The organism is Nocardia sp. NPDC088792 (assembly GCF_044750615.1).
Classification (GTDB): domain Bacteria; phylum Actinomycetota; class Actinomycetes; order Mycobacteriales; family Mycobacteriaceae; genus Nocardia.
In genome coordinates this window covers 115344-172735 of sequence record NZ_JBIVKC010000008.1, presented here as the reverse complement: position 1 = coordinate 172735, position 57392 = coordinate 115344, and the positions used below count along the sequence as shown (strand labels likewise).

The following is a 57392-nucleotide window of genomic DNA, read 5'->3' as shown; positions in this document are numbered from 1 at the left end:
TGGCCTGCGCGCGACGTGCCCGCTTCAGCTTCGGATCGGCGATCGCCTCGGCCACACGCTGCGGCGACATCCGCTCCGGGTCGATGCCCAGTACGTGCCCCAGATCGCCGAGCTTGTCGCTCAGCTCATGGAAATTGTCGATCGCGTCACTGCTGCGCATGTAATCCGCCGCGCCCTCGATCTGCGCGGCTCGCAGCATATTGTCCTGGCGCAGTGCGGCGATGGTCTCGTCCAGGTGCTCGCCCAGGTCCATCCGGGTCGCGCCTTCGAGGCGGGCGGCGACCGCATTGCGTTCGGCCTTCACCACCTCCGGATCGCGTGGCGCACTCGGCGTTTCGCTCTGGACGGGGGTCTCGGGCTCCGGCGTGACGTGCCTTGGTTCGGGTTGGACGACATCCCAGGTGCCGTGATCGCCGCGCACCATGAGCACCGGGGCGCGGTCGCCGCCCGGCTCCGGATTCGCGAAGCGGACCTGCGGTGTGGCCTCGTCGACCACGTGCAGTACGCCGTCGTCGTTCATGCCGACGGTGCGGTAATCCAATTGCAGCTCACCGCGATTGAGCATGCCGGCGAGTTCCGGATACTCGGTGAGGGCTTCCGCCAGACGGGCGTGGTGGTCTTCGTCGCCACTGATCACGACCAGACGGTTCGGCTCGTGGAGGTGCTCGCCCGGGCGTACCCCGATCCCGGACTCCAGCATGGCGCCGCCATTGGCGTCCATCCAGTCGTGCGCCGTGCGGTCGACCAGCTCGCGGCCCCGCTGCTTCGAGGCATCGTCCAGCTCGATGAAATGCTCTACCGCAGCCGACAATTCGTTCAGATGGTCGCGCTCGTCCCGTACCGCCATCCGGTGCGCGGCAATGGTGCGGTCGAGTTCGGCCTGACCCGGGCCGAGTTCATCCAGGCCGATACCGAGCAACTGCGCCCAGTTCGACCGCTCCTCGGCGAGCTGGTCCCGCTTCAAGGCGTCCTGGAACAGATCACCCCGCTCGCTCTGCCGGAATCCCTCGTCGGCATCCTCGAAGTGCTTCGCCCACTCGCCGTTGTTGTTGGTGCCGACCGCGTCCAGGAAGGTCTTCCGGGGCGGCTTCGGCTGGAACTTCTTCGACGGATCATCCGGCGCGGCACCGTATTTCTCCCGCAACCGGTCGGCCTGCGCCTGCCGGCGCTCCAGCTCCTTGACCTCGTGGACTTCACGGACGAAGCGGCCCAGCGGATTCTTGTCATTGACGGCAACGGGGCGGGCGGGGACCTTCGCCTCCACCTCGTTGAACTCGTGTGCGACATGGTTCAGGGCCTCGATCGCACCGGCCCGGCGGATCAGCCGATACGCCTCCTCGGTGACCACACGGCGCAGGGCGGCCGGGGAGTCCTCGGACAGTTCGTATCCGTGTTCGGCAGCCAGGCGCGCCAGGTCGCTCAGCGCGGCATCGCGGGCCTCGATCGCGTGCGCCACGGGCTCGGGCAGGTTCGAAGCCCAATGATGTTCCGGCGGAGCCGGCAGCTCCGGGACCTGCGAGCCGGCCGGAAGCTCCGATGTCTGACCCTCGCGTTCGCGGATGTAGTCCGCTTCGGTGGGCATGCCGCCCAGGCGCAGACTGGTCTCGTTCTCGGCGCGGAGTCCGGGATCGGCCTCGGAGAACCAGGGCTCGTACTCGCCGCCGCTACGATCGCGCATGGGCACGACATCCCCGGCCACATCCGCGACACGGCTGGTCCAGCGCTTCAGGAACGGCATCCGCTCCCGCACCTTCCAGATGGTGGCGCTCTCCTTGATCATGCGGGCGAAGGGAGCCTCCGGCATGAACTCCGTCGTCTGGGGTTTCTGCCCCGGAGCGAGATGCTCGTGCGGATTCGTCTCCACCTCGGTGGGGAAGTCGTGGCCGAGCAGGTGCGCAGCACCCTTGAGCACGTCGGCCTGTCCCTCGCCGTCACCGTGTTCGTAGCCCGACATGTACTTGGGATACTGGCCTTCGTAGCCCTTGAACTTGCGCCATACGCGCCGAAGCAATCCGATTTTGCGTTCCGGGGCACCGGGTTTCGTCTCGAAAGCCACATCCGGACGGTCGGTGACCGCGAGCCGGTGTGCCCCGTCCGGCCCCGCGGTGACCTCGAGGTGCACCCTATGACCATCGGCCTCCAGCACCAGCCGCGCTCCCGCTGCCGGATCCGGCTGATGGAAGGTGGCGGCCATCAGGTCCGCGACATCGCTTGCACGGCGCAAGGTTTCGTCGCGCAGCCGGGTCAGCGTGCCCTGCGGATCGCGGGCCAGGTGTTCGGGGTCGACGCCGAGCAGGCGCGCCCACTCGTCACGGACCGCCCCGTAGGCGGCGCGCAACTCCGAGGTGGGCGACGCGGCATGACGGTCCACGGCATCGCTCAGCGCCTCGATCCCACCGGCGCGCAGCAGGTTCCGATACTGGAGGTCGCCCGCGAGCTCGGACAGGCGTTCCGGGGTGACATCCTCGGGGCGCAGGCCCAGGCGGTCGGCCAGTTCCTGCCGCAACTCGGGAAGCGAGAACAGGCGCGGCTCGCCCGCGGCGGGACCGTGATCCACTTCGGACCAGGGCTCGAGCGGCTGCGCCCGAGACGCCTCCCCCTCGGGTCGCTCCACCGGCCCCGGAACGAAACGCTCCTCGGCCGACAGTGGACGGAAGTCCTCCGGTCGCAGCGCGCGCGACGGACGATCACCTTCCGGATCGCCGAAACCACCACGTACACGGGCGTTTTCGGCCACGTCCCGCATGGCGGCCAGCGGATCCCGCTGCTGACCGATGAGGTGCTCCATACCGAGCGCATCCATCAACTGCGCGGCATACGCCTCCTCGGCGGGCGTGTGCTCACGAATACTGGGCGGAGCCTCGGACCGGCCCAAGTAGTCGGCCACCGCATGCAGGGCCGGGGAAGCGTCGACCGGATCGGCCGGACGCACCGCAGCCCCCGACGGCAAGGTCAATTCCTGGGTGGGGGCCTCGGAGCTGTTCTCCTCGCCGCCGGACACGTTGTGCAGCTGCGTATCCGGCAGTGTCGAGCCCGGCCCGGCGGCGGGGGCAGCGGCACCGGGCTCCGGAACCGGTTCGCCCGGTCGGCCGCCGGCCTGCGCCCACAACTGATCCGCATCGTCCCTGGCGGCCCGGGCACGATCCTCGGCCTCGGCGATACGCTCCTCGAGCATGGCACGATCGGGGCTGCCCTCCGGCATCCCGTCGGCCATCTCACGCAGGAAGTCGGCGCTCTGCGCCTCCATGTCGGCATTCCAGTCGGCCTGGATGGCCTCCTCGCGCCGCAGCCAGGGGCTCCGCTCGTCCGGCCCGGATCCCGCTGCCGGACCACCGGTTTCGGGCTGTCCGGACGGAATCCCGTGATCGCCACCGTTCGGTTCGGGCTCGGGATTCGACGCGGACTCGTTGCGTGGCGTCGGCGGTTGCTCGCCTCCGGAGCCACCGGCGGCCGGATCGCCGGGGCGCCCGCCCGCCGGCTCGTTCTGGCTGCCGTCCCCCGACTCGTTCTGGCTGCCGTCCCCAGCCTTGTTCTGGCTGCCGTCCCCCGACTCGTTCTGGCTGCCGTCCCCCGACTCGTTCTGGCTGCCGTCCCCAGCCTTGTTCTGGCGGACGCCGGGGTTGCCCTGGTCACCGTCGCCGTCGGACTTCACCGGATCGACCGGCTCGGCAACGGCTGCCGCGTCGTCGCGGCGGACCTGAGGCTCAGCCGGATCCGTATCTCGCTGCACACCGGGTCGATCCGACGAATCCCCCACCAGATTCGACGGAATCGACTCCGGTCGCGCGCCGCCGACATGCGAATCATCGACGGTGATCTCGATCTTCGGTGGCGGCGCGGTGCGGCGGCCGGCGGGAGCGTGCTCCTCCACCGGGTTCGGGCCCGTCGGCCGCGAAATCGCCTCGGGCGGCATGTGATAGTCGGCCTGGATGCGCGCATGCTCGTCCAGGCTGTCCATGAGGTGCCAGTACAGGACCTTCGCGGGCTCGGACGCTCGTTCGCCGTTGTATTCGACCTCCTGCAGCGCCTCGGCCATCGCCTCGCCGCTGTGGAACTCGTACTTGGCGCCCAGGCCCAGACGGCTCAACCGTTCCTGCCCGCCGCGGCTGTACCCGCTGAGTTGATCCAGCCAATCCTGGAAGGCGGCGCGGAACTCCCGGCGGCCCAGATCGGGCCGAGTCGCTTCGAAATGGTCCCGCAGGACCCGCAGTGCGGTGCTGGACGGCCGATTCCGCACCGACCCGGCCGGGGTGGCCTCGACGTCCATCACGTGCGCCAGCTCGTGCACGATCACCGCGTGCACGGGGCGCCTGGCAGCACCTCGCGGAGTGACACCGGATTTCACTTCGGCGGCGATCGCCTTCCGCAGCGACGTGTACTCGTGTGCGTAACGCGAGTTCAACACGACCGCGTCGGCCTTCAAGACCCGCGGCCCACCGTCGAAACGCCCGGGAATCTCGTGCTCGCAGAAGGCGTAGACATTGTCGTCCGGCATCGCCTCGATCGAAATCCGCTTCAGATTCCTGACCGCGGGGTAACGCCGCATCATATCGTCGACGGCACGCGCGAATTCCCGTGCGACATGCGGCTCGACGGTCGCGTCGTCGAACCCGGTGACCTTCAATCCCCAACGCTCGGTAAGCTCTTCGGCCACCTCCGACGGAGACTTCGACGACCACTCGTCGAGCGGCAGGTTGATGGTCTGCCGCTCCTCGGGCGAAGCGGCGAGATACTCCTCCCTGGGCACCCGAGGACCCCGCTCCGATTCCGGCGGGGGGATGGGCTTTCCGTCGTCATATCCGGTCGGGCGCTGTTTGCGAACCGGCGGCGGCTCGCCCTCGTGCGACTGCGACGGATGTTCGACCGAGCGATCCTCCCCGGAAGGCTCGGAGCGCCTACCGAAGCGAGAATCCCTGGTCTGCTCTGCGTCCAAGGGATGCGCTTCCGGCCGAGCCTGCTCCGGACGCGCTTCATCAGCGCGCGGCTGCTCGGGCCGCCCCGGTTCCGACCTGGTGGGTTCCGACCGGGCGTCCTCGGCGTGAACCGCACCGGCAGCCGGACGCTCCACGGCGCGCGGCTCGTGCGGTCCGTCCGCTTCCCGCTGCGGTCCCGATGGCGGAATCTCCTCCTTCGCACGGGGATTCGAGGCGTCATCGCGCCGCGCGGCGGTGTCGGACTCCGGCCGATGCGGCGCGGCCGACGGGTCGCCGGACGACGAAGGGTCATGGGCTGCTGCCGGATCACGGGTAGCTGCCGGGCTGTGTGCTTCCTGCGGGTCGCGGGCGTTCGGGCCGTCGTGTGTGCCCGTCGATTCGCGGTTGGCCGCCGGGGCGTGGGACTCGCCTTCCGGGGGTTCGATGCGGGTTCGGGGGCCGCCCTCGGCGGGGTGCTTCGCCGTGTGTTCGGCGAGGGCGTCGACGAGGACTTTGTGGATGATCTTGGCGGCGGTGCTGGCATTGTCACCGTTGAGCTCGACGTCGGTGAAAGCCTCGGCCAAGGCCTCGGGGATCTCTGTGCGAGAGGTCTTTCCTTCGAAGCTGTAGCGCGAGAGCTCTTGCTGCAGCCAGCGGCGGAAGCCGGCCATATTGCCGTTCTCGGCCACGAAGTGCTGGGTGAGCGCATCCATCATGCGCTGGCGGGCCTTGCCCTGGCCGGTCCAGTCCATGGCGTGCGCGAACTCGTGCAGGACCGTCGCATAGATCGGACGGTCGCTCGCGCCCGTCACATGGTGACCCGAGCCCTCGTCCAGACGGGCCATCAGGGCCATCCCGTCGGGATTACGAGCGAGATCCGCGTTGAGGGTCAGCTTCTCGGCGTACCAGCCGACGTTCTTGCCCTTCTCCGGAGACGAGCGCGCATAGACACCCTCGGGCAGGTCCCCGATACCGATCGAACGCAGGTTGGTGGCGGGGTACTTCTCCATCATGGAATCGACGGCCCGCGCGTATTCGCGCAGCACCTCGGGGTGGATATCGGAGTCGAACCCGAAAACGTCTATGTCCCAGCGCTGCTCGAGCTTGTCGACAATGTGCTCTGCGTCGAGGCCCGACCACTCGTCATCGACCTGAGAGGTCCAATCCGGCCGGTGCTCCTGCGAATCCGTTCCCGCATGGTCCGTGTGATGCTCATCGGCGGCCGGTTGTTCGTGCCGGTCGCCGCCCGGCGCCGCGGATTCGTTCGCGACATGGGAATCGGCCACGCGGCGCTCCGGCGCCACCGGCTCCTCGGTCCGGCCGGGCCTGGGCTCCGAATCGCGCACAGGCGCGGCTTCCTTCGGAGCGATCGACTGCGGATGCTCCTCCGCACCATGGGCATCGGAACGATCGGGCCGCGACACGCGCTCGGGACCGGCATCGTTCGCCGAGTCCGCCGCCATATCGCGCGGCATTTCGACATGCGGCTCCTCCGGCCCGTCACGATGCGGTGACGGGCCATCAGGACGCGGTGTATCACCCGGTTCGCGACCAGGGAGGCGGTCGGTGAGACGCCGCATGAAGCCACGCGGGCGGTCGGCCTCCGGGCTCGGATGCAATGAGGCCGCGGGGTCCACCAGGATGTCGCGAATCCTGTTGGTCAGCCGGACCGGGTCCCGATCGGTCAGACCCTGGAATCGGCTCGACAGGGCATCCGACATGCCACCCTTGCCATTCGGCGGCGGAACCCGCCACCCGCCTTCACCGTCGCGTTCCAGCCACAGATGCAGGGTCGTCGGACCGACATCGACAGGGTGCAACTGATAACGGTCCGGATCCCGATGGCGAGCGACGTCCGGGCCGTCGCCACTGGGCCCCAGCGCGATCTTCCTCGTCATCAGGTCGTGAGCGACCGCCGCGGGGTGCGGGTGGTCCGTCGACCGGTTGTCCTGGTGCTGCCGGTAACCGGCGTCCATGAAATTGGACGCCAGCTGCGGCGAATCGTCCCGGCCACGGGATCGAAGGGAGAACCCCTGGCGTGCGACGGGTTTGAACGCATCGTCGCCGAGCCCACGCAACCATTCGTCGAAGCCGACGGTAACGCGGCCCTCCTCGCGGTACCGCAGATAGTGCGCGAGCATCTCGCCGAGCGCCTCGGACCTCGTCGGCCGGCGCATCGAACCCTCGGCCTCGTGCGAATAGATCCTGTGCACCTCCACGCCACCGTGTTCGTCCGGGGCGACCACGCGATACTCGATGTGATTCGACCTGGTCCACAACACGCTCCGGTACTGCGGGTGAGCGTCGATGAGAACCCGTACGGCGTTCATGTGATCGCCCTCGCCGGCGAACACCACCACATCCCCACTCGACGTCACGATCACCTGGTCGGTGAGGCGCCGCCCGTGCGCACCCAGCGCGGCCTCCGAAGCCTGCCTGGCCAGTTGCCGGAGCTCATCCTCCGAATGGGGCTGCGGCGTGCCGGATTCGTGCGCATCCGCGTCCGCCGGATCGTGCGGAGTGACGAGGTCGCGTGGCGTCGGATGCCCCCACCGGGGATCGCCGCTCTCACCGAACGTCCGCACCACGTCGAACGCGACATCGGAGGCATGCAGGCCGTTGCGATCCAGATAGCGTCGCAGCGCTTGCACTCCGGCCTCGCGAGCGGTGGCCTCGGTCGCGTTGCTCGAACTTGCCGCCCTGTCGTGGGCCTCGGCGTATACCCGCTCGGCAGGGCCGACCGGAATCGGCTTGCCGCCCTCCCGAAGCAGACGCAGCTGGTCGATCTCGTCCGCGTACTCACCGGCACGCCGCGCCCGAGCCCCCGGCGTGTCCTCCTCACGGCGCATCACTCGCGGCGCATCTTCCGAAGCCGGAATGCCGTGCGCCCTATCCCATTCCGCGCCGTGCACGGCCGCGGGATCGTGCCCCTCGACCCGGGGGCCGTCCTCGACCAGGTGAGCGGCCACCTCACGGACGCCGGCCCGATAGGCGGCGGCCTCCAACATACGGTCGGTGGCGCTGCTGTTGCCGCGGTAGGCCGCCCGCGCATCATCGAGTGCGCGGTCCCGGGCCCGCTGGAAGACGCGTTCGAGCGGATCCGCCGCACCGGCCCGATTTCGATCCGAGCCGTCGCCCCGGATCCGGTTGTGTTCGTAGGACAAGGCCAGGGCTTCGGCCTGCCGGTCCAGCATCGTCTGCACGTATTCGTCGCGAGTCAACGCGAAACGCTCCAGCGGACCCTCGACCCGGGCGCGCGCCTGCGCTTCCGAGGCCGCGCGCACCAGCTCGGCGGCGTGCTCCAAGCGAGCGCCCTGGTCCAGGCGAGTCGAACCACGGTGCAGCAGTACAGTATTCGTGGCCGGGTCATATCCAGCACGCGGTCCGCGCTCGATTCGCCCATCGGGTGTCCGCGTCACCGCCGCCGCGGGATCATCGGTGAATCGGATGTCGATTCCGTGCTGCTCCAGCACCGCGAGCGCCCAGCGCGAGATGTCGCTACCATCTCGACCGCTCGCCGTCTCCCACACCATCGACCAGTCGAGGCCGACCCCCGAAGGGGGCACCGAGTGATCGGTGAAATCGACTGCCGCGGAAGGTGATTCGTCGCTCTGCAGGGTCGGCTCGGCGAAACGGTCGGCCACCGCGTCCGGGTGGTCCCCGCCCTGCGCGCCGGTGAATCGCTCATCGGCCAGCAGGGCCTCGATGCCGGCCGCGTGTCCGACGGCACGCGCCTCGGCGTCCGAAAGCTCGGGATGCTGGGCGCGTTCGCGCGCCACGGCGGTATCGGACGCCTCTCGATAGGTGTCGCGGACACCGTCCTCGTAGGCAATATCGACCGGGCTGCGCTCGGGTCCGCGCTCCGGGTCGTAGCCCGCCTCACGCAGCTCGTGCACGAAATCGGCGTGCTTGCCGAAGGATTCGGCCGCCGCGCGCAGCCGCTCCGGGCTGCCGGGCTCGGCGGCGCGATGCGGATCGGCGAAGTGCGGATCGCCCAAGTGAGCGGCGGCGGCCACGACGGCGGCGGCCTGCTCCAATTCGCCGCGACCGTGGCGATCCACCACCAGTTCGCGGCGGGCCGGGTCATACGAGTCACCACCGTGCGGTTCCCCGCCGCTGTCGGTCAACCGCACCGTTACACCCGCCTCCTGCAGCGCGTCCAGCGCGGCGCGGCCGGTTTCGGTGTGCGCCAGCACTTCCCCTACCGACGTCAGGTGCGGATCGGCGGCACGCGACACCCACTCCGGGGTGTCGTGTGAGTCGACGTGGTCGACCACCCCGCGCACGACGTGCTCAGGCGAGACGACGTCGTCCGGGCGCGCAACAGCAGCCGCGGGCGACGCCCCCGGCTCGGACTGCCTCGGATCCGGACCAACATCGAAGCCCTCCGGGGGCCGAATGGGTTCGGTAGTCACAGTGCCGTCCGAGGCCACCTCGACACGGCGGTACTCGACCGAGACGCCCTGCTCCCTCCAGGCTTCCCGCATGCGGATGCTGACGATGTCATCGACCTTCGCCGATGGCGGCAAGGCCAGCACCACCCGCGGCGGATCATCGACCATGGCCAGACCGGGACGAAGCTCCACACCGCCGGCAGCCGCCAGCACTTCACCGACGGCCAGCTCATGGGCCTGGCCGAGCAGCTCACGCGACCGGTCGAGATGCGCACGGTAGTTGGCGTAGTCACTCACCACCGACGTACGAGCGGCAGCGAACCGTGGCGATCGAGCCGAGTCGGAGCCGAGCGTGCCGCGCAGCACCCGATGCAGGTCCGCATCCGACAATCCCGCGGTCTCGACACCGAAATCCCGGGACATCTGCGTATCGATCCGGGCCCGATCAACATCCGAAGCCCAGGCCGAGGCATCCGCCGCCTGCCCCACCAGCTCTGTGATCCGGGCGGCGACAGCCGGATCGGGCGGGATGAACACCTCCGCCGGGCCAGCCGACTCCACCGTCCCGGCGGTGCCCGAAAGATCTGGCTCGACAGCAGGATCCAGGTACCCATAGAACTCGTCGACACCAGCCGCCCTCCGGGGCGCGGCCGATTGCTCGGGCAGATCCGAGCGCTGCGGGGTGTCCGGCGAATTCCGGGGCGGAGAGGTCTCGTTGGCGGCAACCGGATCGGGCGGGCTCGTCGCATCGCCGACCGCCGCCCGGGGGCGTTCGTCCGTCGGATCATTCACGGGCGCAGCGTTGTTCGGGGCGAGCGCCTGCGGATGCTCCGGGCCCGGCGCATCGGGAACCTCCGGCCGCGGTGAACGGCCGGAGGGAAGAGCGGAAGGCTCGGGCGCGGCGGCATGCGGCTCGGTGACGGGCTCTGGACCCGGACCAAGCTGTGCGTGCCGCTCGATCTGGTCGAGGCGGTCCGTCATGGCCTCATACCAGTCGGGATGGCCGTTGGCCTCGAACTCCGGGGCCAGGGCTTCCAGCCGAGCACGTACGTCGGCGATCTCGGATCGCGTGAAGCTGTGCTTGTGCCAGTCAACCTCGCCGCCCTCGCCCAGATCCATGAAATGGCGGGCGAAATCGCTCAGGGGGATCCGGTCTCGGGGGCCGCCGCCGAAGGCGAGGCTGTGGTCGATGGAGCTGAGGTGACCGTCGTCGGTGACGAGCAAGTTCGCGTCGCGATCGGGCATCCCGGTCAAAGCGTCGAACAGGCCCATACGGCGGCCTTCGGGAAGCTCCACGTAGGGCAGCGACGGACGGAACTCGACGGGATGGAGATCGATACCCGGCCTGCCCGGCATCACGTCCATGTAGATGACGTTCTCGCTCTCGCGGTACACGCGAGGCACGTCCACGCCGAGTGCCTGGCCCACCAGTGATGCCAGGTGCTCGGCATCGGCATGCTCGGGCAGGCTGACCGTCTTGCGGATCAGCTGGGTGCCGTCCTCGAAGGTGACCAGCTCCACCCGCTGGGCTTGTTTGAGCGCGCCCTCGCTCAACACCTCGGCGGACACTTCACCGGACCTGATCGCCTCGGTCGCGTGCTGCTCGAATGCCCTTGCCGCCGCGATCGGATCCGCCGCAGCCGTCCGAGCCGGATCCGGCTCGTGCACCGGGGCGGACGGGTGAGACGGGTCGGAGGCGTGGGCCAACTCGGTCGCGTGGGCCAGGTCCGCCGCGATCATCGCCCGGGTGAGTTCGTCCGTGCGGTGGAACTGCTTCGCGGCGTCCCGCAATTTGGTGAAGGCCTCCTGCGGGTCCACGCCCCGTTTCACCTTCGCCTTGCTGCCCTCCAGGTCCCGCATCGTGTCGTCGAATTTTCCTGCGGCCAGGCCGGATTCGGCGACCTTCAGGCCGGTCACCTTCTCCAGATTGGTGATCGCCTCCCGCAGCGCCCGCCGGGCGACGTCGTGCGCGTGCCCGATCTCCGCACGGATACCGGCCGACTGATCAGCGGCACCCGGACGCCCGTGTCCCGACGTCTTCGGTTCCAGGGCGTGCCGAGTCTGCTCGCTGAGCGGATCCACCGGCGTGCCATCGTCTTTGAACAGAATCGCCCGTGTGCCCTGGGTCTCGTGTGGGATCTCCGGCGGGAAGCCGTGCTCACGGCCCGCCGCCGGATCCTTCACCACAATCTCGCCGCCCTCGTTGACCAGCAGATAGGCGTGCGCACCCACGCCGTGCTCATCGGCGGGACCGGCGTATTGGTCGACGACCAATGCGGAGGAACCCGGGCCGAGCTCCCGCAGCCGATCCGCGATCGCCTCGTGGTCGCCGAAGACACGGAGCTTGCCGCCCGCCTTCGCCACGACCTCCGACACCGACATGCCCTCGGGGCCTACCCGACGATCCGGAATTCGGATCGAATCGTTCCCGGTGATCTGGCGCAACAGTTTCAGTGCCAGCTCGCCACACCGGCCACGGTTCGGGTGCGCGTCCACCGGCTGGGCCGGATCCTGCTGCGTCGCAGCGTGATCGGACGCCTCATCCGGGCCCGACGACACCGCGTGCTCCGACGGTTCGCGCACGGAACCGGGGTGCTCGGCCGCGCCGTCGCCGCGCGCGGGCTGACCGTCGCGGCGGTCGCCCGGGCGCGCCTCCGATGCGGGCCGTTCGGCCGGACGCCCACCCTCGGCGGCATCGGACCGCCGCTCCCCGGTCGGTGCGCGATGCTCCCGGGCCCCGCCGGGCTGCCCAAGCGGATGATCGCCCAGCGGAACCGGCGCGACCAGCAAGCCACTATCAGGTGCGTCCGACTCGTGCCGGTCGTCCGGCCGCGACCCGTCGTGCGCACGCTCCTCCGGGTTGCCCGCATCGGACTCCGGGCGGTTCTCCGCCGGGTGCTGTCCCCCCGGCTCTGCACCGGGCCGAGTAGCCGCCGAAGGATGGTCGGGATCACCGGACTCCGGCCGATCTGCGGTGCCGTCGGCCTCCCCCGCCCGATCCGCGACATCGTCACGCTGCGAGGCGATTTCAGGTTGCCGCTCCGGCTCGCGTGCGGCGGCGGGATCGGCCTCGTCGCGAGCCGGCTCGTCACTGCCGACGACGGATTCATCACGCTGCGAGGGGATGTCGGGCGTCGGCTCCGAATCGCGACCCGCCAGCGGCTCGGACTCCCGCTCTGGCCGAACGGCCTCGGGCTCACCGTTGGGCGCCGCCTCCTGCGCCGCCGGATCGGCAGTGTCGCTGTGCTCCGGTGCGGGGGAATCCGCGTGCTCCGGTGGATGTTCGGAGGTCGAACCGTCGCGCTGCGGCTCGGCGGCGGTGTGCGGCGCCGCATCGCGGGCCGGTCCTGGCTCCTCGCCCGAATGCCCGGGTTCCCGCGCGGTGTCGGCGGGCGACTCGGGATCGCGCGCGGCAGCGGGCTCGGGCTGGTCGCCGGGCCGACCCGATTCCGACTCCCCGGCGCGCGAATCGGGCTGTTCCGCAGGGTGTTCGGCGTGCGGGCCGATGGCCGGATCGGCGGCGGGTTCGAGTCCGGCCCGATGGCCACTCGGTTCCGTAGTCGGGTCCGCTTCGCGGGAATCCGACGCTACCCCCGCATGTTCCGGGCGGCCGTCCGCCACGTCGCTCGCGGGTACGGACGGGTCGTGTCTCCCGCTATCGGAGCTCGAGTTCGACTCGAGTGATCGCTCCGCGTCCGGGCCCTGTCCGGCCGTGTCCGAAGGCTCTGCGCCACGCGATTCCGGGTGTGCCCCAGGCTTTTCCGCGCCTTGGCGGGCGGACGTAGATTCGCCCGCCTCGTGCGGACGACCGGCCGGGGCGTCCGGACCCGTCGCGCGGACCTGACTTCCCGCGGTGGGACGGGCGTCCGTGCCCGTCGGACGGGCATCGGGGCCGGCCGGGCGTGCGGCATCGGCGCGCGGTGCCTCCGCGCGGGCACCACTGCCGTCGCCCGCACGCACCGAGGTCGCACGGGCATCGGGGGTCGCACGGGTGTCCGTGGCCGGGCGCGGGGCGTCGGAGCCGCCACGCGCGTCGGGGGCGGTGGACGTGCCGTGCGCGGGAGCGCCGGTCGCGGTGGTTCCACCGGTGGATGCGGCCGGAGCCGAGCTGCCCGGGGGCTGAGTTCCGTTGGAGGACGCGGCGATCGAGGGTTCCGCGCGGTCCGGACCGATGGTGGCCGGGGCGGCGCCCGCGTCGTGTGACGTCGTGGGCGCGCCCTCGGCGGGCGTGGAGGCGACATTCGCACCGGTGCCGTCGGGGACGGACGCGCGCGCCTCGGAAGGCGCGCTCGCCGGGTAGACGTTCGGGGAAGAGTCGGCGGGTCCGGCGGACGAGGCCGTGCCGGCGCCGGAGTCTACGGGCGCGGGCGTACTGGCGCCGGAATCTGCGGGCGCGGGCGAAGTCGTGTCGGTCGAGTTGCTGCCGGTAGCGCGAGCGCCGCCGTCGGCGGGTGCGGCCGACCCGGAACCCGACGAGGAGCCGGTGCGGGTATCCCCGGTAGGCGTGGTACCGGACTGGCCGGCTGGACTCGACGCCGGAGCGGAGTTGCCGGGACCCGAAGTGGGAGCGGCATTCCCAGGGCCCATGCCGTTGCCGGGCGCGGCGGGAGCGGAATTGCCTGCGCTGCCGGGGTCGGTAACGCTGGATGCGGGCCCCTCGCGGCTCCCGGCCTGAACACTCGACTCCACAGCGCCACCGGGGTTTTCGTGGCTTCCCGCCTGCGGCTGGGAGCCGGCGTCGGCCGGACCGTGCGCGGCCGCGGGCGCGCCGTCGGTCGCGGTGTGCGGCTGTGCCCCATGGTCGCCGCCGGTCGCGCCGGAGTCGGTGGGCTCGGCGCCGCGGTCGGCGGGCGAACGGGAATCCGAGCCGCCGCCGTAGCCGCCCTGGTCACCGCCTTCGGGGCGGGCGGTGCTGCCGTCACCGGTGGTGTGGGTATCGGCACCGGAGGTGGTTGTGTCACCGCTGTATCCGGCGGGGTGCATGGTGGACCCGCCACTCGACGCGCCATCGTGGCCGACACCGGTGCTGCCCGTGTCGCCACCGCCGGTCGAGTTTCCGGCCATATCCCCGGTGCCGCGTGCATCCGGAACGGCGCCGACGTTCGCCATGTCGGTGCTGACGCCCGCACGCATGCGGGCCACGCGCGGCTCCCAGAACTGATGGGAGGCAGTGTGATTCAAGCCCGAGAGACCGCCGTTGGCGACCCCGCCGGTCAGCATGCGCGGATCGAAATTGGTGAAGGCGCTGCCCGCGTTCTTGAAGGCGTCACCCCAACCGTGCTGGTAGGCATCGAGCCCGAACTGGGCCGCGGTGCCGGCCACGAATCCGCCCGCCGCACCGGCCAACCCGGCAGTGGTGCCGGTAATGGCGCCTGCCAGATAATGATTGATCGTGGAGCTCTCGAAATGTTCGCCGAGCGCCTTGCCGACCTTGCCACCCAGCATGCCACCCGCGGCCGAACTGACTGCGGTGACTCCGATCTTGCCCCAGTCCATGCCGCTGCGATGCCCGGCGGCGACCTGATACCCCTCGATGCCGACTTCCTGCAGCACGCCCAATCCGGCGTCCAGCACGAAATGCCGCACCATGAACTTCGCCAGCGACGAGCCCACCATTTTGGCCGCATACCTCGCAATGGCTTCGACCGCCTCCCGGCCGATGATCCTCACCGCGACCCGGGTGGCCGCCTGCGCCGCCGCCTCCGTGGCCGGTGCGGTGAGTGGGGAGATCCACGCCGCGGCCATTTCGAACGCCAGCATGGCCAGCGACGAATAGAACATGAGCTTGGTCGACTCGATCTCGGTGCCGGTGTCGTGCACCGATTCACCGATCTGGTCGTAGAAACCCGCCAGATCCAGGATGGACGTGTTGCCGTCCTGTTTACCCCCGGTCCCGGCCATGAGGTCGAACTGCTTGGCCATGGCGTCGCGACCGTCGCCGTCCACGTACGCCGCCAGCGTCGCGTACTTGGCATCGTCCATCGCCGAGACCTGGCCACGCAAACCGTCGGCGGCGGACTTCCAATAGTTCGCCAGATCCCACATCTGGTCTTCGTTGCCGTCGGGCCATTGCACCCCGACGAGCCAACCCAGCCATTCGAGTTCAGAGGGCAGTTCGAGAGCCATGCGACACTACCTCAACCCGCGAGATCGCACTACCATCCGGAATCGGTGGCTCCGCCTCGCCGCGGCTGCTCGGTGTCGATGGTGGACCCCTGGAATCCGCTGAGTCGTTCGGCCGACTTCGGGGGCGCGGTCGAGACGACCGGCGGCTCCGGAATCGCCAATTCCTTGGTCAGATCAGGCATTCCGGGCACGATGTCGGTCAGCTTGGGCAACCGGTTCCGGTTCTGCGACACCGGCGCCATGATGTCGCGGCCCCGCCGCGCCACCTCGGCCGCCGCCTGCTGGGCGGCCGCCGTCACCGCCTTGGCAATCTCCGGATAGTCCAGATCCTCTATGCCGGAACCGAATCGAATCTCGATGACCGTGCCGTCCGCGTTCACGGTGACGGTGACGCGCTTACCGCTCGCCGTCGCCGACGCGGTCAGCGCGGCACGCTCCCGCTGCAGCTGAGTGATGATGCGCATCTGATCCGCGAAACCATCCAGGATCTCCGCCAGATCGGACTTGGCCTGCTCATTGCTCATGCCTGCGCCACCCCGTTGAACGCGTCGGCATTGGCCTGCTCGGTCTGCTCGAGCTGGACGGCCGAATCATGCTGCGAACTCGAGAAGTTCCCGAAGGTGCCCGCCATGTTCTTGGCGCCGTCGAGAATGTTCTTCTTACTGGCCAGGTAACCCTGTGTGCCATTGGCGAACTGGCTGCCCAGGCTGTCGGTGCCCCACGGCTGCCCCAGCCCGTCGGCGCTGGCCTCGAAAGTGTTCACAACACCCTGAATCCCGTCCCGCACCACACCGGTCTTACGCGAGGCCGTAACCAGCAAGTCATGGTAGGACTCCAGCCGATCGCTCATGGCGTTGACCTTGTCAGCCCCGGGCAACCACTCAGTGGCCGGAATATTAACGGAGGGTGCCGATTCGAGCGGTGAGAACGATACGGACGGCGCTGGAACACCGCGCCGTCCGGCCGTCACTCGTCGTACTCGCCCCGCCACTCCATCTGTTCGATGATCTGTGCGATGGACTGCGCGAGCAGATCAGTGAACTGCCGGGTGTCCACCCCCACGGCCAGCAACTCGGGCTGACTCAAATCGATGAGATAGCGGCCGTCATCGACCACATCCCGCCAGTCCAGCGCCACCCCGGTGACCCCGCGCGGGCCGTACTTGGACCGCGCCTGCGCTATCCGCACCCGCCCGGCCAGTGTCACGGGCTCGGAAAGGAATGCGACCGTGGCCGACTCGTCGGATTCGTCGAAGCTGTCGAACGCACCCGACCCGGACGAGGCGTACGGATCCGATGCGACAGGCTGCGCGACGACAATCGGAACCGAGGTCCGCCGGCCGGCCTTGGCGGGGGGCAACTGTGCCACCAGCAAACCGGGCAACTCCTCCGGATCGCACTCCAACACCGTGACATTCCCGCCGTGCTCGAACGTCTCACCCGCCTCCTGGCGGAGCAACAACGCCCGCCGTCCCTGCCGCGCAGCGTGCATGCGGATCAACCCGGCCGGGTCGCCGAACGCGCCATCACGGTTGGCACGCAACCCGATCCACACCTCCGGACGCGCCACCACCTCCATCGCTTGCCGAAACTCCGGCCCCAGTTCGAGGTCCAGCCGCCCGCGGATCTCGGCGACCTCACCTTCATAGTCGGCGAGCAGCGGGGTACGACTCAGGTAGGTGAGCGGTGCGGGCAGCATCCCTTCCAGGTGCTTCACACACAGCACGTGGAACTCGTCGTCGGTGAACTCCCACTGAGTCACCCCTCGACCACCGGCACGTGCGCCTCTAGGGTCTGCGCCAGCGCATCGATGAAGTCGGGCTGCGCGGGTTCGGCTCCGGCGGTGGCGGTTTCGATGGGAACCGCTACGCCGGGTGCGGCGGTCAGGCCCGCCGTCTGCACGGTGCCATCCTGCTCCAGACCCGCTCGCACGAGCCCGCCGTGATCCAGATCGGCGTGGACGACGCCGCCGTCGGGCAACAGACCGGCGCCGAACAGGCTATCGCCACCGAACAGGTTGGTGAACGACGGCACACCGGCCACCTGCGCGCTCGCGGGCGTCGGGATGGCCGCGCCGACGGGCGTGGTCGGCGTGGTGATCGGCGTCGTAACCGGAGTGGTGGGCTGGTCAGGTGTAACGGCCGGGACGGGATCCGTAGGCAAGCCGAGCAACTGCTTCAGCTGATTCAGCTTGTCCGGCGATCCCTCGATCGAGGTGAGCGCGTTCGTCACCGTATCCTGCGGTACCCCGAGCGCCTCGGCCAACTTGGCGATATCCCCTGTACTCAGCGCGGATTGGACCTGCTGCAGGGCGGGGCTCAGTGCGGACAATCCCTGCAGGCCGCTCGACGCCACGCCGGCCAGCGAGCTCAACGTGCTTGCGGCGGTGGACAGCCCGTCCATACCCGAGCCGCTGGAGCTCGTGATGGGCGAGGACTGCGGCACGGAGGTGTTCGGGAAACCCGGATTGGTGCCGGACGGGTTGGTGTACGGATTCTGCCCGCTGGGATTCGTCCCGTTCGGGTTGGTCGCGTTGGGATTGGAGCCGGAGGGATTGGAGCCGTTCGCGTTGGCGGCGTTCGGGTCGGTCGTGTTCTGCAGTGGCGGAATGTTCGGGGCCTTGTACTGGCTCTGGCTGCCGCCGGAGTTGGAGCCGCCGGAGTTGGAGCCTCCGGTGTTCGACCCACCCGTGTTCGACCCACCGGTATTGGAGCCGCCGGCGTTCGACCCACCGGTATTGGATCCGCCGTTGTTGTTGCCGCCGTTGTTATTACCGTTGTTGTTGCCGCCGTTGTTGTTATTGCCGCCGTTGTTGTCACCACCGGTGGTGGGCTTCGGCGGCTGCACCGCCGTCGGCCCTGGAACCACCGGCAGCGTGGACGCGGTGTCCTTCAACGGCGTGCAGTAGTAGTTGGCGAAATTCTGCTGGTAGGTGGACAGGTTGAACGACCCGTCTCCGAAGGTCGGAGTCTGGTAGATGCCGTACGCGTTGACACCGGTGCTCCAGTACATCGTGTCGTCCGGCGCAGACTCCGGAGGCATGTTGTTCTTGGTCTGCGTCATCCAGCCCGACGTGTACTCCAACAGCGCGCCGGTGGTGCGCATGACGTCGGTCAGCGGGCCGAGATCGTCGCAGTAACGCTGTACCGCGGCCTGCGCGGCATCGGCACCACCCGCCACCGGGCTCTGCCATGAACCGCTCAACGACTGAATATTGTTCGAGAAGTCACCGATGTATGAGTCGACCTGATCCGCGAGCCACTTCCACACACCGCCCGCGGCCGCGTACGGGTCGGGCTGCAGCGCCTGACCGAGGCTGTAGAGCTGGGGCCAGGTCATCGCTGTCGAGTTCTCGATGTGCACATCGACACCGACTTTGGTCTTACCCGAATCACCTTGGAAGGTCTTCAGATTGTCGGGGAACTTGACGTCGAAGGAACCGGTGGGCGCCTTCTCCGGCGCCGGCGGATTCACCCCTACCAGCGCCGACGCCGACTGCATCAGCTGGAGATCGAGACCCGCGAAGTTGTCGGCGTTCTCCCCGTCCTGCTTGATGTACTCCTTGCCCGCCGCCTCGAAGGTGTTCCCCATGTCGGTGAGGATGGCGGCATGGATGTCGAAGACATTCAGCAACGCCGTACCGGACTTGTTGAACTCGCTGGCCATCAGCTTGCCGGAAGAAAGACTGCCGATCGGACCGAGACTGTCGAGACCGTTGCCCTTGGCAATGTTCTTCAGATACAGCAACTGGCCGATCAGAGTCGAACAGTACTGTGCGCCCTGTTCGGCGGCGCCGGGGTCATACTTCAAGGCGCCCGCGTCCGCTTGCTGCTTCAGTCCAGGCCAGGCCGTGTTGTCTTTGCTTGTGTCAGGTGCCATCGCTAACTACTGTCACTCCGCCCAGTTCTCAGCTATCTGTGCCAGCACAGCCTACTTTCATGAACCGACTATGGCGCGCAAGGAAATTCAGGGCCCGAGTGAACTCGGCGATCGACAAACCTTGCCGGTTTGTTGCTCAGCCGACCAGCTGCGGTGGCGCCATGATGGCGGACCGGCGACCCCAGATGAACCACACCAGCGGTCCCAGGAACGGGAACGCGAACATCAGCAACACCCAGATGGCCTTGCCGCCACTGAGGTAGTTGCGCGAGCGCAGCACACTGACGACACCTGCGATGAACAGGACAACGCAGCCGACGAAGAAGCCGATCACCCCAACGGCGAGAGCGACGGACGCGACCGATTCAGCGGTGCTGGATTCAGCTCGAGCGAGCGTAGAAATGATCATGGTTACGACACTATGAGCCGGAATCGCGGCGCACATCAGGCTTTAGCCTCGAGTTAGCCAGCATCGGTACCCCGCCCGGCGTACATCGAAGGAATTACCCGTCTGGAAGGATCGGAGCCGTGCGAGTACTGGTGCAGCGAGCGAGTTCGGCGCAGGTCACGGTCGATGGGGCGATCGTCGGGCGGATCGATCCGGCCGCGCACGGGGCGCCACACGGACTGGTGGCGCTGGTCGGCGTCACCCACACCGATACCGAGACCACGGCGAAGACGCTGGCGGACAAGCTCTTCCGGCTGCGCATCCTCGACGGGGAACGGTCGGCGGCCGATCTGGCCGCTCCGATACTGGTGATCAGCCAGTTCACGCTCTATGCCGATACCGCGAAAGGGCGGCGGCCCTCATGGTCGGCGGCCGCGCCGGGGGCGGTGGCCGAACCGCTCGTGGACACCTTCGCGGCCACCCTGCGCGAACTGGGAGCCACCGTCGCCACAGGGCGATTCGGCGCACACATGCATGTGGAACTCGTCAATGACGGGCCGGTGACCATTCTGCTCGAGGGCTAGGGTGGCGGGCATGCTGTTGTGGATCAACGGACCGTTCGGCGGCGGGAAGACACAGACCGCGTTCGAGTTGCATCGGCGGCTGCCCGGAAGCGTGGTGTGCGATCCCGAGGAAGTGGGATTCGGCCTGCATCGGGTAATACCGCGGGCGCTGCGGCCGGACTTCCAGGAACTCACCGCCTGGCGGCAGGGCGTGGTCGAATCCCTGGACCTGGTGCTGCGCAAACACGATGGGCCGGTCATCGCGCCCATGACCGTGGTCGTGCCCGCCTACTTCGACGAGACCGTCGGCCGGTTGCGCGAAATGGGCCACGACGTACGGCATTTCGCGCTGCTCGCACGACCCGAAACCGTCCGCAACCGGCTGAGAGAACGCGGCCTGTACGGACTGCGGCACGACAGCTGGGCGCTCGAACAGGTCGATCGATGCCTGGATGCGTTGCAGCACAGGGAATTCGCCGAACACATCCACACCGATCACATACCGACCAGGGAAGTGGCGGATCGCATCGCCGCCTCGGCGGGACTCACGATCGCACCGAACACCGACGGGCCCATGCTGCGGCAGTGGAGACGACTGCAGGTCGGCGTCAGACATATGCGATTCGGCTGAACCAACCCGTCATCGGGCAGACGGCAAACGAAAAGCGCCGTGCCCCTTCGGAAGAAGGGCACGGCGCTGCGAAAAGCCTTGCTACTCCGGACGCAGAGTCAGGATGCGGGGGCCGTCTTCGGTCACGGCGACCGTGTGTTCCCAGTGGGCGGCGCGGGAGCCGTCGATGGTCACGACGGTCCAATCGTCTTCCAGGGTCTTGGTTTCCGTGGTGCCGAGGGTGAGCATGGGCTCGATGGCCAGGACCGAACCCACCTGCAGCAGCGGGCCCTTGCCGGGCGCGCCCTCATTGGGGAGGAACGGGTCCATGTGCATCTCGCGGCCGATGGCGTGGCCGCCGTAGCCGTCCACGATGCCGTAGCGGCGGCCGTGCTCGGCCTCCGCGGCGCGCGTGCCCTGCTCGATGGCGTACGAGACGTCGGTCAGGCGGTTGCCCGGGAGCATGGCCGCGATGCCGGCCTCCATCGAGAACTTGGTCGCCTCACTGAGCAGGCGATCCGCCTCGATGATGGCGCCGACGCCGAAGGTCCACGCCGAATCACCGTGCCAGCCTTCGAGAATCGCGCCGCAGTCGATGGACACCAGATCGCCCTCGGCGAGCACATCGTCCTTCGACGGGATGCCGTGCACCACACGGTCGTTCACCGACGAGCAGATGGAACCCGGGAAATCGTGGTAGCCCTTGAAGGACGGGATCGCCCCGGCCTCACGGATCAGCTGCTCGGCGACCTCGTCCAGCTCCAGGGTGGAAACCCCGGGCTTGGCGGCGGCACGCACCGCCACCAGCGCACGGCCGACGATAGCGCCGGCCGCCGCCATGGCGTCCAGTTCACCGGCGGTGCGGAACGGCACCACCTTCTTGCTCTTGCGGCCGAAGACCATTCAGCGGCCCAGCGCCTGCAGCGCCCGCGCGTTCACATCGGCGATCTCGCCGACGCCGTCGACCGAAACCACATGCCCCTCGTAGTGCTCGAGCAGCGGCTCGGTCTCCTCGCGGTAAACGCGCATCCGGTTGCGGATGACCTCTTCGTTGTCGTCGCCGCGGCCGCGGGCCAGCATGCGCTGCACCACAACCTCTTCGTCGACCACGAAGCACAGCACGGCGTCGAGCTCACGGCCCGACTCCTTCAGCATCTTCTCCAGCGCGTCGGCCTGATCCACGGTGCGCGGGTAGCCGTCCAGGATGAAGCCGTTCTCGGCGTCCGGCTCGGCGATCCGCTCGGAGACCATGCGGTTGGTGACGTCCGACGGCACCAGATCGCCGGCGTCCAGGTACTTCTGCGCTTCACGACCGAGCGCGGTCTGCTGCGAGATGTTCGTACGGAAGAGATTCCCGGTGGAGATGTGCGGAACACCGAGCTTTTCCGACAACAGTTCGGCCTGCGTGCCTTTACCGGCGCCGGGCGGTCCGAGCAGTACGAGTCTCACTTCAGGAACCCTTCGTAGTTACGGTTCATCAACTGGCTCTCGATTTGTTTCACGGTATCGAGGCCGACGCTCACAATGATCAACACCGAGGTACCACCGAACGGCAGCGACTGCATACCGCCGGATCCGCCGATGCCGAGGAGCAGGTTCGGCAGCACAGCAACAGCACCGAGGTAGATGGAGCCGGGCAGGGTGATCCGGCTGAGGACGTAGTTCAGGTAGTCGGCGGTCGGCTTGCCCGGGCGGTAGCCCGGGATGAAGCCGCCGAACTTCTTCATCTCGTCCGCGCGTTCCTCCGGGTTGAAGGTGATCGCGACATAGAAGTAGGTGAAGAACAAGATCAACGCGAAGTAGATCAGGACATAGACCGGGTTGCTCGGATTGACCAGGTACTTCTGGATCAACTCCTGCCACTTCGCCGGATTGCCCGTGTTCTTCTGCGTCAACTGCGCCAACAGGTTCGGCAGATACAGCAGCGAGGACGCGAAGATGACCGGGATGACGCCCGCCTGGTTCACCTTCAACGGCAGATACGTGGACGAGCCGCCGTACATCTTCCGGCCGACCACGCGTTTCGCGTACTGCACCGGAATCCGGCGCTGGCCCTGCTCGATGAAGATGACGAACACGATGACCACCAGCGCGGCCACGCCGACCATGGCGGCGATCGTCCAGCCGCGGCTGTCGTAGATCATCTTGCCCTCGCCCGGAATTCGGGCGGCGATACCCGCAAAGATCAACAGGGACATGCCGTTACCGATGCCGCGCTCGGTGATCTGCTCACCGAACCACATGACCACGGCCGCACCGGCGGTCATGACCAGCACGATGATGATCATGCCGAAAATCGAGGTATCGGCCAGGATGTCCTTCTGGCACCCGCGCAACAGCTGTCCACGCGAGGCGAGAGCGACCAGACCGGTCGCCTGCAGCACTGCCAGCGCAACAGAGAGATAGCGGGTGTACTGGGTCATTTTGTTCTGACCCGATTGGCCTTCTTTACGCAGTTCCTCGAACCGCGGAATGACGACGGTCAGCAGCTGAATGATGATGCTCGCCGTGATGTACGGCATGATGCCGATCGCGAACACGGACAGCTGTAGCAGTGCGCCACCGGAGAACAGATTGATCAGCTGGTAGATGCCGGCGGAATCGCCGCCGTTGACCAGCTTGATGCAATCCTGGACGTTCTTGTAATCGACGCCCGGGGACGGCAACGAGGCGCCCAGTCGGTAGAGCGCGATCAGCCCCAGCGTGAAGAGAATCTTCCGCCGTAAGTCCGGGGTCCGGAAAGCCGACACGAAGGCGGAAAGCACAGATCCTCCTGGGCGAACGACATGGGTCAAGCCACGGACTCAGCGAGGGAATTACGCCGATACCCATGACGGTGTTGGCAGACAACACCTGAACTGTAACAGCGGCACCGGGCGGCCTCTCGACGCGCCCGGTGCCTCTGCGTATTCAGGTTACCGTCAGGCCAGTTCGGTGGCGGTGCCACCGGCCGCGGAGATCTTCTCCTTGGCGGATCCCGAGAACTTGTCAGCCGAGACCTGAACGGCCACAGTGATTTCGCCCTCGCCGAGCACCTTCACGAGCTCGTTCTTGCGAACGAGACCCTTGGCGACCAGTTCGGCCTTGCCAACGGCGCCACCCTCGGGGAACACCCGGGCGATATCACTCACGTTCACGACCTGGTACTCGGTACGGAACGGGTTGGTGAAGCCCTTCAGCTTGGGCAGACGCATGTGGATCGGCATCTGCCCGCCCTCGAAGCGGACCGGAACATTCTTGCGAGCCTTCGTACCCTTGGTACCGCGGCCCGCGGTCTTGCCCTTGGAACCCTCACCGCGACCCACACGGGTCTTCTCGGTCTTGGATCCCTTGGCCGGACGCAGGTGGTGAATCTTGATGGTCATGCGGAAACCTCCTCAACAACAACGAGGTGGCGCACGACGTTGATCAGACCACGGTTCTGCGAGTTGTCGTCACGCACCACGGTCTGGCGGATGCCGCGCAGCCCGAGGGTGCGCAGCGACTCCCGCTGATTCGCCTTGGCGCCAATGCTGGACTTGATCTGGGTCACTTTCAGCTGTGCCATATCAGTGCGCTCCCTGTCCTGCGCGCGCACGCAGCATGCCCGCCGGAGCCACATCCTCGATCGGCAGACCGCGGCGCGCGGCAACCTCTTCGGGACGCTGCAGCATCTTCAGGGCAGCAACGGTGGCGTGCACAACGTTGATGGCGTTGTCGCTACCCAGCGACTTCGCCAGAACATCATGAATGCCGGCACATTCGAGCACGGCACGGCACGCGCCACCGGCGATCACACCGGTACCCGGCGAGGCCGGACGCAGCATGACCACACCGGCGGCCGCCTCACCCTGAACCGGGTGGGTGACCGTGGAGCCGATCATCGGGACGCGGAAGAAGTTCTTGCGAGCTTCCTCGACACCCTTCTGGATGGCCGCGGGAACTTCCTTGGCCTTGCCGTAGCCGACGCCGACCAGACCGTTGCCGTCACCGACGATCACGAGGGCGGTGAAGCTGAAGCGACGACCACCCTTCACGACCTTGGAGACGCGGTTGATCGCGACGACCCGCTCGAGCTGGTTCTTCTCAGCGGCATTGTCACGACCGCCACGATCGCCACGACGGTCGCGACCGCCGCCACGCTGATCGCGGTTGTTGTTGTCGCCACTACCACTGTTGTTCTGTCCGGCGGGACCGTTGTTTCCGCCGTCGCGCCGCTGACGTCCCGGCATCAGACGTTCCTTCCGTTCGCAGAGTTGATCATCAGAACTTCAGCCCACCTTCACGGGCGGCATCGGCGAGGGCCGCGATACGGCCGTGGTAGTCGTGACCACCACGGTCGAACACGACCGCCTCGACACCGGCAGCCTTGGCGCGGGCGGCCAGCAGCTCGCCGACCTTCGCACCCTTGGCGGACTTGTCGCCCTCGACCGCACGCACATCGGCCTCGATGGTCGACGCGGCGGCAATGGTCTTGCCGGCGGAATCGTCGATCAGCTGAGCGTGGATGTGGCGCGAGGAGCGGTTGACCACCAGGCGCGGACGCTCGGTGGTGCCTGCGATCTTCTTGCGCAGACGGAAGTGACGACGCGTCTTGGACAGACGGCGCGCGGTCGACGCATCCTTGCCGATCGGCTTGCGAGCGGCCTTCTGCTTGTCGGTGTATGCCATGGCTTACTTACCCGTCTTTCCGACCTTGCGGCGAACGACCTCGCCGGCGTAGCGGATGCCCTTGCCCTTGTACGGGTCGGGCTTACGCAGGCCGTGGATCACCGCGGCGATCTGGCCGACCTTCTGCTTGTCGATGCCGGACACCGAGAACTTGGTCGGAGCCTCGACCGCGAAGTTGATGCCCTCGGGGGCCTCGACCGGAACCGGGTGGCTGTAGCCGAGAGCGAACTCGAGGTTCGAGCCCTTGGCCTGCACGCGGTAACCGACGCCGAAGATTTCCATCTTCTTCTCGTAGCCCTGCGTCACACCGATGATCATGTTGTTGATCAGGGTGCGGGTCAGGCCGTGCAGCGAACGGTTCTGGCGCTCGTCGTTCGGACGAACGACCTCGAGCTCACCCGACTCGGCCTTGGTGACGGTGATCGGCTCCGCGACCACGTGCGACAGGGTTCCCTTGGAACCCTTCACCGTGATGCTCTGGCCGTCGATGGTCACCTCGACGCCGGCGGGAACCGGGATCGGCTTCTTACCGATACGCGACATTGTTCCTACCTCCCTTACCAGACGTAGGCGAGGACTTCTCCGCCCACGCCTTGCTGCTTGGCCTGACGATCAGTGAGCAGGCCGGTGGACGTGGAGATAATCGCCACGCCGAGGCCGCCGAGCACCTTGGGCAGGTTGGTGGACTTCGCGTAAACCCGGAGACCCGGCTTCGACACGCGGCGCACACCCTGCAGGGAGCGCTCACGGGAGGGGCCGTACTTCAGGTCGACGATCAGGCTCTTGCCGACGGTGGCATCTTCGATGCGGTAGTCGGCGATGTAGCCCTCGCGCTTGAGGATCTCGGCGATGTTCACCTTGATCTTCGAGTGCGGCGCCTTCACCTGATCGTGGTACGCCGAGTTGGCGTTGCGCAGACGGGTCAAGAAGTCTGCGATGGGATCAGTCATGGTCATGTGTTTGACCGTTACCTTTCTCGCCGCGGTTCCCATTCAGCACCGTCACAACGGGCGGTCGTGGGCCTACGACAATTCGGGGCGGTCCAGCCGGGAGTGCCCGACCGGATCATTCGCTCGTGCCAGGAACACGCCGCACGCAACCGCATGCGGACACAGGTGTGCCCAGGCAACCGGTCTAGTGTAGACAAGGGCAGATCAGCGGCCAAATCGAGGTCCAGGTCACATTTCACCGCCCTGACGCACCGCACCCAACCTGCCACTCCAACACCAAGGGCGGAGCGCCGGCGGTTGATGGAGCCACATCCTGTTGCGGCGATCAGATATGTTGCACCATAGTGACTTCCATGACGGGGAGCAGCGGGGAGCGCCTCAGCGCCGATCCGGACACCATTTCGGCGGCAGCGGATTGGATGCGGACTACGGCCCAGGATTTTCACGACGATGTCGAATCACTTATGCGTGATGTTCGATCACTGATGGAGAAGTGGCGGGGTAGCGCCGCCGACACGCACCAGACCGCATGGGACGAGTGGGCTACGGCCGCGCGCGATCTCGTCAGCGGCCTGAGCGATGACGCGAGCGCGTTGCAGAGTGCCGCGCGAACCTTCCAAGCAACCGATACCGGATCTGCGGCGCCGTTCAATGCCGTGATCGACGGATCGATCCTGTGAGCGGCGATTCCGACGGGTACCGCACCGATCTCACGGAGATGCAGCGGCTAATCGACCGAGCCGCGAAGATCGAGACGACCATCGAGCAACGACTGGACGATATCGAGCGACGAGTCGCGGCCTTGCATGTGGACTGGACCGGGATCGGTGCCGCCGCACACTCGGACGCCCACGCCCGATGGATACGGGCCGCTCGCGAATTGCACCAAGCACTCACCGATCTGCGTACCGGAACCGACCGAGCACGCACGATCTACTTCAATGTCGTGACCACCAATCAGAAAATGTGGCCCGCGTGAGCCCTACCGGCACGATCGACGTACTTCCAGCCGCTTTCGATTCAGCCGCAACAACTTTCGGAACAGCACGCAAAACGGTGACCGGACTCATCACCGCTCTGGCGAAATCGCTGGACGACAACTGGGGTTGCGCCGGAACCGATGACACCGGACACGGATTCGCCAAAGGCTATGACCCGGCCGCCTTCAACGCGGTGACTTCAGGAGCCGACCTCGCCAACGGACTCGGCAAGCTGTACGACCTGTTGAAGTGCACCAGCATCAACCACGCGAACGGCAATAACGACGCGGCAACAAACCCCAAGCCCGCCAACATCTTTCCGCCGCCTTTGCCGATCCCCACCTACGCGACTCCCACATTCCGTGGCGCCTACGGCGGTGACAGCGACGCACCACTGGGTTGGTCGATGATCACGCGATGGCTGCAAGGGCGAGTCTGGCCGAACGGTCATGTGGACGGCCTCGAAAACCTCGACAGCGCGTGGACCACAGCCAAGAACGGGCTCAACGGCATCGTCCAAGATCTCCGGAACGCTCGCGAAATCGTCGACCAACAGGTCTCCGACGAGGTCCCCCAAATCCTGACCCAGATCGACCTCGTCATCGGCGACGTGACGAACATCGCCAACCACTACGGAGTCCTGTCCACCGCCTGCTGGGATTACTCCACCGCACTCGCAAACGCCCACCGCGAAATCGCGAAAGCGCTCGCAGAATTCGCCCTGACGGTGGGGATCGCAGCTGCGATCTCCTCATTCATCGGGCCTGAAGGGACCGCCGGCGGAGCAGCACTAGCAGCAGGCGCCCGCGGCGAGGCCACCGCCGCTCGGGTTGTGACGATTATCGATGCCCTGTCCAACGCGATGACTGCCAAGAACGTCGCACTAGCCGGAACAGCCATAGCCGCCGGCCGCCTGACCGAGAATCTCCAACCCCTGCTCGACGCCAAACCCACCCGATTCGACGCCAACACCCGCCCCACCGGCGAACCTATCCAGCCGAAACCGTATCGCGACACCGACTCGGTCACCGACTTCAACGGCGAGCAGGCCGCCCAGGACCTTCGAGACTTCCTCGCGAGCGGCGGCAACCAACTCAAGCTCAAGAAGAATGTCGCGGTCGCCGAAGCCGAGATCGACGGGCAATATATCCCGTCACAGAGCCTTCGAGCGGTGAGCGGTGAGGATCCACCGCTGAACGGGACCTTGGGTGAGCCGAAGAACCCGGTATTCAATCCGGCCGACCAAACTGGCGGCACTTATCGACCAACTGATTCCGAGTACAAAATCCTGGAAAACCTCGCGACCCGACTGACACCCGATTCCAAAGGTGTGGTTAATCTCTATACCGAGGCCAACCCATGTGATGCATGCACTGATGTCATCCAGCAATTCGAAGCGAAATTCCCTGGAGTGAAACTCAATGTCACCTACTCGGTACCCGGCTCCTGATCCGGCCAGCAGCGAAAGCGCCCAGCGCTTGCGAAACGCCCTCATCACCTCGGGATTGGCATCCGAGAGCGGCTTCATCGGCTGCACCGATGACGAGGTTTCGTCAGTACAGGCCGTGTCACCGATCCCCTTGCCCAGCGATTACGTCGCCTTTCTCCAGGTCATGGGTCGCAGAGCTGACAGACTCTTTCAAGGCCGTGGCGTGTTCTTCCCGGAACCGCTCGATACGTTCGTAGATGTTCGGGCGCTCATCGAAGAAGACGGCGAGGCCATCTCAATGGACAATAGATTCTTCTTCGGTCACCATCAGGGCTATAAGTTCTTCTTCTTCGAGAAAGGAACTCCCGCCGTCTATTGCTACACCGAACATCACGCCGATGATATTCAGAAGCTCAACGACAGCTTCCTGGGTTGGGCATGGGCCCACTACGAGCAGGCGCTCGCAAGTAGAACCGAGGGACGCCGCTTGTTCGAGTTGCGGCAGCAGAAGCGCGAGGCGATGGGACTCCCGAGGGAAGAATATCCCGAGCGATGACGTCGTACGACCGAGAACACGGGGAGACCTTTGATGAGAAATGACCCGATCGCCAACCTCAACAAACAGATCATCGAGGCAGTGACGCAGGTTCGAGGTCGCGCTGAAGCATCGGGCGGTGCGGTGGTGGTCGAGACTGACGCGTATGGGACGATCACCGACCTTCGGATCTCGTCGGCTGCCATGGCTGTTGAGGGTGATCGGCTTGCGCGGGCCATAGTGCAGTGTCATCAGACGGCGCGGAGGCAGGCCGAGGTTGAGGCCAACAGGGTTTATGCGGAGTTGGCGGGGCTGTCTGATGCCTCGGTGCCGGCTTCTCGGCCCGGCGTGCGGGAGATGGAGGAGCCGGAGTGGGAGGAACCCACTCCTACTCGGATTACGCACGCTGTGTGAGACCTCCGACGCCGAGGTTCAGTTCTAGTGAGCGGAGCCGAGGCAGAGGACTGTGGGGAGGGCGATGGCGCCTGGGCGCTCGTAGGAGTAGGTGGCGATGGTGCCTGAGACGCGATCGCAGAAGGACTTGTCGGGGAGTGAGTTCAGGATCTTGTAGTCGGCGTCCGGGCTGGAGCAGTCGGCGACCTCAAGGTCGTCGGCGCCCTTCTTCTTCAGGCAGTCGCCCACTTTCGCGTTGTCCACGGTGCAGGTGGGGTCGGAACCCTTTGGGATCAAACAGAATACGACACCGGATCCCAGGGCGCCGATACCCTTCCTTGTCGCCTATACATGCCAAATGCCCCCGACCGGAGACGAATCTCGATGGGGGCCTTCGGTTTCAACTGGCCGGACTATCTGTTCCGGAAGAGGCAGAAGAGCTCTGCCGACGCCGAGGCCGAACCGGTGCCGCCGTTCTGGCAGGGCCGGTTGGCGTCCTTGGTCTCCAGGTACAGGGCGTAGTAGTAGTCGCCGGTTGCGGAATTGGGCGAGGTGATGCTGCATCGATAGCCGAGCACGTCACCGTGCCGCTGCGCTTGCCCCGCACTCTCACACGCGGCCCGGGTGGAGTAGGAGCCGGCATCCACGGTTCCGGCCTCGGCGATACCGGCGGCTAGGCCGGAGACAGCGATACCCACCAGGATGGCAATGATCTTGCGCTTCAGAGCGTTCCCTCTCATTGAGCCACACAACCGTCCGCAACCAGATCGCCAGGAGCGCTGCGCATACCGATAGTGGCGATACCGGCCACGCAGAACCACGAGGTACCGGGATCCTGCGTCAGCTGGACGTAGAACTTGTCGACCGGACCCTGGGACGGAAACCCGGGCGATGCCTTGCACCCGTAGCCCTCGAACTGATGCGCACCGGTCGCCTCGACACGATCACACGCGAAGGTCCCGCCCTGCGGATACGCGGCATCGGCGACTGCCGGGAACAAGATCCCACCCCCGACGACCGCGGCACCGGCCATGAGCCACATGCCCGGCCGCATCCCCTTGACTCTCAAATCAATTCCCTCCGATTGCAACATCCCCGCGGGAATCTCCCCAAACCCCATGTCCGGAATGTCCGATTACCCGCCGGGCGATCGTAACCGATCCCAAGACCGGCGTCACATCACGAGCAGCCAGGTGGCGAACCCAGTGCGCGCCATGTACCTGCCGGGTCGACATACTCGCAGATTGGGACAATTCGGTCATGCAATCCTGCTGCCTCACACCGCGTCCACTGCTACGCTTCGCGTCGCCCGAGTGGAGAGGAACGGATGGCTGATGACCGAATCACCAGTGGCACAACCGGATAGACCGCGCAAGCGGTCACGCCGCGTGAGCTACGTCCTGCCGGCGACGGTCGCGGCGGCGCTGGTATCCAGTGGGTGTATCGCCTCCTCCGAGCACGCAACCTCCCCCACCCTCACCCATTCCCCGATCGTGCCCTTCGGCGCCACCACAACCCGCCAACCGTCGGCAACCACTGCGCCGGCACCGACAACCACCGACCCGCTCACCACCACCCCGACCACCGAGGAAGACGAGACCGACCCCACCGACGTCGCGATCTGCGTAGACCCGGAATCCGATGTGCGCGTGGATGATGATCTCTGCGACACCGAAGAGGACACGCATTCGCGCTTCTGGCTGCATCATTCGCCGTCACTGGTCTACCCGGCCGTCGGCGCCGCCGTAGGTCTCGCCCTCGGCAGTTTCATCCGCCCCACCGCCGGGCGCATCCTCGATCGCGGCGTACCGGCCGCGGGCGGCCGGGTCCTACGCGGCGGGTTCGGCGGCCATTCCCCTGTCGGCGGCTGACACTGCCGATGGCCTTGGCGGCCTTGCGATCCCGGCCTTCTAGCTGGTGAGGCCGGCAAGGAAGGCGTCCCACTGCTGAGCAGTGACCCAGAGCTCCGGCCCCTGGCCTCGATCCTTGGTGTCGCGGACTCCAACGAGATCGTCGCCAAGGAAGACTTCGACACACTCGTTAGCCTGGGCGGACCGGCTGGACTTGAACCACTCGCCCTTCGGCGGTTTCTTGGTCACGCCGAATACTCCTTCGACATCCTCAGCACCAGATCCCTGGTGCTTTCCTCGCTCAACGCTACCGCCTGCATTCCCGATATCGCCCGCCGGTAACGATCGATCACGTCATCTCGTTCGAGATAGAGCGCTCCCTCAGCACCCTCGGCATAGACGACCGGCGGCTCGACCAATTTGCTTGCCATGGGCGGGAAGTCGAGAAGGGTGAATGATTGAACCACGAGTCCCGGGTATGTACCTACCTCGTGCCGCACCACCCGAATCGAAACATTCGGACGCTCACTGATCTCGGCAAGATGGCGCAGCTGGTCAACGAGCACACGGGTGCCACCGGGCTGGTGGAGCAGAACGGATTCAGACAGCAGCGCAACGAGATTCAGATCCTCATCCATCAGGCGCTGCTGTCGGCGGGCGGCCAACTCGAGCAGACGTTCGGTGTCGACCGCCGACATCCCGGGGACGGTGGCGTGGATGAGCGCGCGGCGATATCCCGGCGATTGCAGGATGCCCGGCATCAGCACCAACTGGTGGGACGTCATGTGCGCCGCCGCAGCTTCGAGCCGCAGATAATGATCGAAATAAGTCTTGTAGACATCACTGTATCCCTGCCACCAACCCTTGCTCCTGCCCTGCACCTTGGCCAATTTCGCTTGCCGCTTGACCACTTCCCACATCCCGAGAGCCTCGGCACGCTCTGTGGGCGTCACCCGGTAGAGGTCGAGGAGCTTCTCGATCTGCGGCGTAGAGATCTTCGACGGTAGGCCGTCCTCCAGACGCATCACAGTGGGCGGGGAGACGTCTATCTCCAGACCAGCTACGAGCAGGCTCTTCTGTGCTCGTTCACGGAGCGCATGAAGAAAGCGACCGAATCCCCTGCGGGGGATGGTAGATCCAGCCATTTCGTTACTCTCGCTATCTGGGTTGATTCGCGATGAAACGTTTCACGGAGTAATTCCATTGTATTTCACGAAATTTCATCCATGTACGTTTCACCGAAAGGAATCCAGGTGTCTACTGGGCAATAGCACCAGGCGGGGACAGCGCGCATCCTTCGTCATCACCAAATCCGCTCTCTGCGAACGCTATCGACAAGGAGTTGGTTGTAATGCCCTTGGATGCTTGCACTTTGGTTCTCGTCACGCTCACGTGCCTCCTGCTGGTGGCGGCGGTCCGCTGGGGGATCACCGACGCCGACCACCCCCGGACGCCGCTCGCGCCGAGTGACTCTCTCCTCGTCGCGGGCGGCCACCACCTCCCCCGTGTCCCCCTTCACAACCGCCACCGCGTCCACGGCCGCCACCGCGCCCGCTGACGACGTGTATTCCGCACTGTCGCACCACAGAATCGCCACCACCCGGCAACTCACCTCCCTGGAGGTGCGAGCCCTCTTGCGCCGGCACGCCAAATGCACTGCCGGTCACGGCCATACCAACCGGGACTGCAGCGCCCGCACTCAACTGCTGGGGCTGCGGGAGGACGCCGTATGGTCCTGGCCCATCCCCGCCGCCGGTCAGCCATCAGCCACCCCGGCAGCAGTACCATCCCGACCCTTCACCAGGAGCCGATCATGACCGACCCGCTCACCCACAACCCACCGGCCGACCCGCCGAAACCTCCTGTCACGCAGTTCTTCAACAGACTTCCGGCATGGCACGCCGAGCCTTCGACGCACGCACCACTGTCCGACAGCTGCATCGAACTCCTGCTGGAAGCGCATGGCGACAACTGTGAGCGGGCCGGCTGCGAGTTGCGCCGGTATCTGCAGAAGCTGCAACGGCTTGCCCACCCGGCCGACACTCACAGCACCGATGAGCGCGCGGAGATCGACGCCGCGTTCGGAGAGGATCGGCTCGATGGTTGAGTCCGGTCATGTCGTGTGCGGAAAACGGCGTGACAGCGCCGAACAGACCGCCATAGGCTGCGCCCATGGTGGACAACGCACCTGAACTCGTACGCACACCGCGGCTGATACTGCGGAAGGTCACGCCCGATGATCTGCAGGCTGTGCTGGAAATCCACGGTGACCCGAAGGCCAACCAGTTCCGACCGAGTCGAGCGCGATCAGCGGACGAGTCCCGTGAGCTGCTCGACAGCTGGCTGTGTGATTGGGCCGAACACGGTATCGGGTACTGGGCAGTCCAGGTCGTTGCTACGGGCGAGACCATCGGCTTCGGCGGGCTGCGACACACCGTGCGCGACGGAGAGCAGGTGTTGAATCTCTACTATCGCTTCCGGCCCCGTTCCTGGGGTCAGGGCTATGCCCCGGAAATGGCGACGGCGGCGATGTCGTGGGCTACGCGAACTCTGCCACACCAGCCGGTCGAGATCCTGACGACGACAGACAACACACCATCGCGGCGGGTGGCCGAAAAGTTGGGTTTCACCATCGTCCGCTCGCTCCAAAGAGACGGTTTCACCGACGTGTACATGCGCAAAGTCCAATCGGCAGCACACCCTCGTCCCGCCCACCGTGACAACGGTATTCGCGAGCCCGCACCCCGCAATTGACCATTCCCGAGCTGTAGCTTCCGGTCGCCTGTTCTGCGACTAGGCTCGGCGGACTTCGCGCAACCCGTTCTCCGGTGTCCACCATCGACAAGTCTTCCGGAGTCAAAGCAGCAGTGGCTGTTTCGAGCCGCTCGGGAAAGCGGCATAGGTGCGCCGTGTGCTTTCAGCGTTGGAATCGGAGTGAAAGTTGGCTCCGCACAAGCTGTTCGGTCGCCGACCGGCTGCTCGGCCGCTAGTGTCGAAGCTGAGTCGAGATCGAAGGGCAATCGCTATGACTGCTACCTTTCCTGTCGGGGTCGTGCTTTTCCCACCGCCGGTGCGCTCCGTCTTGGAGGCGATTACGCGTGCGGAGCAGGCGGGCGTCGGGACGGCCTGGGTGCCCTCGTGGCCGGTCGGGCCGGATGGGCTGAGCATTGTCACCGCAGCAGCGGTGCGCACCAGCAGAATCGGATTGGCCAGCGGAATCTCGATCACCTATCCCAGCCACCCCTTGGCGCGCGCGAATGAGGCACTGGTCGCGGCCGAGCTGGCGCCGGGGCGATTCCGTCTGGGCATCGGAGCGAGCCACAAGGTGCGGATCGAAGGGCAGTACGGCCTTCCGTTCGGCAAGCCGCTGGCCCATATGCGCGAGTACATCACGGTGCTACGCGGGATGCTCTGGGATGGACGGGTCGATCTGGACGGCGAGTACTACCAGGTTCACGCAGCCCTGTCACCGATGGTCACGCCGCCGCGGCCGCCGATTGTGCTGGCCGCGCTGCGAAAGAACATGCTGCGCTTGGCAGGTGAGGTCTCCGACGGAGCGATGCTTACCTTCGCCGGTCCCTCCTACATACGCTCGATCGCCCGCCCGGCACTGGAAGAGGGTGCACGGCTGGCCCAGCGTCACCGGCCACCGCTGATTGCTGCCGTGACCGTTATCCCCACCAGCGATTTCGCCACTGTGCGCCGGGCCGCGCAGGCCGGCTTCACCCACTTCTCCACGCTTCCCACGTACGGCAAGATGTTCCGGGAAGCGGGCTTTCCCCTGACCGCGCAGGGCCAGTTGAGCGATGAGCTCATTCACGAGGCCTTCGTCTACGGCGACGAGGAAACAATTCACCGGCGCCTGCTCGCCATTCACGGAGCAGGCGCCGACGAAATCGCGGTCAGCATTCAGCCGCTGGGCGATCCCGCCCGCGAAGAAGTCGCCGTTCTGGAGATCCTCGCCAAACTCTCCCTCTAGTTGTCGAAACACCCTCTGCACCACACGATCCGCCCAGCGTGCCCCTCACACCGGACCCGCAGCGGGCTGGGTTGACGCCGCACACGCCACCAGTCAGGTGATCGAGCCCGGGGTCGATATCCACTGGGTGGGTTGGCCGGTCACACCGGCGACGGTTTCGAAGTCATGGTCGTAGTGGAGGATGGTCAGGTTGCTCGCGGCAGCGGTCACAGCGACCATGAGGTCGACAACGCCTGCGCTGCGGTGCTGACCTCGTTCGGTGAGCGACTGCTGGATGCGGTGGGCACGGACCCATACGTCGTCCGGCATGACTACCCACCTGAATAGTTCGGCCAGGAGCTCCTTTTTCCGAAGGCGATCCGCCAATGAGGTTGCACTGAAGAGTAATTCGAGCTCGACGGCGTCACAAACGGCAACGACTCCCGCGGTTACGGGCTCGTGCCATGCCTTCCGGATGGACGGATTGGTGAGCAGTCGCACTGCGGCGGAGGTGTCCATCAGGTACTCGATCATGAGCGGTAGTCGCCCTTCTCGAGCAGGATGTCGAAGTCACCCCGCTCCCCCATCTCGGCTAGCTCAGCCAGCGCCTTGGCGCGCTTGATTCGCTTCGCAACCTCGACCAGAGCCGCGTTCACGGTGTCCTTCTTGGTGGTGGTGCCCAGCAGGCGCTGCGCCTCGGCAAGCGCTTCGTCGTCGACATCGCGCACCATGGAGACGCCGAAGGCCCCCACCGGGACGGATCTCGGTGGGGGCCTTCGGGTTTGGTGTTGTTCAGCTCACAAGGAGCCTGGACTCACCAGGACGACTTGTGGACGCCCGGGAGTTCGCCGCGGTGGGCCATCTCGCGCAGGCAGACACGGCAGAGGCCGAACTTGCGGTAGACGGCGTGCGGGCGGCCGCAGCGCTGGCAACGGGTGTAGGCCCGCACCGCGAACTTCGGCTTGGCGTTGGCCTTGTTGATCAGAGCCTTCTTAGCCATGTGCTCAGTTCTCCTTGAACGGGAAGCCGAGGTGCTTCAGCAGCGCGCGGCCTTCTTCGTTGTTGGTCGCGGTGGTCACGACAGTGATGTCCATACCCCGCGGACGGTCGATACGGTCCACGTCGATCTCGTGGAACATCGACTGCTCCGAGAGGCCGAACGTGTAGTTGCCGTGGCCGTCGAACTGCTTCGGCGACAGACCGCGGAAGTCGCGGATACGCGGCAGCGCGATGGAGATCAGGCGATCCAGGAACTCCCACATGCGGTCGCCGCGCAGGGTGACCTTCGCGCCGATCGGCATGCCCTCACGCAGCTTGAACTGCGCGATGGACTTGGTGGCCTTGCGGATCTCGGGCTTCTGGCCGGTGATCAGGGTGAGGTCGGCGACCGCACCGTTGATCAGCTTCGCGTCACGGGCGGCGTCGCCGACACCCATGTTCACGACGACCTTCACGACGCCCGGGATCTGCATCACGTTGGCGTAGTTGAACTCGCTGTTCAGGGCCGGCTTGATTTCCTCGCGGTAGCGGGTCTTCAGGCGCGGCTGCACCTTGTTCTCAGTAGAAGTCATCTCAGATGTCCTTCCCGTTGCGACGGGAGATGCGGACCCGCTTGCCGTTCTCGTCGGTGCGGTAGCCCACGCGGGTCGGCTTGCCGTCGGAGTCGACGACCATCACGTTGGAGGCCTGGATAGCGGCTTCCTGAGTGACGATGCCGCCCGAGCTGGCGCCACGCTGGTTCGCGGAGTTCGCGACGTGCTTCTTGATCCGGTTCACGCCCTCGACCAGGACCTTGCCGGTCGCCGGGAAGGCCTGAATGACCTTGCCCTTGGCGCCCTTGTCCTTACCCGAGATGACGATGACCGTGTCGCCCTTGTGCACCTTCATAAGTCAGAGCACCTCCGGAGCCAGCGAAACGATCTTCATGAACTTCTTCTCACGCAGCTCACGGCCGACCGGGCCGAAGATGCGGGTGCCGCGCGGATCGTTGTCCGCCTTGATCAGCACCGCGGCGTTCTCGTCGAACTTGATGTACGAGCCATCCGGACGACGGCGCTCCTTGACGGTGCGCACGACGACGGCCTTGACGACCTCGCCCTTCTTGACGTTGCCACCCGGGATGGCGTCCTTGACAGTGGCGACGATGATGTCACCGATGCCGGCATAGCGACGCGACGAACCACCGAGAACGCGAATGCAAAGGATTTCCTTGGCACCCGTGTTGTCGGCGACGCGCAGTCGCGACTCCTGCTGAATCACTTCAGCTCCTCCTAGACCTGGACGAAATGCACGCCGGATTGCCGACCCGACGGGCATGGTCAGTTGCCCCTCAAACGCGCGCCTGCCAGCGGTAATACGAGATCAGACGATGCTCAACCACTGTGGGTTCGCGGCCGAAGTGCGGGCATAGCTCCCGCAGGCAACCGGTCCAGTGTAGCCAAGCCCCCAGGTGGCGCCCAAATCGGGGCCGGGCACGGGACAAATGGGGCAGGCGCGAAGAGTGAGGTTTGGGTAGTCTCGCCCCGGAACCCTCTAGCAAATTGATAGCAATTAGAGAGGACCCGAGTGACCTTGCCCGGCCGTTCCGCCGATTTCAGTCTCTCCCGTCGTTCCGTTCTCCTCGCCCTCGGGCTGGCTCCGGCCGCCGCGTGGGTCGCGTCCTGTAGTAAGGACAGCTCCTCGTCCGGCTCGAAGCCGTTGACCGGGCCGGACATGTCCGGAGCCGATCCCGGCATCCGAGCGCAGGACGATCTGTATCGCAGCGTCAACGGCAGCTGGCTGCGCACCTATCAACTGCCCGCCGACCGGGTCTCGTTCGGCACCTTCGACGAGGTCAACGACCGCGTCGAGGACCAGTTGCGGGCCATTGTGGAAGGTATCTCCGGCCCGAAGCCGGGGAGTCCCGAACAGCAGATCCGGGATCTGTACGACGCCTGGATGGACAGCGCCGCCATCGATCAGCTCGGCATCACACCACTGCAGGACTTGTTCGCGCGCATCGACGCCGCGCCCGGCAAGCCGGAGTTGGCCAAGGTGATGGGCGGGCTGCCGGTCGCCGCGCTGCTGAGCATCTCCGTCACCGCCGACTCGAAGAAGTCGACCGCCACCATCGCCTCGGTGGGGCAGACCGGAATCGGGTTGCCGGAGCAGTATTTCCGCAAGCCCGAGTTCGCCGACAAGCTGTCCGGATATCACGGATATCTGGTGCAGGCCGCCGGTGCCGCCGGGCTCGCGGACCCGAACGGGATGGCGCAGCGGGTGCTGGATCTGCAGACCCGGATGGCGTCGGGGTTCTGGGACAACGTGCGCATGCGCGATCCGGAGGCCACCTACAACAAGTTGCGGTGGAACGAATTGGTGGCGCTGGCGCCGCAATTCGATTGGGAGCCGTGGCTGGCGGGCGTCACCGGCCGGCCGCACAATCTGTTCGATTCGGTGATCGTGGAGCAGCCGTCGTATGTCACGCATGCCGGGCAGTTGTGGCAGGACACCGATGTCGCGGTGTGGCGTGAATACCTGAAACTATCGCTGGTGCAGCAGTTCTCGCAGTATCTCGCGAAGCCGGTGTACGACGCGTATTTCGACTTCTTCGTGAAGACCATGCAGGGTGTGCAGCAGCCGCGGGAACGCTGGCGCGACGGCTTGGACGTGGTGACCGGCACGGTGGGCGAGCAGCTCGGCAAGCTGTATGTGGCGCAGCATTTCTCGCCCGATGCGAAGAAGCAGGCACTGGAGATGGTGGCCGATCTGATGGCCGCCTACCGTGACGATTTCCACAATTCCAGCTGGATGTCGCAGCCCACCAAGGATGCCGCGCTGGTGAAGCTGGAGAAGATCACCACCAAGATCGGCTACCCGGACAAGTGGCAGGACTACTCCGGGCTCACCGTCACGCGCGGCAAGCTGGTGGAATCGCTGATCGCGGCCCACAACTTCCAGTCCGCGCGCGAATTCGACAAGCTCGGCAAGCCGGTCGACAAGTCCGAATGGGATATGGCGCCGCAGACCGTGAACGCCTACTACAACCCGGTCAACAATGAGATCGTCTTCCCGGCCGCCTTCCTGCAACCGCCGTTCTTCGATCCGGCGGCGCAGGCCGCGGTGAATTACGCCGCGGTGGGTGCGGTGATCGGGCACGAGATCGGGCACGGTTTCGACGATCAGGGTTCGCAGTACGACGGGGACGGGAATCTGCGCGATTGGTGGACGCCGGAGGATCGCGCCGCCTTCACGGCGCGCACCGACAAGGTTGTCGCGCAATACGATGCGCTGGTCCCGGAGGGCTTGACGCCCGAGCAGCATGTGAACGGCAAGCTGACGCTCGGCGAGAATGTGGCCGATATCCACGGCTTGCAGATGGCGCTCGCCGCGTATGCCATTGCCGAACAGCGCAGGAGCACGGCGAAACCGGATTTCACGCCCATGTTCGAGGCGTGGGCACGCACCTGGCGGACCAAGGCCACCACGGAGTACGTGCAGATGCAGATCTCCGAGGATCCGCATTCGCCCGCCGAGTTCCGGGCGAATCAGGTGGTGCGGAATCTGCCCGAGTTCTACCTCACCTACCAGGTCAAGGAGGGCGACAAGATGTATCTGCCGGAGGACCAGCGTGTCGTTTTCTGAGTTCGAATTGGATCGCAGGCGTTTCCTCGCGGCGCTGGGCCTGGTGCCGGCGGCGGCCGCGCTGGCGGCCTGCACCAAGGATTCGACGACCAACAAGAATGCGTCGGAACCCCTTGCGGGCCCGGATATGTCGGGTTCGGATCCGGCGGTGCGGCCGCAGGACGATCTGTATCGCTTCGTGAACGGCAAGTGGCTGCAGGAGTATCAGCTGCCGCCGGACAAGGTGTCGTTCGGCACCTTCAACGAGGTGGGCGATCGGGTCGAGCAGCAGCTGCGGGAGATCATCCAGGGCATCAAGGACCCGAAGGCGGGCAGCGATGGTCAGCTGATCCGCGATCTGTACGACGCGCGGCTGAACCTGGGCGATATCGAGCAGCTCGGTATGACGCCGCTGCAGGAGCTGTTCACCGCGATCGATGCCGCCGCGGCGAAACCCGAGCTGGCCAAGGTGATGGGCGGGCTGCCGGTCGGCGGGCCGATCGGGCTGGGCGTCACCGTGGATCGCAAGAATTCCAGCGCCCATGTGGCGGCGGTCGGACAGTCGGGCATCGGGCTGGCCGAGCAGTACTATCGCAAGCCCGAACTGGCGGAAAAGCTTTCGGCATACCGGACCTTCATGGAGAAGATCGCCGCGGGCGCCGGATTCCCCGATCCGGCCGGAATGGCCGGGCGGGTGGTGGATCTGGAGACGCGTATTGCGGCCGGTTTCTGGGACAAGGTGAAGCTGCGCAATACCGAGGCCACCTATAACCGCATGTCCTGGACCGAGATGACCGCGCTGGCGCCGCAATTCGATTGGGCGCCATGGCTGGCCGGGAATACCGATCGACCGGCGAGCCTGTTCGACACGGTGATCGTGGGTGAGCCGTCGTTCGTGACCGCCGCCGGGCAGCTGTGGCAGGACGTGGAACTGGGTGAGTGGAAGGACTATCTGAAGCTCTCGCTGGTGCGCTCGTTCGCGAAGTACCTGCCGAAGACCATTGCCGATGCCAATTTCGAGTTCTTCGGCACGGTGATGAGCGGGCTGCAGCAACGGCCGGAGCTGTGGAAGTCGGCGGTCGCGACGGTATCCGACACGCTGGGTGACGAGCTCGGAAAACTGTACGTGGACAAGTATTTCCCGCCGGAGGCCAAGCAGCGGGCGCTGGATATGGTGGCCGATCTGGTGGCCGCCTACAAGGCCAATTTCACCGCTTCCACCTGGATGTCGCAGCCCACCAAGGATGCGGCGCTGGTGAAGCTGGCCAAGATGACGGTGAAGATCGGGTATCCGGACAAGTGGGAGGACAACTCGGGCTTGCAGATCACCCGCGGGCAGTTGATCCGATCGCTGCTCGCCGTCGACACCTTCGCTTCGAAGAAGATGTTCGCGAAGCTGGGTGAGCCGGTCGACAAGACCGAGTGGGGCATGTCGCCGCAGACCGTGAATGCGTACTACCAGGCGGTCAATAATGAGATCGTGTTCCCGGCCGCCTTCCTGCAGCCGCCGTTCTTCGATGCCGAAGCCGAGGAGGCCGTGAATTACGGTGCGGGTGGCGCGGTCATCGGGCACGAGATCGGGCACGGCTTCGACGATCAGGGTTCCAAGTACGACGCGGACGGCAATCTGAAGGATTGGTGGACGCCGGAGGATCGGGCCAAGTTCGACGCTCTCACGCAGAAGCTGGTGGACCAGTACAACGTGCTGGTACCCGCGGGTCTGCCGCCGGATCAGCATGTGGACGGTCAGCTCACGCTCGGCGAGAACGTGGCCGACAATCGCGGGTTGCAGATGGCCTTCGCCGCCTACCGGATTCAGCAGCAGCGCAAGAACGTCGCCAATCCCGACTATCGGCCGATGTTCGAGGCGTGGGGCCGGAATTGGCGTTCCAAGGCCACCACCCAGTACACCGAGAATCTGCTGGCCAATGATGTCCACTCCCCCAATGAATTCCGCGCCAATCAAGTGGTGCGGAATCAGGCGGAGTATTACGCCACCTTCGGTGTGAAGGAGGGCGACAAGCTGTTCCTGCCGGAGGATCAGCGCGTCACCTTCTGAGCCGCCCGCATCCCACTGCGGCCCGACAGCATCGCGGGCGGTCGTGCCTAGATCGCGAGAGGTGGTGCGGCGCTGGCGGGTTCGGCGGGCGGGTGGTACGCCTGCCAGGCGGCGGCGAGCCGGTCGGCGGCCTCGACGAGGAGGCCGGCCGGATGCCGGAAGTGCAGCCGGATGCGGTCCTCGCTGCCGCCCGCGGCGTCCAGCCCACTGCCCGCCAGCACCGCCACGCCGTGCCGCAGCGCGGTCTGCGCGAAGGAGGTGCCGTCCCCGTACGGCAGCCGCACCCACAGGGTCTGGCCGCCGGTCACGGCCGGCACCGACCACTCCGGCAGTCGCGCGGCAAGTGCGGCACGGAGCACGTCGTGACCCGATTTCAGGTGTGCGGCACGGGTTTCGCACTGCGCGTCTATGTCGGGCACGAGACCGGTCGCGGCGATCTGGGCGGGCAGGTTGCCGCCCAGATCGTGCACGGCGCGCAGGCGGGTCACCCGGGCGATGACGGGTGGCGTGGCGCGTATCCAGCCGATGCGCAGCCCGCCCCACGTGTTCTTGCTCAGCGAGCCGATAGAGATGACCGTGGCCCCGAACGCGGCGGCAGTGTGGCCGATGGCGGCGGACGAGGAACCGAGCGACAGGGGCGGGGCCGTTTCGGCGGCCAAGGGTGGCGGGACATCCACGCCGGGGAAGGGGAGGTCGGCGGTGATTTCGTCGGCGATGAGCGGAATGTCCAGGGCGGCGGCGATTTCCGTGATGCGGCGTCGGCGCAGGGCGGAAAGTACGGTGCCGGTGGGGTTCTGGAAGGTGGGAGTGAAGTAGGCCAGCACCGGTCGCCGGGCGTGGGCCGTGGCCTCGAATCCGGGTAGTCCGATGGGTAACGCGGTGAGGATTGCCGCTTCCTCGTGGAAGGCTTCCAATGCGCCTGGATAGGTGGGGGTTTCGACGAGAACGCGGTCACCCGGGCGCACGAAGGCGCGGGCCAGCAGGGACAGCGCCTGTTGGCCGCCGTTGGTGATGAGGATCCGGTCGGCGGTGGTCGGGGCGCCCAGGCGGGTGTAGCGGTCGGCGACGGCCTGCCGGAGGGGCGGGTATCCGGCCGGGTGGTAACCGATTTCAGCGGTCATGGCGGCCATGATGGGCAGGGCCCGGGCGTATGCGTCGACTATCGCCGGTGGCGGGGCTTCGGGCGCGGCGCAGGCGAGGGTGAGGATGTCGTCCTGTGGTTCGAGCAGGTTGAGGAACATGGGTGCGGCGGTGGTGTCCGGGCCGGAGCCCGCGGCGGGTCCGGAGACGCGGGTGCCGCTCCCCTGCCGGCGCGTGATGCGGCCTTCGGCGGCGAGCAGGTCGTAGGCGGCGACCACGGTATTGCGGCCGACGGCAAGTTGTCCGGCGAAGGCCCGGTCGGCGGGGAGGGCGGATCCAGTGGGCAGCTCGCCGTCGTCGATGAGTTGCCGTAGCCGTGCGGCGAGCAGTACGTACAGCGGTCCGCGCCCGGACGACCACCGTCCGAGTCGTTCGGTGACGTCGATTGGCTCCATAACGGGACCAATTCTGCCCGATTGGCCCTGTGCCGGCCAGGCCGGTTGCCGAAGGATTGTCCGCATGAGTGAAGTAGCCGAAACATCCACTGCCACTTCGATTCCCGCTTCGATTCCCGCGACCATCGCCACGCTTCCGGGTCCGTTCCAGCAGCGTGAGCTGGCTCGGGTCAATGAATCGGTGGTGCGGGTCGCGATGATCGAGGGCGAGTTCCCGTGGCATCACCACGATGAGGACGAGTTGTTCCTGTGCTGGTCCGGGACCTTCCGTATCGAGCTCGAGGATCGTGCCGCGGTGGTTCTCACATCGGGCGAGCTGTTCACGGTGCCGAGAGGTGTTCGTCACCGTCCGGTGGCCTCGTCCCCTGCTCATATCGTGCTCATCGAGCATCCGGAGACGAAGCAGTACGGGAACTGATCGATGTCGAGGTCCGCTTGTTGCCGGTTCGGTTCCGGATCGAGCCGGTGCTTGTGTAAATTGGATATTAGGTTAGGGTTGCATAAGTTTTGACTGAGGTTGGGAACGATGGAGCGCGCGGTGCCGGAGATTTTGTCCACCGTCGAGCGTCACCGGCTCGTGGACGAGTGGGCGAACGGCGTCGACCTGTACGACGTGCTGTCGGTCGCCGCGCTGATCGAATGCGGTCGGCGGGTGCCCGCACTGCGGACGGCCGTCCGCTGCGGTGGTCACATCCTCACCTATGCCGAGCTGTACGAGCAGCTGGACGGCGGTGTCACCGGTAGTGCGGGCCCGACCCTCGACGATCTGGCCCGGCTACTGACCGATATCGCGCTCGCCGCCGAGACCGGCGCGCTGCTGGTCGAGCTCGGGCCGACGGGTACCGGCCTGGTTCCGGACGCGGTGGCCGCGGCCGCCGACGACCGCCGGGCCGTGGTCGCCGATCAGCGCACCTGCACGGTCGACCGCGCGTTCGGCGCCGCGGATGTGCGACTGCTGGCCACTCAGTGGGATTGCACCGACGCCGCAGTGGAACTGCTCGCAGCGTTGGCCGACGGCGCGACCCTGGTGCTCGCCACCGAAGGTCAGCGCACGCATGCCTCGGCGCTGGCCGGACTCATCGCGAACTGTGCCGCGACCCATGTGGTCGCCGCCGCCGCGACCCTGGCCGAGCTGGCCGAACTGCCTGCCGCACCGGCCTTGCCGAGCGTGCGCCGCTGGGATGTGCTCGGGACGGACTGCCCGCCGGAGCTGGCCGGGCTGCTGCGTGCGCTCGCGCCGGGATCGTGCGCCGGATTCGCCTATGCCACGCCCGAATACGCGGGGGTCGCCGCGCGCGGTCCGCTGGATGGTTCCGGGCGGTTGCGTCCGATTCCGGGTGCGCGCCTGCTGGTGCTGGATTCGGCCCTGCGCCCGGTGGCGCCGGGTCAGCCGGGTGACGTCTATCTGGGTGGCGCGGCGCTGGCCGTCGAACTCACCGATGCGGCCGTGGGTTTCACCGCCGACCCGTTCGTGGCGGACGGTCGTCTGGCCCGTACGGGCCTGCGTGGCCGATGGACGGCCGATGGCTGGCTGATCTTCGATGCTGCGGCAGAGGCTGCCGGGATCGATTACGCCGCGGCCTGACGGACTACGCCGCGGCCTGACCGACGCCGGGCGCGGCGCGCGTCCCAGAAACCGACCGCCAGGTAATCGCTGCTGTAGAGACCGCTTACGCGGTGATCCAAGATCCTCCCCGAGCCCGCCTGCGGAGAACTATTCGGGACCCTGCGGAGAACTATTCGGGGCCAAGGCGTTCCGCCGCACCGCCGGTAACGGGGAATTGTCCCGGCGCCCACATGCAGAGGTTGTGCGGGCGAACTTTGCGCGGATGAACCCCGGAACCCTTCGATCTGCCCTAATTGTGCGTTTTCCAGCGATAGTGTGGAAATCACCCAATGGCCGCCGAGCGCGATGACGCGCCCGGGGTGCCTTCGAATTGGTTCACCGCATGCCGATCGACCGCGTCGGCCCTTCATCATCGCTGCTGGAGTCGTCTCCGCTGCTTCTGCCTGCGCGCCATCCGAGGGCATCAGCCGGCGCGACGATCATCCCGAGCGTTCCTCACACGGAGCGTGGCCTCCTGCGGCACAAACGCTTTCGATCTTCCTCTCACCGGTCCGGCCCGCAAGATTCGGCGCCCGCCCAGCAAGGGCACCGAAGAGTTGTGTCCTCGGAAGGAGGGGCTGTCATGAGCGCGGAATCCGTGCCCAGCCCGACGTCTGCATTTTCATTCTCCTCGGCGGAGAGCGAGCGGTTGCACATTGCGATGGTGGTACCACCGTATTTCGACATTCCCCCCAAGGCGTACGGCGGTGTGGAGGCCGTGGTCGCGGATCTGGTGGACGCCCTGGTGGAGCGGGGTCACGAGGTCACGCTGCTCGGCGCGGGCGAGAACGGCACCAAGGGGAATCTGATCCCGCTGTGGGATCGCGTGCAGGCCGAGCGGCTGGGTGATCCGTTCCCGGAGGTGGTGCACGCCTTGAAGGTGCGGCGCGTATTGGAGCGGCTGGCGGTGGGCGGCAACCTGGATGTGGTGCACGATCACACCTTCGCGGGTGCGCTGAATCTGCCCGTCTACCGCGAGCTGGGACTGCCGACGGTGGTGACCGTGCACGGCCCGGTGAACGGCGATCCGTACATCTACTACAGCGAACTCGGCGAGGACGCGCATCTGGTGGCCATCAGCGATCGGCAGCGGGCGCTGGCCCCGGACCTGAATTGGGCCGGGCGCGTGCACAATGCGTTGCGGGTCGAGGATTGGCCCTTCCAGGCGGAGAAGCAGGACTACGCTCTCTTCCTGGGCCGGTTCACCGCGGACAAGGCCCCCCACCTGGCCTTGCAGGCCGCGCATGCGGCCGGTCTGCCCTTGGTGCTGGCGGGTAAATGCGCGGAGCCGCCCGAGGTGGCGTATTTCGACAGTGCGGTCCGGCCGTTGCTCACCGAACGCGACACCATGTTCGGAATGGCCGATGCCGCGGCCAAGCGCAAGTTGCTCGCCGGAGCGCGCTGCCTGCTGTTCCCGGTGTGCTGGGAGGAACCGTTCGGCATGGTCATGATCGAGGCGATGGTGTGCGGAACGCCGGTGGTGGCGTTGCGCGGCGGGGCCGTGTCCGAGGTGATCGTGGACGGCGTCACCGGTCGTATCTGCGATCATCCGGACGAATTGCCCGCTGCCATCGAGGAAGTGCGCTCGTATGATCCGGCCGCGATGCGCGCGCATGTGGTCGCGAATTTCGGCGCGGACACGCTGGGACGCGGCTACGAGGAGATCTATCGCCGGGTGGCGAGCACGCGGCGCCCGCGCCGCGGCGGTCGCATCACCATCCACACCTGGGCGTCCGCTCCGGCCCACCAGTCGGCGCCGGCGCCGAATCGGGTGGTGCGCACGCGGCCCGCGCGGGTCACCGCGCCCACGCCCATCACCCGTTCCGGCGGCCGTCGCCGGCCGCCCGCGGGGCCGGTGCCGGGCGCGGTATCCGATCCAGCCCTCTTGACCGGGATGGGTCCGACGCCGGGCCGTAAAACGGTGGCGGACAACGTCGTTCCGGACACGAAAGTCATAGAGGAAGGGACCGAATGATCGATGAGACTCCGTCGGCTCTGAACACCGGCGAACCGTTGAACCTGGGCGCGTCGGGTGGTGCGGTCACGCTGGTTGAAGGCAGCACGTTCTGCCTGTCGGACCGGCTCGGCGATATCGAGCAGGGGACGCCGTACGGGCTGTTCTACCGGGATGCCCGGGTGCTGTCGCGGTGGGAGCTGCGACTGGACGGACAACGGCCGGAGCCGTTGTCGGTATTGAGTCCGGAGGCCTTCATCGCCCGGTTCATATTGCGCCGGCCTCCACGGGCCGGCGCAGCAGACAGCACAGTGCTCATCGTGCGGGAACGACTGGTGGCGGACGGACTACGGGAGACCGTCACGGTCGAGAATCTGGGCCGCGAAACCACGGCCGTGGACCTGCAATTGCATGTGGACGCGGATTTCGCGGACCTCTTCGCGGTGAAGGAGGGCCGCAGCGGTAACGGTCGCGCCGAGGTCGTGGTGGCGGATGTGGAGCTGCTGCTCAACGATCGTTCCGATCGCACCCGGGGTTTGGCGGTGTCCTCCTCGGAAACGCCTGCGGTGCTGCCGGGTTCGCTGTCCTGGCGGGTGGTGGTCCCGGCCGGCGGTAGGTGGCAGACCGAGATCGTGGCCCAGCCGAGCATGGGCACGCAGCCCATTCATTCGCTCGGACGGCCGGGTGAGCAATACGAATTCAGTGAGCCGAGCCGCAAGATCGCCGCCTGGCGGGATACCGCCACCAAGATCACCGCCGGCAATCTGCAGCTGGCGGGGGTGCTGGAGCGGACCGAAAGTGATCTGGGCGCCTTGCAGATTCACGACGACAATCGCGGCGGCCGCCCGTTCGTGGCCGCGGGCGCGCCCTGGTTCATGACGCTGTTCGGCCGGGACTCGCTACTAACAGCGTGGATGGCGCTGCCGCTGGATGTGGGGCTCGCGGTGGGCACCATGCAGCAGCTGGCGGAGATGCAGGGGCAGCGGGTGAATCCGATGACCGAGGAGGAACCGGGCCGGATCATGCACGAGATGCGGCGCGGCCCGGCCAGCGGCGCGGTACTGGGCGGTGAGACGTATTACGGAACCGTGGACGCCACACCGCTTTTCGTCATGCTGCTGGCGCAGGCGCGGCGCTGGGGCGCGGACGCCGACGCGGTGCACGCGCTGCTGCCTGCCGCGGACGCGGCACTGGCGTGGATCGCGGATTACGGTGACCGCGATGGCGACGGGTTCGTGGAGTACCGGCGGGCCACCGATCGAGGTCTGATCAATCAGGGCTGGAAGGACAGTTTCGACGGCATCAACGATGCGGCGGGGCGGCTGCCGGAGGCGCCGATCGCCCTGTGCGAGGTGCAGGGGTATGTGTTCGCGGCCCTGCAGGCGCGGGCCGAGCTGGCGGAGGAGTTCGGCGACGGCGCCACCGCCGGGTATCTGCGGGATCGTGCGGCAGAGTTGCGAACCAAGTTCGCGGAGGCGTTCTGGTTGCCCGAAAAGGGTTGGTTCGCGGTCGCTCTGGACGGCAACAAACGCCGGCTGGACGCGTTGACCAGCAATATCGGGCACTGTCTGTGGTCGGGCATCGTCACCGACGAGCATGCGGCGACGGTCATCGCACGGCTGTCGTCGGCGGATATGGACACCGGATTCGGTTTGCGCACACTGGCTTCCAGCATGGGCGCCTACAACCCGATGAGCTACCACAATGGTTCGGTGTGGCCGCACGATACCGCCATCGCGGTGGCCGGACTGCTGCGGTATCGCCATATTCCGGGCGCGATCGAGCTGGCCACCCGGCTGGCGGACGGCCTGCTCGACGCGGCGGTGGCCTTCGGCGGCCGGTTGCCCGAATTGTTCTGCGGTTTCCCGCGAACCAGGTTCTCGGCGCCGGTGCCGTACCCGACCTCGTGTTCCCCGCAGGCGTGGGCGAGTGCGGCGCCGCTGCTGCTGGTGCGGTCCTTCCTGGGGCTGGATCCGGATGTGCCGCGGCGCACGCTGACCGTGCTGCCGCATCTGCCGGTGCGGTGGGGGCGGATGGAGCTCACCGATCTGCGGCTGGGCGGCGCGGTCATCGACCTTGCGGTGGAGGGTGATCGGGTGACCGCCTCCAATCTGCCCGACGATTGGCGGCTGATCACCCACTGAGTGGTGCGGTTACCGGGTCAGCTCTCCGCGGCGGCCCGGTAGCCGCGCACGGCCAGCGCGCCGAAACCGGCGGCCAAGCCCAGCGACCAGGCGAGGGTCTGCAGAAGCGGGGTGGCGAGGGAGCCGCCCTCGATGAATCCGCGCATGGCTTCGATGGCGCAGCTCATCGGTTGCGCGCGGACCACGGGCTGCAGCCAGTCCGGATAGTTCTGCACGGGCACGAATCCCGAATTGAAGAACATGCCGATCAGCACGAAGATCGAGAACAGCTGCACCACCTTGTCGCCGATGCTGCTCACGCCCACCAGGATCACCAGCGGCGTGAAGCCCGCGATCACCAGCACCGGGACGGCGAGCGCGCCGAAGAATCCGGGCCAGCCCTGCTCGAAACGCAGGCCGAGCACCAGGCCGAGCAGGATCACCACGAGCGAAACCACCGCCGCGCGCACGCATTCCGCGAGCAGCCGGCCGAGCATTCCGGCCGAACGGTGGATGGGCAGCACCCAGAAGCGGCGCAACAGACCGCTCTGTCGTTCGCCGTACAAGGACAGGCCGGTGCCCATGGCGCCGTACATGGCGCCGGCGATGGCGATCATGGGCACGAAGCCGTAGATCGGTTTCGCGCCGGACGAGATGCCGAGCGAGCGATCCAGCACCAGATCGAACATGAGCAGCAACAGGACCGGCAGCACCAGCGTGCTGGTCATCACCTCCTGCTGCCGCGACCAGCGGCGCAGCAGGCGACCGGTTTCGACCAGGGCCTGGCCGATCAGGGAGCCGCGAGCGTGCGGAATCGGCTCCGCCGCCGCGATTTCCGGCATGCGACCGCCGGCGAGCGATGCGGCCGCGACGCCGGCCCCTGGGTCGTCGCCGGGATGGCGTGCGTTGTCCGTGGTCATGCCCGTCGTCCTTCCGCTCGAATCGCCAGCACCGCACCCACCGAGAGCAGGGCGGCGATCCACAGTGCGGCCACGCCCAGGGAGCTGGTGTAGTTGCCGTCGGCCAGTCCGCGCAGCGCGGCCGACACCTGCGAGATGGGCTGATTTCGCGCCCACGGCTGGATCCAGCCCGGGAAACCCTGGGCCGGCACGAATCCCGTGGAGGTCATGACCAGCAGTAGCTGCGGCACGAACAGCACGGTCGCGCCGAGCTCCGGATTACGGGTGGCGGTGCCGAGCGCGTCGGCGAGAATCACCACGGCCGCACCGAAAGCCAGCGCCACCAGCACGAAAACAATTGCGGTGACCGGATCGTGGAAGCGGAACCCGAACAGGCTCCCCACGATCAGCGCACCGGCCAGCGCCGCACAGCCGCGCACCAGATTGGCCGACATGCGCGCCGCCACCGGCACCCACGACCGCACCGGCAGTGAGCGCAAGCGCGTGGCCATGCCCCCGGCCTGCTCCCGCCCGGCGCGGTCACCGGCGAACATGGCCGTGAAGAACATGGCGTACACCGCGATCAGCGGCAGCAGATACTGCGCGAAGTCCACCCCGGCCGCCGACATGGACTTGCGCAGCGGCACGTAGAAGCAGATGTAGAACGCGATGGGCGCGCAGACGGCCAGCACCACATCGCCCTCCCGGAAGGCGGCGCGAATCCCGCGCTCGCTCAGCGCCGTCCACTGCATTCCGGCCGGAACGCGGACGGGGGCCTCCTGGTTCACGAAACCACCTCCGCCGGAGCGAGGACGATGCGCGCACGGGCTACCGCCACCGGGGTGCCGGACACGGTGGCGGTCCGCGCGGGCCGGGTGCCGGAATGACCTGCGGCTCCGGCGGTGCCGCTACGGCGGGCCCGGTGCGACCCGGCCGGAACTTGCTTCGGACGCCGCGGTTTCATGCCGTCGCCTCCGTCACGGCGGGCTTGGTGAGTTCGATGAAGACCTCGTCGAGGGAGGGACGGCGGAGGGCTATATCGATGAGTTCGATGTTGTGGGTGGTGATGCGCTGCAAGGCTTCGGTGAGGGTGGCGGCGCCGTCGGCGGCGGGGAGGGCGACGCGGTCGGCGGATTCGGGGACGGTGACTGCGCCGAGACCGGAGAGAGCGGTGACCAGGCGGGGGATGTCGGCGGCGTCGACCGGGACGACCTCGCAGTAGCTGGAGCCGGAGCGGGCCTTGAGCTGGTCGGCGGTGCCTTCGGCGATGACGGTGCCCTTGTCGACGACGATGATGTTGTCGCTCAGGGCATCCGCTTCCTCGAGGTATTGGGTGGTGAGGAGGACGGTGACGCCCTGCTGTTTGAGTTCGCGGACCAGGGCCCACAAACGCTGGCGGCTCACCGGGTCGAGGCCGGTGGTGGGTTCGTCGAGGAAGACGACGCGGGGTGCGCGCACCAGGCCGCAGGCGATGTCGATGCGCCGGCGCATGCCGCCGGAGTATTGGCCGACGCGGCGGTCGGCGGCGTCGGTGAGGGAGAAGCGTTCCAGCAGTTCGTCGGCGCGCTGTCTGGCGGCCTTGCGATGCAGGCCCATGAGGCGGCCGAAGAGCACCAGGTTCTCGCGGCCGGTCAGTACTTCGTCGAGGGCGGCGTATTGGCCGGTGAGCATGATGGAGGCGCGGACCTCGTCGGGTTGGCGGACCACGTCGTAGCCGGCCACCAGGGCGCGGCCCGCATCGGGCCGGACCAGGGTGGACAGCACCGAGACGGTGGTGGTCTTGCCGGCGCCGTTGGGTCCGAGCACGCCCAGCACACTGCCCGCCGGGGCGGTGAAGCTGATGCCGCGCAGGGCCTTCACCTCGCCGAAGGACTTCTCCACGGACTCGACGATGATCGCGTCATCCGGCCGCGGTGTGGTTTCTGTGGTCATGATTCAGGTACTCCCCCTGCGTCGTTGGTATTTCGGGTCAGCCGAGCAGTGATACGACGTCGTCGAGTGAGGCGCCGCCGAGGATGGCGGTGACGGGCAGATCGCGTTGCAGGTCGGCTTCTATGCGCTTGCGCAGGTCCAGGGCTTGGAGCGAATCCAGGCCGAGGGCCACCAAAGGCATGGAGCCGTCGATGGTTTCGCCGGCATCGAGGCCCATGACGAAGCGGAGCGCGTCCCGGACCTGTTCGGCGACATCGGCGATCGGGGGCGCGGGCGCCACTCCGACCGGAGCCGGGGCGCTCTCGGCGGCCGGACCGGGGACGGTCGCGGCGGCCGAACCCGCGGCGGCCGCAGCGTCCGGACGCAAGACGGTCGTACCCGCCGGACCTCCGGCGATGGGCGCGGGCGCCGGTTCGTCGGGTAGTTCGGCGAAGAGCCGGTCCTGCCCGAAGATCGCGAACAGCGAACGCAGCGTGGACCATTCGGCGGCCACCACGACGCGGTTGCCCGTGGCGGCGAAGCCGGTGGCGACGGCGCCGGCCGGATCCATGGGCAGTAGTCCGGTGCCGCTGATGCGGGCCAGCGCCTCGGCATGGTCCGCGCCGACTGCCCGCCACAGTCCCCACTGCACCGAGGTCGCCTCGATGCCGTTGTGCCGGTATCGGATTGCGGCGGCGTCCAGCATGCGGTTGACGGCGGCGTAGACAGCGTGGCCGCGTCCGCCGATGGTGGCCGACAGCGAGGAGCACGCCAGCACCCGGGCGCCCGGAGCCAGTGGCAGCAGGCGGACCAGACGGTCGAAGGCGACCAGTTTGGATTCGGCTGCCGCGAAGACGGTTTCGGGCGTGAGCTCGGCGGCCGCGGCGTCGTAGTCGACGGCCGCGTGCACGAGCAGGGTGGCGGGCGCGCGCAACTCCCCTGCCAGCGCGGCGACCGCGCTCTCGTCGGTGACGTCGCAGCGGCGGATATCGATGATGAGACCCGGTCGCTCCAGTTCACGCACGCGCGCGAGGGCATCTCCCGATCCGCCGGATCGGCTGATCAGCGTGATCCGGCGGGCCCCGCCGTGCGCGAACTCGGCGGTGAAGTCCAGACCGAGTTTGCCGGTGCCGCCAATGATCACGACCTCGGCGAGATCGTCGGCGGTGAGCGGCCGGTCATCACCGGTCTCGTCGACGACGAGGCGTTTGGCGTAGAGCTTGCCTTCGCGAGCGGCGAGTTCCGGCTCACCGGCGGTATGCAGGGCACCGACCAGCGCCTTGGCAGAGTCCAGAAGCGCCTGTCCGGCTTGCAGATCCACGTGCCGGAAGCGGGTACCGAGATGCTCGGGAGCGAAGCAGCGGAACGCAGCCTGAGCGGCGGCATGCACAAGATCCGGGACTTCGGCATCGAACACCGCCTCGCCCCCGACGGTCACCAGCCACGCATCGCGCACTCCGGCCAGGTCCGGCAGCCAGCCGCGATCCCCGACGAAGTCCGCGGATTCCGCCACGGCCGTGCCGATCCCGGCATCCGATGCGGACGGCAGCAGAATGACCGCGGTATCGAAGGACGCCCCGCTGTCCGCACCGACGACCACCGCGCCGTGCCGCCCGGCGGCCTGTTCGACCGCCGCGGCGAGTTCACCGCACTGCCCGGTGTGGTCCAGCACCGCAAGCGTGCGCGGCGGCACCAGCTTCCGCCGGTCCAGCCGCACCCACCGCTCGGCCAGCCGCTGCGGCACGACCGTTGCGGCGGTCACGCTGCCCGCGGGGCCAGCGCCGCGCGCGCCCGAACCCGCGGCGGCAGCGGCAATTCCGGCGGCGCTAGCGCCCACAGCACCGTTCACCATGCCGGACCGGGATCCCCCGACACCAGCAATTCCGGCTGAGGAGGGGCCGTCGGCCGCCGCGTCGTTCACCGCACCGGAGAGATGTCCTGCGGCGTTCATATCTGCGGTGCCGGGCATTCCGGTGCTGCCGACCGCTGTGGGGGCCGAGTGGTAGTTGAAGGGGGCCCAGAGCTTCTTGGGAGTCGTCTGGGTGTTGGGGAAGTCCAGCAGGGGCAGGCGGACCGGGCCACTGTCGTCGCGCAACGCGGTCCAGCTGAAAGAGGTGTCCAGGACTGCGATCTGGGCGAGGTTGCGGGTGAATTCGCGGAGGTCTTCGGCGGTGCGGCGGGAGGTGCCGATGGTGTGGAAGTCGCGTCGGGGGGTGACGCCGGCGAGGGTTTCCTGGAGGGCGAGCATGAGGGCCGGGTGGTCGGCGATCTCGAGGAAGATGTCGATGCCGCGGGCGGCTGCGCCGGCTACGGCGAGGTCGAAGCGGACACGGTTGCGGAGGTTCCAGTACCAGTATTCGGCGGCGGGGAGGTCGGGGGTGACCGGGCCGCCGAGAGTGGCGCCGAGGCACGGGATCTCGGTGTCTTCGAAGACCGGATTGTCGAGGGTGTCCTTCAGGGTGCCTTCGAGCGCGCCGCGGAAAGTGGAGACGAAGGAGGTGTGCGCGGGGTATTCGACGCGGATTTCCTTGGCGAACTTGCCCTGTGCGGTGAGGGTGGCGACCAGTTCGGAGACGGCGGGGCGTTCGCCCGAGACGGCCAGTACGTGTGCGGAGTTGACCACCGCGAGTTCGGCCCAGCCGGAGTTGCGGGCCAGCAGGGCCTCGCATTCGTCGCGGTCGACGCCGACCACGGCCATGGCCCAGCGGCCGGACCAGTCGTTATCGCGTTCCAGCGAGCCGACCAGGTTGGCGCGCAGGGTGACCACGCGGATGCCGTCGGCGAGGGAGATGATGCCGGAGACCACGGCGGCGGCGATCTCGCCCTGACTGTGGCCGACCGTCACGGCCGGTTCGACGCCGACGGCCCGCCACATGGCGGCCAGACCCAGCATCTGCATGAACAGTGCGGGCTGCACGATCTCGACGCCTTCGTCGGTTTCGCCGTCCTCGTGCAGGAGGTAGGTGAGCGGCGAGATGTCGTGCAGTTCCCGGAATTTCGCGTCGCATTCCTCGACGGCGGCGCGGAAGACCGGCGAGTGCCGGTAGTACAGCAGTCCCATGCCGGGTCGCTGGCTGCCCTGGCCGGGGAACACGTAGGCCACGCGCCTGGCGACGGCCGCGGTCTCCCCCACCACGACGGCCGGGTGCGGGCGTCCGGCGGCGATGGCCTTTAAAGCATCGACCAGCTGGTCACGCTCGCGCACCATGGCCAACGCCCGCTGCCGGCGTGCGCCGCGGGTGCGCAGCAGCATGTCGGCGACTTCGCCGGGGGTGACGTGCGGCCGCTGTTCGAGGTAGGCGGCCAGGGCGGCGGCTTCCCGGCGCAGCGCGTCGGGGCTGTCGGCGGACAGCGGGATCGGGATGCTGCCGTCGGGAAGTCGGTAGTCAGGCATGGATCTCCCTTTCGAGCACGGCCTCGTCCGGCGCGGGCATGGCGAGCACGGCGTGCGCATTCGTGCCGCTGACGCCGAAGGACGACACGGCGGCGTAGCGGACGCCGTCGCGCGGCGCCCAGTCGCGCAGTTCGGTGGCGAGCCGCAGGCCGGAGGCGTCCCAGTCGACCCGGGTGGTGGGGTGGTCCGCGTGGCGGGTGGGCGGGATCTGCCCGTGCAGGCCGCTGAGCAGCACCTTGATCAGGCCGAGCAGTCCGGCGGCGGCCTGCGCGTGGCCCAGGTTGGATTTGACCGAGCCGAGCAGCGGGCCGGTGCCGTCGGCGCGGGGTGCGCCGTAAACATGTTGCAGGGCAGCGAGTTCCAGCGGATCACCGACGGCGGTGCCGGTGCCGTGGCCCTCGATCAGGTCGACCAGTTCGGGGGCGATACCGGCGGCGGCGATGGTGGCGCGGATGAGTCGCTCCTGCGCTTCGGTGCTGGGCACCGCGATGGGCGCGCCCTTGCCATTGTGGTTGATGCGGGAGCCGAGCAGGCGCGCGTAGATGCGATGTCCGAGGCGGCGGGCCCGCGATTCCCGTTCCAGCACCACGATTCCCACGCCTTCACCCCAGAGGGTGCCCTGAGCGTCTTCGGAGTAGGGCTTGCACTGCCCGTCCGCGGACAGTGCGTTGTTCTTGGAGAATTCGAAGAACGCACCGGGCGAGCCCATGACGCAGGCCGCACCGGCCAGCGCCCATTCGCATTCATCGTTGCGAATGGCGGAGGCCGCCAGGTGCACGGCCGCCAGCGAGGACGCGCAGGCCACGTCGACGACCACCGAGGGCCCGTTCAGCCCGAGGCAGTTGGAGATGCGCCCGGCCACCGCACCGAGGGCGGAGCCGCTCGCCCGGTATCCGGTGTACTCGTTGACGTCCGCGCCGTGCGGGCCGTATTCGGTGCTGGAAGCGCCCATATAGCAGCCGATCTCGTCAGCGCCGAGGTCGGACGGGTCGAGGCCGGTATTCTCCAGGGCCCGCCAGGCCACGCGCAGCGCGACGCGCTGCTGCGGGTCCATGGCGACGGCTTCGCGCGGGGTGATGCCGAAGAACTGCGGGTCGAAATCGGCTGCGCCGTCGAGGAATCCGCCGGAGTCACGGACCGCGCCCCAGCCCTCGGTCTCGGCCAGCGACAGCAGTCGCTCCAGCGGCCAGCCGCGGTCGCGCGGGAAGGGCCCGAGCAGGTCGCGGGATTCGGCGAGCGCCGTCCAATAGCCGGCGAGGGTGTCGACGCCGCCGGGGGCCTCCACGGCCATGCCGACGATGACGATGGGGTCGTCGTGGTTGTCGCTCATCGGTTCGCCGGCTCCCGGATCGGTTCCGCCGTCAGGGTTTCCGCGATGGCGTCGACATTGTCGTGCAGGTAGAAGTGGCCGCCGTCGAACATGGTGACCTGGAGTTCGTGCGGGGTGTGCTGCTGCCAGCCGTAGAGATCACCGAAGGTGACGAACTCGTCGTCGCTGCCGCCCATGGCGTGCAGGGGCACATCGAGGAGTACGTCCTTCGGGCAGGTGTAGGCGTCGAAGGCGGCATAGTCGGCCTTCAACGCGGGCAGTGCCATGCGCATGAGTTCCCGGTTGGCGAGCACGTCCGCGCCGGTGCCCTGCAGGCCGCCGACGTGATCGAGGAGCTGTTCGTCCTCGGTCGGATGCGGCGG

The 57392-nt window shown here is 67.1% G+C and carries 51 protein-coding genes and 1 pseudogene (2 of these 52 cut by a window edge); 18 read left to right on the top strand and 34 right to left on the bottom strand.

From position 1 onward, the window contains the following. From ACIP5Y_RS43175 to ACIP5Y_RS43150, 6 genes are all read right to left on the bottom strand, one after another. Positions 1-15433, bottom strand: partial view of a hypothetical protein gene (locus ACIP5Y_RS43175; protein ID WP_400359246.1) — the 5' portion only. It extends 10070 nt beyond the left edge of the window; the window shows 15433 of its 25503 coding nt (coding positions 1-15433); its start codon is at positions 15431-15433; its stop codon lies off the left edge, out of view. Positions 15434-15462: 29 nt separating this feature from the next. After that, on the bottom strand, positions 15463-15957 hold the full coding sequence (locus ACIP5Y_RS43170) for a YbaB/EbfC family nucleoid-associated protein (protein ID WP_400359244.1): 495 nt from the start codon (positions 15955-15957) through the stop codon (positions 15463-15465). Further along, a complete protein-coding gene (locus ACIP5Y_RS43165) occupies positions 15954-16283 on the bottom strand; it encodes a hypothetical protein (RefSeq protein WP_400359242.1) in 330 nt (109 codons plus the stop codon). Before ACIP5Y_RS43165 ends, ACIP5Y_RS43170 begins: the two co-directional genes overlap by 4 nt. 116 nt (positions 16284-16399) lie before the next feature. Further along, positions 16400-17194, bottom strand: a complete 795-nt coding sequence (locus ACIP5Y_RS43160) for an ESX secretion-associated protein EspG (protein WP_400359240.1) — start codon at positions 17192-17194, stop codon at positions 16400-16402. Beyond that, a complete protein-coding gene (locus tag ACIP5Y_RS43155; RefSeq protein WP_400359239.1) occupies positions 17191-19311 on the bottom strand; it encodes a hypothetical protein in 2121 nt (706 codons plus the stop codon). The genes ACIP5Y_RS43160 and ACIP5Y_RS43155 overlap by 4 nt, the downstream gene beginning before the upstream one ends. Positions 19312-19447: 136 nt before the next feature. After that, positions 19448-19720: a PLD nuclease N-terminal domain-containing protein gene (locus tag ACIP5Y_RS43150; protein ID WP_400359238.1), complete on the bottom strand. Its 273-nt coding sequence runs from the start codon at positions 19718-19720 to the stop codon at positions 19448-19450. Between the two features lie 119 nt (positions 19721-19839). Between ACIP5Y_RS43150 and dtd the strand changes: the two genes are divergently transcribed. Both dtd and ACIP5Y_RS43140 read left to right on the top strand, forming a co-directional pair. Beyond that, positions 19840-20283, top strand: coding sequence for a D-aminoacyl-tRNA deacylase (gene dtd, locus ACIP5Y_RS43145; RefSeq protein ID WP_400359237.1), 444 nt, complete (start codon positions 19840-19842; stop codon positions 20281-20283). Between the two features lie 10 nt (positions 20284-20293). Further along, a complete protein-coding gene (locus ACIP5Y_RS43140; RefSeq protein ID WP_400359235.1) occupies positions 20294-20893 on the top strand; it encodes an AAA family ATPase in 600 nt (199 codons plus the stop codon). 81 nt (positions 20894-20974) lie between these two features. On the opposite strand, the gene map is transcribed toward ACIP5Y_RS43140, so the two are convergent. From map to rpsH, 9 genes are all read right to left on the bottom strand, one after another. Next, positions 20975-21775 carry a type I methionyl aminopeptidase gene (gene map, locus ACIP5Y_RS43135; RefSeq protein ID WP_400359233.1) on the bottom strand — a complete coding sequence of 267 codons (801 nt, stop codon included), beginning with the start codon at positions 21773-21775 and terminating at the stop codon, positions 20975-20977. After that, positions 21776-22321 carry an adenylate kinase gene (locus tag ACIP5Y_RS43130; protein WP_400359232.1) on the bottom strand — a complete coding sequence of 182 codons (546 nt, stop codon included), beginning with the start codon at positions 22319-22321 and terminating at the stop codon, positions 21776-21778. Further along, on the bottom strand, positions 22318-23637 hold the full coding sequence (secY, locus tag ACIP5Y_RS43125) for a preprotein translocase subunit SecY (RefSeq protein ID WP_397006429.1): 1320 nt from the start codon (positions 23635-23637) through the stop codon (positions 22318-22320). Before secY ends, ACIP5Y_RS43130 begins: the two co-directional genes overlap by 4 nt. 156 nt (positions 23638-23793) lie before the next feature. After that, entirely contained in the window at positions 23794-24237 is a 444-nt protein-coding gene (gene rplO / locus ACIP5Y_RS43120) for a 50S ribosomal protein L15 (protein WP_400359231.1), read from the bottom strand. After that, the gene (gene rpmD / locus ACIP5Y_RS43115) at positions 24234-24419 is read right to left on the bottom strand and encodes a 50S ribosomal protein L30 (protein WP_400359230.1); all 186 of its coding nucleotides are present in this window, start codon (positions 24417-24419) and stop codon (positions 24234-24236) included. The genes rplO and rpmD overlap by 4 nt, the downstream gene beginning before the upstream one ends. Before the next feature lies 1 nt (position 24420). Beyond that, positions 24421-25083, bottom strand: a complete 663-nt coding sequence (rpsE, locus tag ACIP5Y_RS43110; RefSeq protein ID WP_400359229.1) for a 30S ribosomal protein S5 — start codon at positions 25081-25083, stop codon at positions 24421-24423. A gap of 31 nt (positions 25084-25114) precedes the next feature. Then, entirely contained in the window at positions 25115-25522 is a 408-nt protein-coding gene (gene rplR, locus ACIP5Y_RS43105; RefSeq protein ID WP_400359227.1) for a 50S ribosomal protein L18, read from the bottom strand. A gap of 3 nt (positions 25523-25525) precedes the next feature. Beyond that, a complete protein-coding gene (gene rplF / locus ACIP5Y_RS43100) occupies positions 25526-26065 on the bottom strand; it encodes a 50S ribosomal protein L6 (RefSeq protein ID WP_400359226.1) in 540 nt (179 codons plus the stop codon). Between the two features lie 14 nt (positions 26066-26079). Beyond that, on the bottom strand, positions 26080-26478 hold the full coding sequence (gene rpsH, locus ACIP5Y_RS43095) for a 30S ribosomal protein S8 (protein WP_400359224.1): 399 nt from the start codon (positions 26476-26478) through the stop codon (positions 26080-26082). A 347-nt stretch (positions 26479-26825) separates the two neighbouring features. Between rpsH and ACIP5Y_RS43090 the strand changes: the two genes are divergently transcribed. From ACIP5Y_RS43090 to ACIP5Y_RS43070, 5 genes are read left to right on the top strand one after another with little or no spacing between them, the layout of a single operon-like run. Then, the gene (locus tag ACIP5Y_RS43090) at positions 26826-27152 is read left to right on the top strand and encodes a WXG100 family type VII secretion target (protein ID WP_400359223.1); all 327 of its coding nucleotides are present in this window, start codon (positions 26826-26828) and stop codon (positions 27150-27152) included. Continuing rightward, positions 27149-27451 carry a WXG100 family type VII secretion target gene (locus tag ACIP5Y_RS43085; protein WP_400359221.1) on the top strand — a complete coding sequence of 101 codons (303 nt, stop codon included), beginning with the start codon at positions 27149-27151 and terminating at the stop codon, positions 27449-27451. The genes ACIP5Y_RS43090 and ACIP5Y_RS43085 overlap by 4 nt, the downstream gene beginning before the upstream one ends. Next, positions 27448-28902: a deaminase domain-containing protein gene (locus ACIP5Y_RS43080; RefSeq protein WP_400359219.1), complete on the top strand. Its 1455-nt coding sequence runs from the start codon at positions 27448-27450 to the stop codon at positions 28900-28902. Before ACIP5Y_RS43085 ends, ACIP5Y_RS43080 begins: the two co-directional genes overlap by 4 nt. Next, positions 28874-29437 carry an SMI1/KNR4 family protein gene (locus ACIP5Y_RS43075; RefSeq protein ID WP_400359217.1) on the top strand — a complete coding sequence of 188 codons (564 nt, stop codon included), beginning with the start codon at positions 28874-28876 and terminating at the stop codon, positions 29435-29437. The genes ACIP5Y_RS43080 and ACIP5Y_RS43075 overlap by 29 nt, the downstream gene beginning before the upstream one ends. 33 nt (positions 29438-29470) lie before the next feature. Then, positions 29471-29830, top strand: coding sequence for a YbaB/EbfC family nucleoid-associated protein (locus tag ACIP5Y_RS43070; protein WP_400359215.1), 360 nt, complete (start codon positions 29471-29473; stop codon positions 29828-29830). 24 nt (positions 29831-29854) lie between these two features. Here the strand turns inward: ACIP5Y_RS43070 and ACIP5Y_RS43065 are convergent, their stop codons facing one another. The 3 genes from ACIP5Y_RS43065 to ACIP5Y_RS43055 all read right to left on the bottom strand — a co-directional run bounded on the left by ACIP5Y_RS43065 (position 29855) and on the right by ACIP5Y_RS43055 (position 30878). Further along, the gene (locus ACIP5Y_RS43065) at positions 29855-30106 is read right to left on the bottom strand and encodes a hypothetical protein (RefSeq protein WP_400359213.1); all 252 of its coding nucleotides are present in this window, start codon (positions 30104-30106) and stop codon (positions 29855-29857) included. Positions 30107-30222: 116 nt separating this feature from the next. Continuing rightward, entirely contained in the window at positions 30223-30549 is a 327-nt protein-coding gene (locus tag ACIP5Y_RS43060) for a hypothetical protein (protein WP_400359211.1), read from the bottom strand. Then, the gene (locus ACIP5Y_RS43055; protein WP_400359209.1) at positions 30546-30878 is read right to left on the bottom strand and encodes a hypothetical protein; all 333 of its coding nucleotides are present in this window, start codon (positions 30876-30878) and stop codon (positions 30546-30548) included. Before ACIP5Y_RS43055 ends, ACIP5Y_RS43060 begins: the two co-directional genes overlap by 4 nt. A 265-nt stretch (positions 30879-31143) precedes the next feature. On the opposite strand from ACIP5Y_RS43055, the gene ACIP5Y_RS43050 reads away from it, so the two are divergent. After that, the gene (locus ACIP5Y_RS43050) at positions 31144-31680 is read left to right on the top strand and encodes a hypothetical protein (protein WP_400359207.1); all 537 of its coding nucleotides are present in this window, start codon (positions 31144-31146) and stop codon (positions 31678-31680) included. A gap of 39 nt (positions 31681-31719) precedes the next feature. On the opposite strand, the gene ACIP5Y_RS43045 is transcribed toward ACIP5Y_RS43050, so the two are convergent. Together ACIP5Y_RS43045 and ACIP5Y_RS43040 are read right to left on the bottom strand one after the other, a co-directional pair. Then, entirely contained in the window at positions 31720-31908 is a 189-nt protein-coding gene (locus ACIP5Y_RS43045) for a DUF397 domain-containing protein (protein WP_400359205.1), read from the bottom strand. Further along, positions 31905-32804: a helix-turn-helix domain-containing protein gene (locus tag ACIP5Y_RS43040; RefSeq protein ID WP_400359203.1), complete on the bottom strand. Its 900-nt coding sequence runs from the start codon at positions 32802-32804 to the stop codon at positions 31905-31907. The genes ACIP5Y_RS43045 and ACIP5Y_RS43040 overlap by 4 nt, the downstream gene beginning before the upstream one ends. Positions 32805-33010: 206 nt before the next feature. Here ACIP5Y_RS43040 and ACIP5Y_RS43035 point away from each other — a divergent pair, with 206 nt between their 5' ends. From ACIP5Y_RS43035 to ACIP5Y_RS43020, 4 genes are all read left to right on the top strand, one after another. Then, on the top strand, positions 33011-33217 hold the full coding sequence (locus ACIP5Y_RS43035; RefSeq protein ID WP_400359202.1) for a hypothetical protein: 207 nt from the start codon (positions 33011-33013) through the stop codon (positions 33215-33217). 171 nt (positions 33218-33388) lie between these two features. Further along, positions 33389-33766: a hypothetical protein gene (locus ACIP5Y_RS43030; RefSeq protein WP_400359200.1), complete on the top strand. Its 378-nt coding sequence runs from the start codon at positions 33389-33391 to the stop codon at positions 33764-33766. A 65-nt stretch (positions 33767-33831) separates the two neighbouring features. After that, complete coding sequence (locus ACIP5Y_RS43025) at positions 33832-34413, top strand: GNAT family N-acetyltransferase (protein ID WP_400359198.1); 582 nt, start codon at positions 33832-33834, stop codon at positions 34411-34413. Positions 34414-34684: 271 nt separating this feature from the next. Next, on the top strand, positions 34685-35638 hold the full coding sequence (locus tag ACIP5Y_RS43020) for an LLM class flavin-dependent oxidoreductase (RefSeq protein ID WP_400359787.1): 954 nt from the start codon (positions 34685-34687) through the stop codon (positions 35636-35638). A 93-nt stretch (positions 35639-35731) separates the two neighbouring features. Here ACIP5Y_RS43020 and ACIP5Y_RS43015 read toward each other — a convergent pair whose 3' ends face one another. From ACIP5Y_RS43015 to rplN, 6 genes are all read right to left on the bottom strand, one after another. Beyond that, on the bottom strand, positions 35732-36136 hold the full coding sequence (locus ACIP5Y_RS43015) for a PIN domain nuclease (protein ID WP_400359785.1): 405 nt from the start codon (positions 36134-36136) through the stop codon (positions 35732-35734). Between the two features lie 11 nt (positions 36137-36147). Continuing rightward, on the bottom strand, positions 36148-36348 hold the full coding sequence (locus ACIP5Y_RS43010) for a type II toxin-antitoxin system VapB family antitoxin (RefSeq protein ID WP_400359196.1): 201 nt from the start codon (positions 36346-36348) through the stop codon (positions 36148-36150). Positions 36349-36431: 83 nt separating this feature from the next. Next, positions 36432-36617: a type Z 30S ribosomal protein S14 gene (locus tag ACIP5Y_RS43005; protein ID WP_029923637.1), complete on the bottom strand. Its 186-nt coding sequence runs from the start codon at positions 36615-36617 to the stop codon at positions 36432-36434. Between the two features lie 4 nt (positions 36618-36621). After that, positions 36622-37188: a 50S ribosomal protein L5 gene (gene rplE / locus ACIP5Y_RS43000; RefSeq protein WP_400359194.1), complete on the bottom strand. Its 567-nt coding sequence runs from the start codon at positions 37186-37188 to the stop codon at positions 36622-36624. A gap of 1 nt (position 37189) precedes the next feature. Beyond that, positions 37190-37504: a 50S ribosomal protein L24 gene (rplX, locus tag ACIP5Y_RS42995; RefSeq protein ID WP_400359193.1), complete on the bottom strand. Its 315-nt coding sequence runs from the start codon at positions 37502-37504 to the stop codon at positions 37190-37192. 3 nt (positions 37505-37507) lie between these two features. Next, positions 37508-37876, bottom strand: coding sequence for a 50S ribosomal protein L14 (gene rplN, locus ACIP5Y_RS42990; protein WP_400359192.1), 369 nt, complete (start codon positions 37874-37876; stop codon positions 37508-37510). 306 nt (positions 37877-38182) lie between these two features. Between rplN and ACIP5Y_RS42985 the strand changes: the two genes are divergently transcribed. Together ACIP5Y_RS42985 and ACIP5Y_RS42980 are read left to right on the top strand one after the other, a co-directional pair. Next, positions 38183-40240: a M13 family metallopeptidase gene (locus tag ACIP5Y_RS42985; RefSeq protein ID WP_400359191.1), complete on the top strand. Its 2058-nt coding sequence runs from the start codon at positions 38183-38185 to the stop codon at positions 40238-40240. Then, complete coding sequence (locus ACIP5Y_RS42980) at positions 40227-42278, top strand: M13 family metallopeptidase (protein ID WP_400359190.1); 2052 nt, start codon at positions 40227-40229, stop codon at positions 42276-42278. Before ACIP5Y_RS42985 ends, ACIP5Y_RS42980 begins: the two co-directional genes overlap by 14 nt. Positions 42279-42325: 47 nt before the next feature. Here the strand turns inward: ACIP5Y_RS42980 and ACIP5Y_RS42975 are convergent, their stop codons facing one another. Further along, complete coding sequence (locus ACIP5Y_RS42975; RefSeq protein ID WP_400359188.1) at positions 42326-43813, bottom strand: PLP-dependent aminotransferase family protein; 1488 nt, start codon at positions 43811-43813, stop codon at positions 42326-42328. 64 nt (positions 43814-43877) lie between these two features. Between ACIP5Y_RS42975 and ACIP5Y_RS42970 the strand changes: the two genes are divergently transcribed. From ACIP5Y_RS42970 to ACIP5Y_RS42955, 4 genes and pseudogenes are all read left to right on the top strand, one after another. After that, on the top strand, positions 43878-44231 hold the full coding sequence (locus ACIP5Y_RS42970) for a cupin domain-containing protein (RefSeq protein ID WP_400359186.1): 354 nt from the start codon (positions 43878-43880) through the stop codon (positions 44229-44231). Between the two features lie 120 nt (positions 44232-44351). Next, the gene (locus ACIP5Y_RS42965; protein ID WP_400359185.1) at positions 44352-45398 is read left to right on the top strand and encodes an AMP-binding protein; all 1047 of its coding nucleotides are present in this window, start codon (positions 44352-44354) and stop codon (positions 45396-45398) included. Between the two features lie 682 nt (positions 45399-46080). After that, a pseudogene (locus ACIP5Y_RS42960) lies at positions 46081-47126 on the top strand (glycosyltransferase family 4 protein); the annotation flags it as partial. A gap of 264 nt (positions 47127-47390) precedes the next feature. Beyond that, positions 47391-49517, top strand: coding sequence for a glycogen debranching N-terminal domain-containing protein (locus ACIP5Y_RS42955; RefSeq protein WP_400359183.1), 2127 nt, complete (start codon positions 47391-47393; stop codon positions 49515-49517). A 17-nt stretch (positions 49518-49534) separates the two neighbouring features. Here ACIP5Y_RS42955 and ACIP5Y_RS42950 read toward each other — a convergent pair whose 3' ends face one another. The 7 genes in view from ACIP5Y_RS42950 to ACIP5Y_RS42920 are tightly spaced (at most 37 nt apart) and all read right to left on the bottom strand, a layout consistent with a single transcriptional unit that may run on beyond the window. Next, a complete protein-coding gene (locus ACIP5Y_RS42950) occupies positions 49535-50416 on the bottom strand; it encodes an ABC transporter permease (RefSeq protein WP_400359181.1) in 882 nt (293 codons plus the stop codon). Beyond that, a complete protein-coding gene (locus tag ACIP5Y_RS42945; RefSeq protein ID WP_400359179.1) occupies positions 50413-51183 on the bottom strand; it encodes an ABC transporter permease in 771 nt (256 codons plus the stop codon). Before ACIP5Y_RS42945 ends, ACIP5Y_RS42950 begins: the two co-directional genes overlap by 4 nt. Next, complete coding sequence (locus ACIP5Y_RS42940; protein WP_400359178.1) at positions 51180-51359, bottom strand: hypothetical protein; 180 nt, start codon at positions 51357-51359, stop codon at positions 51180-51182. Before ACIP5Y_RS42940 ends, ACIP5Y_RS42945 begins: the two co-directional genes overlap by 4 nt. Continuing rightward, the gene (locus tag ACIP5Y_RS42935; protein WP_400359176.1) at positions 51356-52327 is read right to left on the bottom strand and encodes an ATP-binding cassette domain-containing protein; all 972 of its coding nucleotides are present in this window, start codon (positions 52325-52327) and stop codon (positions 51356-51358) included. Before ACIP5Y_RS42935 ends, ACIP5Y_RS42940 begins: the two co-directional genes overlap by 4 nt. A gap of 37 nt (positions 52328-52364) precedes the next feature. Next, positions 52365-55700: a nocobactin polyketide synthase NbtC gene (gene nbtC, locus ACIP5Y_RS42930; RefSeq protein WP_400359174.1), complete on the bottom strand. Its 3336-nt coding sequence runs from the start codon at positions 55698-55700 to the stop codon at positions 52365-52367. Beyond that, a complete protein-coding gene (locus tag ACIP5Y_RS42925) occupies positions 55693-57030 on the bottom strand; it encodes a polyketide synthase (RefSeq protein ID WP_400359172.1) in 1338 nt (445 codons plus the stop codon). Before ACIP5Y_RS42925 ends, nbtC begins: the two co-directional genes overlap by 8 nt. Continuing rightward, positions 57027-57392, bottom strand: the end of a protein-coding gene (locus ACIP5Y_RS42920; protein ID WP_400359170.1) for a thioesterase II family protein. It continues 399 nt past the right edge of the window; the window shows 366 of its 765 coding nt (coding positions 400-765); the start codon falls outside the window, past its right edge; the stop codon is at positions 57027-57029. Before ACIP5Y_RS42920 ends, ACIP5Y_RS42925 begins: the two co-directional genes overlap by 4 nt.

What these genes read in the sequence shown, in the direction of transcription:
- ACIP5Y_RS43170 (WP_400359244.1), bottom strand. Translation starts at nt 15,957, where the DNA reads ATGAGCAATGAGCAGGCCAAGTCCGATCTGGCGGAGATCCTGGATGGT.
- ACIP5Y_RS43165 (WP_400359242.1), bottom strand. Translation starts at nt 16,283, where the DNA reads ATGAGCGATCGGCTGGAGTCCTACCATGACTTGCTGGTTACGGCCTCG.
- ACIP5Y_RS43155 (WP_400359239.1), bottom strand. Translation starts at nt 19,311, where the DNA reads ATGGCACCTGACACAAGCAAAGACAACACGGCCTGGCCTGGACTGAAG.
- ACIP5Y_RS43150 (WP_400359238.1), bottom strand. Translation starts at nt 19,720, where the DNA reads ATGATCATTTCTACGCTCGCTCGAGCTGAATCCAGCACCGCTGAATCG.
- ACIP5Y_RS43140 (WP_400359235.1), top strand. Translation starts at nt 20,294, where the DNA reads ATGCTGTTGTGGATCAACGGACCGTTCGGCGGCGGGAAGACACAGACC.
- map (WP_400359233.1), bottom strand. Translation starts at nt 21,775, where the DNA reads ATGGTCTTCGGCCGCAAGAGCAAGAAGGTGGTGCCGTTCCGCACCGCC.
- rplO (WP_400359231.1), bottom strand. Translation starts at nt 24,237, where the DNA reads ATGACCATCAAGATTCACCACCTGCGTCCGGCCAAGGGATCCAAGACC.
- rpmD (WP_400359230.1), bottom strand. Translation starts at nt 24,419, where the DNA reads ATGGCACAGCTGAAAGTGACCCAGATCAAGTCCAGCATTGGCGCCAAG.
- rpsE (WP_400359229.1), bottom strand. Translation starts at nt 25,083, where the DNA reads ATGCCGGGACGTCAGCGGCGCGACGGCGGAAACAACGGTCCCGCCGGA.
- rplR (WP_400359227.1), bottom strand. Translation starts at nt 25,522, where the DNA reads ATGGCATACACCGACAAGCAGAAGGCCGCTCGCAAGCCGATCGGCAAG.
- rplF (WP_400359226.1), bottom strand. Translation starts at nt 26,065, where the DNA reads ATGTCGCGTATCGGTAAGAAGCCGATCCCGGTTCCCGCCGGCGTCGAG.
- rpsH (WP_400359224.1), bottom strand. Translation starts at nt 26,478, where the DNA reads ATGACCATGACTGATCCCATCGCAGACTTCTTGACCCGTCTGCGCAAC.
- ACIP5Y_RS43090 (WP_400359223.1), top strand. Translation starts at nt 26,826, where the DNA reads ATGACGGGGAGCAGCGGGGAGCGCCTCAGCGCCGATCCGGACACCATT.
- ACIP5Y_RS43075 (WP_400359217.1), top strand. Translation starts at nt 28,874, where the DNA reads ATGTCACCTACTCGGTACCCGGCTCCTGATCCGGCCAGCAGCGAAAGC.
- ACIP5Y_RS43070 (WP_400359215.1), top strand. Translation starts at nt 29,471, where the DNA reads ATGAGAAATGACCCGATCGCCAACCTCAACAAACAGATCATCGAGGCA.
- ACIP5Y_RS43060 (WP_400359211.1), bottom strand. Translation starts at nt 30,549, where the DNA reads ATGAGAGGGAACGCTCTGAAGCGCAAGATCATTGCCATCCTGGTGGGT.
- ACIP5Y_RS43050 (WP_400359207.1), top strand. Translation starts at nt 31,144, where the DNA reads ATGACCGAATCACCAGTGGCACAACCGGATAGACCGCGCAAGCGGTCA.
- ACIP5Y_RS43040 (WP_400359203.1), bottom strand. Translation starts at nt 32,804, where the DNA reads ATGGCTGGATCTACCATCCCCCGCAGGGGATTCGGTCGCTTTCTTCAT.
- ACIP5Y_RS43035 (WP_400359202.1), top strand. Translation starts at nt 33,011, where the DNA reads ATGCCCTTGGATGCTTGCACTTTGGTTCTCGTCACGCTCACGTGCCTC.
- ACIP5Y_RS43030 (WP_400359200.1), top strand. Translation starts at nt 33,389, where the DNA reads ATGGTCCTGGCCCATCCCCGCCGCCGGTCAGCCATCAGCCACCCCGGC.
- ACIP5Y_RS43025 (WP_400359198.1), top strand. Translation starts at nt 33,832, where the DNA reads ATGGTGGACAACGCACCTGAACTCGTACGCACACCGCGGCTGATACTG.
- ACIP5Y_RS43020 (WP_400359787.1), top strand. Translation starts at nt 34,685, where the DNA reads ATGACTGCTACCTTTCCTGTCGGGGTCGTGCTTTTCCCACCGCCGGTG.
- ACIP5Y_RS43015 (WP_400359785.1), bottom strand. Translation starts at nt 36,136, where the DNA reads ATGGACACCTCCGCCGCAGTGCGACTGCTCACCAATCCGTCCATCCGG.
- ACIP5Y_RS43010 (WP_400359196.1), bottom strand. Translation starts at nt 36,348, where the DNA reads ATGGTGCGCGATGTCGACGACGAAGCGCTTGCCGAGGCGCAGCGCCTG.
- ACIP5Y_RS43005 (WP_029923637.1), bottom strand. Translation starts at nt 36,617, where the DNA reads ATGGCTAAGAAGGCTCTGATCAACAAGGCCAACGCCAAGCCGAAGTTC.
- rplE (WP_400359194.1), bottom strand. Translation starts at nt 37,188, where the DNA reads ATGACTTCTACTGAGAACAAGGTGCAGCCGCGCCTGAAGACCCGCTAC.
- rplX (WP_400359193.1), bottom strand. Translation starts at nt 37,504, where the DNA reads ATGAAGGTGCACAAGGGCGACACGGTCATCGTCATCTCGGGTAAGGAC.
- ACIP5Y_RS42975 (WP_400359188.1), bottom strand. Translation starts at nt 43,813, where the DNA reads ATGGAGCCAATCGACGTCACCGAACGACTCGGACGGTGGTCGTCCGGG.
- ACIP5Y_RS42970 (WP_400359186.1), top strand. Translation starts at nt 43,878, where the DNA reads ATGAGTGAAGTAGCCGAAACATCCACTGCCACTTCGATTCCCGCTTCG.
- ACIP5Y_RS42955 (WP_400359183.1), top strand. Translation starts at nt 47,391, where the DNA reads ATGATCGATGAGACTCCGTCGGCTCTGAACACCGGCGAACCGTTGAAC.
- ACIP5Y_RS42950 (WP_400359181.1), bottom strand. Translation starts at nt 50,416, where the DNA reads ATGACCACGGACAACGCACGCCATCCCGGCGACGACCCAGGGGCCGGC.
- ACIP5Y_RS42940 (WP_400359178.1), bottom strand. Translation starts at nt 51,359, where the DNA reads ATGAAACCGCGGCGTCCGAAGCAAGTTCCGGCCGGGTCGCACCGGGCC.
- ACIP5Y_RS42935 (WP_400359176.1), bottom strand. Translation starts at nt 52,327, where the DNA reads ATGACCACAGAAACCACACCGCGGCCGGATGACGCGATCATCGTCGAG.
- nbtC (WP_400359174.1), bottom strand. Translation starts at nt 55,700, where the DNA reads ATGCCTGACTACCGACTTCCCGACGGCAGCATCCCGATCCCGCTGTCC.
- ACIP5Y_RS42925 (WP_400359172.1), bottom strand. Translation starts at nt 57,030, where the DNA reads ATGAGCGACAACCACGACGACCCCATCGTCATCGTCGGCATGGCCGTG.